Origin of the sequence: Lysinibacillus sp. FSL M8-0355, from assembly GCF_038008985.1 — a bacterium.
Lineage (GTDB): Bacteria > Bacillota > Bacilli > Bacillales_A > Planococcaceae > Lysinibacillus > Lysinibacillus fusiformis_D.
Window position 1 is genome coordinate 3,114,260 of record NZ_JBBPAI010000001.1, and the last position, 57,671, is coordinate 3,171,930.

59 protein-coding genes (2 of these 59 running past the window's edge) are annotated in these 57,671 nt (G+C 38.0%); 12 read left to right on the plus strand and 47 right to left on the minus strand.

Annotation, left to right across the window (positions count from 1 at the left end):
• From MKY46_RS15085 to MKY46_RS15100, 4 genes are all read right to left on the minus strand, one after another.
• A protein-coding gene (locus tag MKY46_RS15085; protein WP_230593779.1) for a DUF2334 domain-containing protein crosses the window boundary here: on the minus strand, positions 1–293 show its beginning. 1,156 nt of this gene lie to the left of the window's left edge; the window shows 293 of its 1,449 coding nt (coding positions 1–293); its start codon is at positions 291–293; the stop codon falls past the left edge of the window.
• Complete coding sequence (locus MKY46_RS15090) at positions 283–1,140, minus strand: diguanylate cyclase domain-containing protein (protein ID WP_036120398.1); 858 nt, start codon at positions 1,138–1,140, stop codon at positions 283–285. Before MKY46_RS15090 ends, MKY46_RS15085 begins: the two co-directional genes overlap by 11 nt.
• Complete coding sequence (locus MKY46_RS15095; protein ID WP_230593780.1) at positions 1,121–2,179, minus strand: glycosyl hydrolase family 8; 1,059 nt, start codon at positions 2,177–2,179, stop codon at positions 1,121–1,123. The genes MKY46_RS15090 and MKY46_RS15095 overlap by 20 nt, the downstream gene beginning before the upstream one ends.
• A 276-nt stretch (positions 2,180–2,455) precedes the next feature.
• Positions 2,456–2,992: a hydrolase gene (locus MKY46_RS15100; RefSeq protein ID WP_036120402.1), complete on the minus strand. Its 537-nt coding sequence runs from the start codon at positions 2,990–2,992 to the stop codon at positions 2,456–2,458.
• Between the two features lie 415 nt (positions 2,993–3,407).
• Between MKY46_RS15100 and serC the strand changes: the two genes are divergently transcribed.
• Positions 3,408–4,496, plus strand: coding sequence for a 3-phosphoserine/phosphohydroxythreonine transaminase (gene serC, locus MKY46_RS15105; RefSeq protein ID WP_036120405.1), 1,089 nt, complete (start codon positions 3,408–3,410; stop codon positions 4,494–4,496).
• A 274-nt stretch (positions 4,497–4,770) separates the two neighbouring features.
• Positions 4,771–5,130: a hypothetical protein gene (locus MKY46_RS15110; protein WP_036120408.1), complete on the plus strand. Its 360-nt coding sequence runs from the start codon at positions 4,771–4,773 to the stop codon at positions 5,128–5,130.
• Positions 5,131–5,196: 66 nt separating this feature from the next.
• On the opposite strand, the gene MKY46_RS15115 is transcribed toward MKY46_RS15110, so the two are convergent.
• The 3 genes from MKY46_RS15115 to MKY46_RS15125 are packed head-to-tail and all read right to left on the minus strand — an operon-like array spanning position 5,197 to position 7,246.
• Complete coding sequence (locus MKY46_RS15115) at positions 5,197–5,625, minus strand: Fur family transcriptional regulator (protein WP_036120410.1); 429 nt, start codon at positions 5,623–5,625, stop codon at positions 5,197–5,199.
• Complete coding sequence (locus MKY46_RS15120) at positions 5,622–6,485, minus strand: metal ABC transporter permease (protein ID WP_036120412.1); 864 nt, start codon at positions 6,483–6,485, stop codon at positions 5,622–5,624. The genes MKY46_RS15115 and MKY46_RS15120 overlap by 4 nt, the downstream gene beginning before the upstream one ends.
• Positions 6,486–6,499: 14 nt before the next feature.
• Positions 6,500–7,246, minus strand: a complete 747-nt coding sequence (locus tag MKY46_RS15125; RefSeq protein ID WP_036120413.1) for a metal ABC transporter ATP-binding protein — start codon at positions 7,244–7,246, stop codon at positions 6,500–6,502.
• 167 nt (positions 7,247–7,413) lie between these two features.
• Between MKY46_RS15125 and MKY46_RS15130 the strand changes: the two genes are divergently transcribed.
• The gene (locus MKY46_RS15130) at positions 7,414–7,650 is read left to right on the plus strand and encodes an endonuclease IV (RefSeq protein ID WP_036120418.1); all 237 of its coding nucleotides are present in this window, start codon (positions 7,414–7,416) and stop codon (positions 7,648–7,650) included.
• A 65-nt stretch (positions 7,651–7,715) separates the two neighbouring features.
• Here the strand turns inward: MKY46_RS15130 and MKY46_RS15135 are convergent, their stop codons facing one another.
• Entirely contained in the window at positions 7,716–8,609 is an 894-nt protein-coding gene (locus MKY46_RS15135) for a deoxyribonuclease IV (protein WP_036120421.1), read from the minus strand.
• A gap of 12 nt (positions 8,610–8,621) precedes the next feature.
• A complete protein-coding gene (locus MKY46_RS15140) occupies positions 8,622–9,923 on the minus strand; it encodes a DEAD/DEAH box helicase (protein WP_036120423.1) in 1,302 nt (433 codons plus the stop codon).
• Positions 9,924–10,216: 293 nt separating this feature from the next.
• On the opposite strand from MKY46_RS15140, the gene MKY46_RS15145 reads away from it, so the two are divergent.
• The 3 genes from MKY46_RS15145 (at position 10,217) to MKY46_RS15155 (ending at position 13,075) form a co-directional block, all read left to right on the plus strand.
• Complete coding sequence (locus MKY46_RS15145) at positions 10,217–11,272, plus strand: 2,3-butanediol dehydrogenase (RefSeq protein WP_036120426.1); 1,056 nt, start codon at positions 10,217–10,219, stop codon at positions 11,270–11,272.
• A 266-nt stretch (positions 11,273–11,538) separates the two neighbouring features.
• A complete protein-coding gene (gene vrrA, locus MKY46_RS15150; protein ID WP_036120445.1) occupies positions 11,539–12,033 on the plus strand; it encodes a VrrA/YqfQ family protein in 495 nt (164 codons plus the stop codon).
• A 73-nt stretch (positions 12,034–12,106) separates the two neighbouring features.
• On the plus strand, positions 12,107–13,075 hold the full coding sequence (locus MKY46_RS15155) for a 4-hydroxy-3-methylbut-2-enyl diphosphate reductase (RefSeq protein WP_036120448.1): 969 nt from the start codon (positions 12,107–12,109) through the stop codon (positions 13,073–13,075).
• A 48-nt stretch (positions 13,076–13,123) separates the two neighbouring features.
• Here the strand turns inward: MKY46_RS15155 and MKY46_RS15160 are convergent, their stop codons facing one another.
• Together MKY46_RS15160 and MKY46_RS15165 are read right to left on the minus strand one after the other, a co-directional pair.
• The gene (locus tag MKY46_RS15160) at positions 13,124–13,825 is read right to left on the minus strand and encodes a response regulator (protein ID WP_340809235.1); all 702 of its coding nucleotides are present in this window, start codon (positions 13,823–13,825) and stop codon (positions 13,124–13,126) included.
• Between the two features lie 18 nt (positions 13,826–13,843).
• Complete coding sequence (locus MKY46_RS15165; protein ID WP_036120476.1) at positions 13,844–15,424, minus strand: ATP-binding protein; 1,581 nt, start codon at positions 15,422–15,424, stop codon at positions 13,844–13,846.
• Between the two features lie 112 nt (positions 15,425–15,536).
• Between MKY46_RS15165 and MKY46_RS15170 the strand changes: the two genes are divergently transcribed.
• The 3 genes from MKY46_RS15170 to MKY46_RS15180 all read left to right on the plus strand — a co-directional run bounded on the left by MKY46_RS15170 (position 15,537) and on the right by MKY46_RS15180 (position 18,811).
• Positions 15,537–16,586 (plus strand): TRAP transporter substrate-binding protein, encoded by a 1,050-nt coding sequence (locus MKY46_RS15170; protein ID WP_036120455.1) that lies wholly within the window; start codon positions 15,537–15,539, stop codon positions 16,584–16,586.
• Between the two features lie 265 nt (positions 16,587–16,851).
• A complete protein-coding gene (locus tag MKY46_RS15175; protein WP_036120458.1) occupies positions 16,852–18,111 on the plus strand; it encodes a dicarboxylate/amino acid:cation symporter in 1,260 nt (419 codons plus the stop codon).
• A gap of 163 nt (positions 18,112–18,274) precedes the next feature.
• Positions 18,275–18,811: a tubby C-terminal domain-like protein gene (locus tag MKY46_RS15180; RefSeq protein WP_036120461.1), complete on the plus strand. Its 537-nt coding sequence runs from the start codon at positions 18,275–18,277 to the stop codon at positions 18,809–18,811.
• A gap of 56 nt (positions 18,812–18,867) precedes the next feature.
• Here the strand turns inward: MKY46_RS15180 and MKY46_RS15185 are convergent, their stop codons facing one another.
• Together MKY46_RS15185 and MKY46_RS15190 are read right to left on the minus strand one after the other, a co-directional pair.
• The gene (locus MKY46_RS15185) at positions 18,868–19,494 is read right to left on the minus strand and encodes a hypothetical protein (RefSeq protein ID WP_036120464.1); all 627 of its coding nucleotides are present in this window, start codon (positions 19,492–19,494) and stop codon (positions 18,868–18,870) included.
• Positions 19,495–19,644: 150 nt separating this feature from the next.
• A complete protein-coding gene (locus tag MKY46_RS15190; RefSeq protein ID WP_340833939.1) occupies positions 19,645–21,105 on the minus strand; it encodes an IS1182 family transposase in 1,461 nt (486 codons plus the stop codon).
• Between the two features lie 316 nt (positions 21,106–21,421).
• On the opposite strand from MKY46_RS15190, the gene MKY46_RS15195 reads away from it, so the two are divergent.
• Positions 21,422–21,601: a hypothetical protein gene (locus tag MKY46_RS15195; RefSeq protein ID WP_036120467.1), complete on the plus strand. Its 180-nt coding sequence runs from the start codon at positions 21,422–21,424 to the stop codon at positions 21,599–21,601.
• Positions 21,602–21,785: 184 nt separating this feature from the next.
• Here MKY46_RS15195 and MKY46_RS15200 read toward each other — a convergent pair whose 3' ends face one another.
• From MKY46_RS15200 to MKY46_RS15275, 16 genes are all read right to left on the minus strand, one after another.
• The gene (locus MKY46_RS15200) at positions 21,786–23,111 is read right to left on the minus strand and encodes a purine-cytosine permease family protein (protein WP_036125395.1); all 1,326 of its coding nucleotides are present in this window, start codon (positions 23,109–23,111) and stop codon (positions 21,786–21,788) included.
• A gap of 58 nt (positions 23,112–23,169) precedes the next feature.
• A complete protein-coding gene (locus MKY46_RS15205) occupies positions 23,170–23,487 on the minus strand; it encodes a cupin domain-containing protein (protein ID WP_036125397.1) in 318 nt (105 codons plus the stop codon).
• Between the two features lie 2 nt (positions 23,488–23,489).
• Positions 23,490–25,244, minus strand: coding sequence for a hydantoinase B/oxoprolinase family protein (locus MKY46_RS15210; protein ID WP_036125401.1), 1,755 nt, complete (start codon positions 25,242–25,244; stop codon positions 23,490–23,492).
• Complete coding sequence (locus MKY46_RS15215) at positions 25,244–27,286, minus strand: hydantoinase/oxoprolinase family protein (RefSeq protein WP_036125405.1); 2,043 nt, start codon at positions 27,284–27,286, stop codon at positions 25,244–25,246. Before MKY46_RS15215 ends, MKY46_RS15210 begins: the two co-directional genes overlap by 1 nt.
• Positions 27,287–27,311: 25 nt before the next feature.
• A complete protein-coding gene (locus tag MKY46_RS15220; protein ID WP_036125407.1) occupies positions 27,312–27,857 on the minus strand; it encodes a helix-turn-helix domain-containing protein in 546 nt (181 codons plus the stop codon).
• A 224-nt stretch (positions 27,858–28,081) separates the two neighbouring features.
• Positions 28,082–28,621, minus strand: a complete 540-nt coding sequence (locus MKY46_RS15225) for an NADPH-dependent FMN reductase (RefSeq protein WP_036125410.1) — start codon at positions 28,619–28,621, stop codon at positions 28,082–28,084.
• Positions 28,622–28,808: 187 nt separating this feature from the next.
• A complete protein-coding gene (locus MKY46_RS15230) occupies positions 28,809–29,057 on the minus strand; it encodes a DUF2164 domain-containing protein (RefSeq protein ID WP_036125412.1) in 249 nt (82 codons plus the stop codon).
• Positions 29,058–29,659: 602 nt separating this feature from the next.
• Positions 29,660–29,884 carry a hypothetical protein gene (locus MKY46_RS15235; protein ID WP_036120485.1) on the minus strand — a complete coding sequence of 75 codons (225 nt, stop codon included), beginning with the start codon at positions 29,882–29,884 and terminating at the stop codon, positions 29,660–29,662.
• 15 nt (positions 29,885–29,899) lie between these two features.
• Positions 29,900–31,021 carry a Nif3-like dinuclear metal center hexameric protein gene (locus MKY46_RS15240; protein WP_036120488.1) on the minus strand — a complete coding sequence of 374 codons (1,122 nt, stop codon included), beginning with the start codon at positions 31,019–31,021 and terminating at the stop codon, positions 29,900–29,902.
• A 1-nt stretch (position 31,022) separates the two neighbouring features.
• Positions 31,023–31,715, minus strand: coding sequence for a tRNA (adenine(22)-N(1))-methyltransferase (locus MKY46_RS15245; RefSeq protein ID WP_036120491.1), 693 nt, complete (start codon positions 31,713–31,715; stop codon positions 31,023–31,025).
• Positions 31,716–31,878: 163 nt separating this feature from the next.
• Positions 31,879–32,238: a cytochrome c550 gene (cccA, locus tag MKY46_RS15250; protein WP_036120495.1), complete on the minus strand. Its 360-nt coding sequence runs from the start codon at positions 32,236–32,238 to the stop codon at positions 31,879–31,881.
• 340 nt (positions 32,239–32,578) lie between these two features.
• On the minus strand, positions 32,579–33,145 hold the full coding sequence (locus MKY46_RS15255) for a hypothetical protein (RefSeq protein ID WP_036120498.1): 567 nt from the start codon (positions 33,143–33,145) through the stop codon (positions 32,579–32,581).
• A gap of 233 nt (positions 33,146–33,378) precedes the next feature.
• The gene (rpoD, locus tag MKY46_RS15260; protein WP_004227165.1) at positions 33,379–34,506 is read right to left on the minus strand and encodes an RNA polymerase sigma factor RpoD; all 1,128 of its coding nucleotides are present in this window, start codon (positions 34,504–34,506) and stop codon (positions 33,379–33,381) included.
• A gap of 32 nt (positions 34,507–34,538) precedes the next feature.
• Positions 34,539–36,371, minus strand: a complete 1,833-nt coding sequence (gene dnaG, locus MKY46_RS15265; RefSeq protein ID WP_340835688.1) for a DNA primase — start codon at positions 36,369–36,371, stop codon at positions 34,539–34,541.
• A 205-nt stretch (positions 36,372–36,576) separates the two neighbouring features.
• A complete protein-coding gene (locus MKY46_RS15270; protein WP_036120506.1) occupies positions 36,577–37,389 on the minus strand; it encodes a pyruvate, water dikinase regulatory protein in 813 nt (270 codons plus the stop codon).
• A gap of 17 nt (positions 37,390–37,406) precedes the next feature.
• Positions 37,407–38,039 carry a helix-turn-helix transcriptional regulator gene (locus tag MKY46_RS15275; protein ID WP_036120509.1) on the minus strand — a complete coding sequence of 211 codons (633 nt, stop codon included), beginning with the start codon at positions 38,037–38,039 and terminating at the stop codon, positions 37,407–37,409.
• A 429-nt stretch (positions 38,040–38,468) separates the two neighbouring features.
• Here MKY46_RS15275 and MKY46_RS15280 point away from each other — a divergent pair, with 429 nt between their 5' ends.
• A complete protein-coding gene (locus MKY46_RS15280) occupies positions 38,469–39,854 on the plus strand; it encodes a glycine--tRNA ligase (protein ID WP_036120515.1) in 1,386 nt (461 codons plus the stop codon).
• A 50-nt stretch (positions 39,855–39,904) separates the two neighbouring features.
• On the opposite strand, the gene MKY46_RS15285 is transcribed toward MKY46_RS15280, so the two are convergent.
• Complete coding sequence (locus MKY46_RS15285; RefSeq protein ID WP_089933549.1) at positions 39,905–41,623, minus strand: HD-GYP domain-containing protein; 1,719 nt, start codon at positions 41,621–41,623, stop codon at positions 39,905–39,907.
• A 1,055-nt stretch (positions 41,624–42,678) separates the two neighbouring features.
• Between MKY46_RS15285 and MKY46_RS15290 the strand changes: the two genes are divergently transcribed.
• Entirely contained in the window at positions 42,679–44,067 is a 1,389-nt protein-coding gene (locus MKY46_RS15290) for an S-layer homology domain-containing protein (RefSeq protein WP_340834695.1), read from the plus strand.
• A gap of 36 nt (positions 44,068–44,103) precedes the next feature.
• On the opposite strand, the gene recO is transcribed toward MKY46_RS15290, so the two are convergent.
• From recO to deoC, 17 genes are all read right to left on the minus strand, one after another.
• On the minus strand, positions 44,104–44,889 hold the full coding sequence (gene recO, locus MKY46_RS15295; RefSeq protein WP_036120522.1) for a DNA repair protein RecO: 786 nt from the start codon (positions 44,887–44,889) through the stop codon (positions 44,104–44,106).
• A 240-nt stretch (positions 44,890–45,129) separates the two neighbouring features.
• Entirely contained in the window at positions 45,130–46,047 is a 918-nt protein-coding gene (era, locus tag MKY46_RS15300; RefSeq protein WP_340834698.1) for a GTPase Era, read from the minus strand.
• Positions 46,034–46,447 carry a cytidine deaminase gene (locus MKY46_RS15305; RefSeq protein ID WP_080717050.1) on the minus strand — a complete coding sequence of 138 codons (414 nt, stop codon included), beginning with the start codon at positions 46,445–46,447 and terminating at the stop codon, positions 46,034–46,036. The genes era and MKY46_RS15305 overlap by 14 nt, the downstream gene beginning before the upstream one ends.
• Positions 46,448–46,505: 58 nt before the next feature.
• Positions 46,506–46,856, minus strand: coding sequence for a diacylglycerol kinase family protein (locus MKY46_RS15310; RefSeq protein WP_036120529.1), 351 nt, complete (start codon positions 46,854–46,856; stop codon positions 46,506–46,508).
• Positions 46,857–47,330: an rRNA maturation RNase YbeY gene (ybeY, locus tag MKY46_RS15315; protein WP_340834700.1), complete on the minus strand. Its 474-nt coding sequence runs from the start codon at positions 47,328–47,330 to the stop codon at positions 46,857–46,859.
• Positions 47,331–47,338: 8 nt separating this feature from the next.
• Positions 47,339–49,459: an HD family phosphohydrolase gene (locus MKY46_RS15320; protein ID WP_058844758.1), complete on the minus strand. Its 2,121-nt coding sequence runs from the start codon at positions 49,457–49,459 to the stop codon at positions 47,339–47,341.
• 404 nt (positions 49,460–49,863) lie between these two features.
• Positions 49,864–50,820 (minus strand): PhoH family protein, encoded by a 957-nt coding sequence (locus MKY46_RS15325; RefSeq protein ID WP_036121651.1) that lies wholly within the window; start codon positions 50,818–50,820, stop codon positions 49,864–49,866.
• 2 nt (positions 50,821–50,822) lie between these two features.
• Complete coding sequence (locus MKY46_RS15330; protein WP_340834702.1) at positions 50,823–51,935, minus strand: sporulation protein YqfD; 1,113 nt, start codon at positions 51,933–51,935, stop codon at positions 50,823–50,825.
• A 1-nt stretch (position 51,936) separates the two neighbouring features.
• Positions 51,937–52,185, minus strand: a complete 249-nt coding sequence (locus MKY46_RS15335) for a hypothetical protein (RefSeq protein ID WP_036121657.1) — start codon at positions 52,183–52,185, stop codon at positions 51,937–51,939.
• Positions 52,186–52,239: 54 nt separating this feature from the next.
• On the minus strand, positions 52,240–52,719 hold the full coding sequence (locus tag MKY46_RS15340) for a hypothetical protein (protein WP_340834704.1): 480 nt from the start codon (positions 52,717–52,719) through the stop codon (positions 52,240–52,242).
• A gap of 25 nt (positions 52,720–52,744) precedes the next feature.
• Positions 52,745–53,749: a flotillin-like protein FloA gene (floA, locus tag MKY46_RS15345; protein WP_036121665.1), complete on the minus strand. Its 1,005-nt coding sequence runs from the start codon at positions 53,747–53,749 to the stop codon at positions 52,745–52,747.
• A 3-nt stretch (positions 53,750–53,752) separates the two neighbouring features.
• Positions 53,753–55,081, minus strand: a complete 1,329-nt coding sequence (locus MKY46_RS15350) for an NfeD family protein (protein ID WP_036121667.1) — start codon at positions 55,079–55,081, stop codon at positions 53,753–53,755.
• Positions 55,082–55,394: 313 nt separating this feature from the next.
• Positions 55,395–55,568 (minus strand): 30S ribosomal protein S21, encoded by a 174-nt coding sequence (rpsU, locus tag MKY46_RS15355; RefSeq protein ID WP_004227078.1) that lies wholly within the window; start codon positions 55,566–55,568, stop codon positions 55,395–55,397.
• Positions 55,569–55,839: 271 nt separating this feature from the next.
• A complete protein-coding gene (locus tag MKY46_RS15360) occupies positions 55,840–56,409 on the minus strand; it encodes a manganese catalase family protein (protein ID WP_036121670.1) in 570 nt (189 codons plus the stop codon).
• Between the two features lie 25 nt (positions 56,410–56,434).
• Positions 56,435–56,698 (minus strand): spore coat protein CotJB, encoded by a 264-nt coding sequence (locus MKY46_RS15365; RefSeq protein ID WP_036121673.1) that lies wholly within the window; start codon positions 56,696–56,698, stop codon positions 56,435–56,437.
• Positions 56,695–56,919, minus strand: a complete 225-nt coding sequence (locus MKY46_RS15370; protein WP_101966494.1) for a spore coat associated protein CotJA — start codon at positions 56,917–56,919, stop codon at positions 56,695–56,697. The genes MKY46_RS15365 and MKY46_RS15370 overlap by 4 nt, the downstream gene beginning before the upstream one ends.
• 125 nt (positions 56,920–57,044) lie before the next feature.
• A protein-coding gene (gene deoC / locus MKY46_RS15375) for a deoxyribose-phosphate aldolase (protein WP_340834707.1) crosses the window boundary here: on the minus strand, positions 57,045–57,671 show its 3' portion. 45 nt of this gene lie beyond the right edge of the window; the window shows 627 of its 672 coding nt (coding positions 46–672); its start codon lies beyond the right edge, outside the window; the stop codon is at positions 57,045–57,047.

Sequence of the window (57,671 nt, forward strand, 5' to 3'; positions counted from 1 at the left end):
GCAGACAGTGCTTGTGGAGGAAGTTTTGTTGGGTAGGCGTTCATTACAACGACGCGTTTGTATGGTTGCAGCTTTTGTTTGTTGATATCTTCTATCGAAACAACATCTACTGATGTGTAACTCTGCAATATGGCTTGCAATGCGATTACATCCTCATTTGGCTGTTGGTTACTTGTGACATAGATCAAAGCTACGTCCTTATCAGAATCGGCTGCAAAGACCAACTCTTGGTTGATGAAAGTATAAAAACAAAGCATGCCAATGGCGAACCATAAACGATAGTTAGAGCGCACTTGTTTTCATCTCTCTTTCCAGTTCTTCTAGTAATTCATCAAATGTTGATTCCTTCAGTGGATGATAGGTAAAAAAGCTTGTTTTATAACGGAGCGTCACCCATTTTTCATTTAACAATTGGTGATTTTTTAAAGCCTGGTCCAATTTGTCATAAATAACTTCCATATGCTCATCCGTCGTATCAATTAGCAGTAAGCCGATATGGTCTTCACGAAATCGAAATTTTTTATCTGTCTGCCTAACAGTTTGTTGAATCCTTTGAGAGAGCTGTTGCCATAAATGTTGGACTTCTTTCGCTCCATAAAGTTGTTGGAACTTGCGATAATTTTCAATCTTCAACACCATAAAAACAAAGGTATGCTTATGTCGATCCGCTCGTCGCATTTCCTCATTGACACTAATATACATACGTGCCTCATTATCAAATCCAGTTTCAACATCAATCGCTACATATTTTCTAACATCTTCTTGCAACTTTTTTAAATAGTTTTCCTGTTCTTTCATTAATTCATGCATCTTACCAGCACAAAGAATGAGTAGCAGCAATAGGATGCCATATATGAAAAATATCTGCATAGAGAAGGTAGAATTTAAAAATGTCATGGATCCAGATATTCCTGTATAGAGAAGTGTTGATCCTGTAATAAAAATAAAGACAAGGCTACTGATAAGCCCAAATACCGTCCCTCTCCAAAGGGTGAGAACAAGTAAGAGCATTAAAAACATGTATAGTAATAAGCCTTCAACATCCTGTCGCAATAAAAAATAAGCAGGTATTTGCAAGAGTAAAATAAGAATGGTCCCATATACCAAAATCGCTCTATTTTTAGTCATTGTTGTACGCATTTTCTACCTCCCTTTCTGCTAATAGTGGTAGTAAATTATCAAAACTATGCGTTGACTGCGTTTTTTTATCAACATAGCCTGTTGTAGGGTCTTTCAAAGCTGACATTTTTTCGATGAACTGTTGTGCTAATTGCTTCTCGTTTAAGGCAATCATATAGCGAGCTGCCATTGCATAAACGGCTGGTGATTCATAGCTAACTGTTGATTCATTTGTTTGTGCATTGTATCGACCATACAATTTATCGTCTCTTTTTAGAAGGTTTAACAGCCAGTTTTTAAATGCGGCTGTATCTCCATTCATTGAAGCCAGATGATAAGCCGTATACAATTGATCAATCATGTGTAGTTCCTCATCAAACACATAGCTCTTAGAAGGAATATCATAATATTTTGGAAAAAACCCTGCCTCAGTGAGTGGCGCATCTTGCAAAATTGCTAACTGATGCTGAACTTGTTGTTGTGATAACACATCATATTTTTCCATTTCTTTGAAAGCAGAAGGCATAATATAGCTAATTGTTAGTGTCTGGGCTTTATCATGAGTATAAACATCCACATAATCGACAAATAGATTTTGATTCATCCCATATTGAACTAACTGATCTCCCATGTTTTTACCCAATTGTATGTAAGACGAATCATGCCATTTTTCACCTGCTTCCAGTAAAACACGAATGATTCGTAAATCATCAATCAGGGCGTTTACCGTAGCTTTTTTTGAGCCCTCTATTCTCCAGACAATCATATCATTTGTTAAAAAATAGGATTTCATGACATTCACCTGGTCATTGAAACGAGCTTGATCGTCTTTTTCTAATAGGTACGCAAGCCATAACCCTACTGATTCTGATAAAAATAAATCCTTTTGGTTTGTTAAATCTGTGCTTAACAACCCTTTATCATTTAGTAAATCTTGAATAACAAACTGTTCCGTTGGTGAAAGAGGTTCTTTTTGAACAGTCATTTCTTTGGCCGTACAACTAATCAAAAAAAGAACAACACTACCTATAAACAGCAACCATTTATTATTTTTACGCATTGTCATCATCCTCATTAATCGTTATTTCCCTATAATGAAATCCCGCCTTTTTATTATAGTATACAATAATTAGAATGGCGAAGCTTTTATAAGAGTAGTGTCCTACACGTATCTGTTTCCATAAAAAAAAGATGTCCGAAAAAGGTCTATAGACCCATCGAACACCTACCATATTTATATAAAATCATTATATTTTTGTACATTATTATTAAAAGTAAAAATTATTATTACAAAGATTGCATGTTCCAGACCAATTGTTTCAATTTTAACTTCCTTTTACTTCACTAACTGTAAAATTGTTTTAAAATGTTCATGGTCTGCACGTTGTAACAGCTCGTATAAAATCATCTCTGTGCTCGTTGGATAAATACCAAGTGCATTCATCTTAGTTAGCCCGATTTCTTTATTTGCCTTTGTTCGAGAAGACACAGCATCTACCACAACTTCCACTTCAAATCCTTGTTCCTTCAATTGTCTCGCCGTTTGGTACACACATATATGTGTTTCGATACCCGTGACAATAAATTGTGAACGTCCGCTTTCTTTCATCGCCTCCACAAATGCCTCTTCCTGGCAAGCACTAAAAGCCATTTTAGCAATGGGTTGCCCTTGTAAATGCTGGGCTATATCCAGTGCTGTTCCACCTAAGCGACTTGGATTTTGTTCGAGCCATAAAATAGGTACTTCAAGTGCTTGCATGGCTTGTACCAACTTTGCTACATTGTCAATCATCGCTTCACTGTCATCCACAATTGTCGCTAACTTTCCTTGTACGTCCACAACCACTAAACAAGCTTTCTCTACTGTAAACATTTTGAACACCTCTTTTTTCTATTCTCTCTTATGATTATACAAAATCTTGCTTTACCTGTCGTAAAGTAAGAAGTTCCTTTCTTCAAAAATAGAGAGTACTGCAATCGATTTTGCTTGTTTTGGTGCTTTTTATACATTTTATCTATAATAGTAGAATAATTCATATAACTTTAAACACGAACATTGCATGAATTAAATCATAACAATATGTATAAATCACGAAATACATAACTTATTTATGTGACCAAAACTTCTTTTTATTCGTATTTAACCTTCAAAACAGACTTAAATGTGACCATTTTGTTGCGAGTCTGTCGCTATTCTGCTCAAATATTAAGAATTTTATTTTTTCTCTTGAAAATTGGGGTATAATCCAGTAAAGTTCTGTTATTAACCAAACAAGGAGTGTACCACTTTGACACAACGTGCATACAATTTCAACGCAGGTCCATCTGCACTACCACAAGAAGTATTAGAAAAAGCTCAAGAGCAATTAGTAAACTTCCGTGATTCAGGTATGTCCATTATGGAAATGAGTCACCGTAGTGCCATTTTCGACGAAGTACATAACGAAGCCATTGCTTTATTAAAAAAACTTTATGCCATTCCAGAAAACTATGAGGTGCTATTTTTACAAGGTGGCGCAAGTCTTCAATTTACAATGATTCCTATGAACTTCTTAACAACTGAGCAAAAAGCTAGCTATGTATTATCAGGCTCATGGTCTGAAAAAGCTTTTAAGGAAGCGAAATTGTTTGGTACACCTGTTGAAGCTGCAAGCACAAAAGAAAACCAATACCGCAATATTCCTGCTTTAGCAGACATTCAATTCAATGAAGATGATGCCTATGTACACATCACATCGAATAATACGATCTACGGTACACAATGGAGTAATTATCCTGACACAGGAAATGTTCCATTAATTGCCGATATGTCTAGTGATATTCTGTCAAAACCAGTGGATATTGAAAAATTCGGAATCATCTATGCAGGCGCTCAAAAAAACCTTGGTCCATCAGGGGTAACGGTCGTCATTATTCGCAAAGATCTGCTTGAGAAAGCCAATAAAAATATCCCAACAATGCTGAAATACACAACACACGCTGATAGTAATTCACTTTATAATACGCCACCCACATTTGGTATCTATATGTTAGGAGAGGTATTAAAGTGGGTAGAAGCTAAAGGTGGCGTAGCTGCAATTGAAAAACACAATGAATTAAAGGCCAAAGTGATTTATGATGCCATTGACAATAGTAATGGCTTCTACAAAGGTCATGCGGCTTCAGATAGCCGTTCTTTAATGAACATTACATTCCGTGTTGCAGATGAGGAGCTTGAAAAGCAATTCCTTGCAGAGGCGAAGGCAGCAGGCTTTGTAGGGCTAAACGGGCATCGATCTGTAGGTGGCTGTCGTGCTTCCACTTACAATGCAGTGCCTCTTGAGGCTTGTGAGGCTTTACGAGATTTCATGGTAGCGTTCCAACAAAAACATCAATAGACTTATACTAAACGACGACGAATTACGTTTCTGTAATGACTCGTCGTTTTTTGTTTAAAAAAATCATGCAAATCTATCCCCCTACAAATCATTTGAATTAGATATTTATAGCAATTTTTCAGCTTAGGGCTTTACACAATGCAAAAGATTTTGAGAAAAATATAGATTTTTAAGCTGCCTATCGGACATATCGCCAGCCTCTAGTTATGCACCAAACATAGATTATTAGTGTAAGGGTTACCCTTACGAAACTAGAGGAAGGGAGGTCTAGACGATGGAAGATAAACGATATACGACACAGATGAACTGGCAAGGCTGTAAATGTCCTAAAAAGGTGGAAAAATGCTGTCAACGTAAAGTTGAGAAATGTCCTTGTCAAAAAGAGGAAAAATGTACACCAAGAATGAGCAGTAACTGTAGAAGTTGTATTTGTCAACAATTAAGAAAATTAGAGCTTGCTACTACACTAGATATCTTCTTATCTGGAGGTATTAGCTTCTTAGGTGTGACTTTCATTTCCTTCGATCCACGAACTTGCTGTGCATACTTCCTTGAGCCAGGTGCAGCACCTGCTTCTCCTTTAATTGTAGATTGTAATAAAATTGTTGCGATCCGTAGAGTAGCAGTAGCTTAATAAGTTAAGAGGGTAGCCCTATATAGGTGCTACCCTCTTTCTACATAGAAAAAACGCTGTCGTCTTTTAATTTGACAGCGTTTCATGCTTACAATCTGGACATTTGCCATATATTTCGAACTTATGATTTTCAATTTCATAGTCAGGCAATTTTTCTCCTAGCATTTCCATTGGGCAAAGATTCAGCTCTTTGACGTTGCCACAGTCCATACAGATGAAATGATGGTGATGATGGGCAGATTCACAGTGCATACGGAAGTTACGTTCTCCTGATAGCTCCGTTTCTTCTAAAATCCCCAGCTTCACAAAAGTAGCAAGGTTGCGATAAATAGTATCAAAACTCATTCCTGGAAAATCCTTTTTTAAAACGTCCAATAAATCGCGGGCCGTCAGATATTTATCTGTTGCAGCAAACATATCTAATAGTAACTCCCGTTTATCTGTTTTTTTATAGCCATTTTCTTTTAATATTTCCCACGCTCTTGAAACATTCATTGTGCTACCTCCCCCTGCTTTGCAGCCATTTTAAATGCTACTTTCTTTCCTAGGATTACCAGTAACAAAATCAAAATCGAAGTGACAACAATCGTACCACCCGGCGCTAAATCCATATAAAAGGCACTAATTAGACCAATTAAGACAGCCGTTTCTCCAAAGAGGATAGCATAGATGATCGTTTGCTTAAAGCCTTTTGCCAAGCGCATTGCAGCTGCAACAGGTAACGTCATTAATGATGACACAAGTAAAATCCCTACTATGCGCATACTTGCTGCAATGACAAGTGCTGTCACAATCATAAATAAAAGATGAACCCAACGTGCCGGCAGTCCACTAGCTTTTGCATATTCCTCATCGAAAGATAAAACAAATAATTCTTTAAAAAATAAAAACAAAAAGACAATGACAACAGCTGCAATTCCGATTACAACCCATAAGTCTTGGCGTGACACTGCAGATACCGAGCCAAATAAATAGCTCATTAAATCTGTGCTAAAGCCACTAGCCAGTGAGATGAAGATGGCACTTATGCCGATACCACCTGACATAATGATAGGAATGGCAAGCTCCTCATAGTGTTTATACAAACGTCTTAGACGCTCAATTAAAATAGAGCCACTAACAGAGGCTAGTATTCCTAGATAAATAGGATTGAGCATGGCTAAGGCTGTTACAGACTGACTGATATATAAGCTCCCCGCAATTCCTGCAAGTGTTACATGTGACAAAGCGTCCGCAATTAAGGATAACCTTCGTACAACAATAAACACACCTAATAATGGAGCAAGAATGCCAATTAATAATCCAGAGAAAAAGGCATTTTGTAAAAATTCATAGTTTAAAATTGCTTCAATCATGGTGCCTACTCCTTCTAATGAATCTTTCTCACGGAATGACCATACCAAGCGTCTAGCGCATCCTGGGAGATATTATCAAAGTCATTTTTATAGCCGTGGAAGTGAATGGTTTGATTTAAACATGCCACATGGCTAATGCGATTCGATACCGTATCGACATCGTGTGTGACAAGAATCATGGTAATTCCTTGTTCCCGATTCAATTTCGCCAGCATATCATAAAATGACTGCACATTCTCATGATCAATGCCGACAGTTGGCTCATCTAAAATGAGTAGTTTTGGATCACTAACTAAAGCTCTTGCAATAAAGACGCGTTGTTGTTGTCCACCAGATAGCTCGCCAATGTTACGATGCATAAAAGCATCCATGCCAACTGCTTTTAAAGCTGCTTGAACTTTCCCTTTAGCATCTCGCCCTGGTCTTTTAAAGAGCCCTATTTTTTTCGTTAATCCACTTTTCACGACCTCTTGCACAGTTGCTGGGAATCCGGAATTAAAGGCATTAGATTTTTGAGAAACATAGCCAATCCATTCACGATGCTTGAAGGTTGCACTTGGTTCACCAAATAATTTTATTTCTCCAGACAAAGGCTTTAATAAACCTAAAATGATTTTTAATAGCGTTGATTTCCCAGAACCATTCGGACCGAGAAGTGCTAAAAAATCACCCTCTTCTACACGAAAAGAGATGTTTTTTAAAACGTGTGTATAGTCATATTGAAATGACACATTTTCAATATCAATAAGTGTTGTTTTCATGCATGATCGCTTCTTTCTAATTCAAAATCATTACGATTTACAAATTGTAAGTATAAAGGAAAGTGCAGTTTTTGTAAAGAAAAGAAGACAGATGCTTTTTCGAATGGGCTGATTGCGCGTGTGTACATGATGTCATGAAAATAAAACGCGATAAAGGAGGATTGACTTTGAGTATTCAATTTTTACAGCAATTGTCACAAAGCACAGATAAGGAAATTGTCGCGATTGCTCGTGAAGAAGGCTTTAACATTACGACTTCGGAAGTCAAAAAACTTCGACCTTATTTGGAGCAATTCTCATTTTCTTGGCTTTTTTTAGGCATTCCAAAGGACATTCTAGTAGAAGTTGAGGCGGTTTTAGGAAGAAAGCGCTCTCGTCAACTCATCGCATTGTTTACAAAGTAAAAAGAAGCCCGAAATCAGTGTACTATACTGATTTCGGGCTTCTTTATCTTGCTCCATATCGGGTATTAGCCTTTTAACGCTTCAATATGCTCAGGCTTAAATGTACCACTTCGTAGCATTTCAATTTCAACTTTATACGGAGCTACCTTAGATTTTCCATCACTATTTAGCGGCACAAATGGTGTTTCTAAAATTTTAGGAACATTCATCAATTGCGGATGGTGCACCACATAGTTTAGGGCATCAAAGCCAATATGACCAAAGCCAATATTTTCGTGACGGTCTTTACCAGCACCTCGCACATTTTTTGAATCATTAATATGCAAGACTTTAATGCGATCCACACCGATAATTTTATCAAATTCGTTTAATACACCATCAAAATCTTCCACAATATTATAGCCAGCATCATGTGTATGACAAGTATCAAAGCAGACAGAAAGACGTTCGTTATGAGTGACGCCATCTATAATTTTCGCAAGCTCTTCAAAGGAGCGTCCACATTCTGTCCCTTTCCCTGCCATTGTTTCTAAAGCAATTTGAACGGGATAGTCTTGTGTTAATACCTCATTTAAGCCTTCAATAATTTTCGCAATCCCAGCGTCAGCACCAGCACCGACGTGAGCACCAGGATGCAAAACAATTTGCGTTGCTTCCAGTGCCGCTGTACGTTCAATTTCAGATTGTAGAAAATCAACCCCAAGGCGGAATGTTTCTGGTTTTTCTGTGTTGCCGATATTAATAATATAAGGTGCATGCACAACAATATTCGTCATGCCGTGCTCTTTCATATGCAGGAGACCATTCATAATGTTTAAATCCGCAATGGCTTTACGACGCGTATTTTGCGGAGCTCCTGTATAAATCATAAATGTATTAGCACCGTAAGATAGTGCCTCTTTACTAGAGCCAAGCAGCATTTCTTTCCCACTCATCGAAACATGTGAGCCAAGTAACATGTAAAAGCCCCCTTATTTTTTACCTCGTGCTTTTAAGCGACGTTCACGTTTTTTAATTTTTTCCATTTCCCATTTCATATTACGTTTATAGCCAGGTTTAACTTTTTTAGGCTTACGCACTAACGCTTTCGCTTTCACATCGATTTCATTCTCTTGCTTCACGCGATTTTTACGTGCGTGACGTTCTTTTAACTCAGACCATTCGCCATCTTTTACGTCTTTTTGCACAAATGGAATGCCCATTTTTTCGACACGAACTACTGCATCCTCATCAGACGGTTCAAATAAAGTAATGGCTGTTCCTTTATTGCCTGCACGTGCTGTACGTCCAACTCGGTGAATGAAGAATTCCAAGTCCTCTGGAATTTCATAGTTAATAACATGAGAAATTCCTTGAATATCAATACCACGTGCCGCTAAATCAGTAGCAACAATGTATTGATAGTCGAGTTCACGAATTTGCTTCATCATCTTTTTACGATCACGTGGACTTAAATCACCATGAATTTGGCCACAACGGATGCCATGCTCATTTAAATAACCAGCAACATGCTCTGCCGTTTTACGTGTGTTAGTAAAAATAACGGCTAAAAACGGATTGATACCTTCAATGACTTCTAATAAACGTTTGTTACGAGATTTTGAGCGCACTGGCACAAGTACAAAATCGATACCTTCTGCCACTGGTCGTTTATCATTCATATGGATGTGCACTGGAGCTTCCATATATTTCTTTAAAAATGGCTGAAGTTTTTCTGGAATCGTTGCAGAAAAAACATACATTTCAAGCTTTTCTGGCATCTGTGAAGCAAATCCATCAATCTCTTCTATGAAGCCCATATCGAAAGCTAAATCTGCTTCATCGACAACTAACATTGGTGCCGTATGCACAAATAACGCTTGTGCTGAAACAAGATCACGAATACGTCCAGGTGTTCCAACAACAATTTGAGGTTGTGTTTTTAATTTATCAATGGAGCGTTGTTTGTCCGTACCCCCAATAAATAGTTTCGCTTGAATAGCAGTTCCTTCTATTAATTGATTTAAAGCATCAAAAATTTGCTGTGCCAGCTCTCGTGTAGGGGAAGTAATAACGGCCTGTACTTCCTGTTTTTCTGCATCAATACGTTGAACAATTGGAATTAAAAAACTATGTGTTTTCCCTGTTCCCGTATGTGCCTGTCCAATGGCACTCTTCCCTTTTAATAAAAGTGGAATAATTTCTTTTTGAATTGGTGTCGGTTCTGTAAAGCCAAGTTTTGCAATGGCGTCCTGCAAAAATGGCTGAAAATTATAATCAGTATATTTTGACATCATTCGTTCCTCCTAACATCTTTTTCATTGTACCATGATTCGAACTTTAAGGTATATTTACGTCCTATTTCTTACAAGCATAAACATAATTTTAGTGTTTTATAATCACCGTAACAAAGCCCTTATCAAAGGTACTTGAAATACGCAGAATATGCAATCAAAAAAGCGCTGTAACAATGTTCGAAAACGCTAGTAATATGTAATTTTTATGTCAATTTATAGTGAACTAATGATTAGCATATTTCCCACATGTTATGATGGTGCTGTAAGATATTATAGGAGGTTGATAGATTATGAAAGCAGCAAGATGGTATAAAGCTAAAGACATCCGTGTAGAAAACATTGAAGAACCAGTCATCACACCTGGAAAAGTAAAGATTAAAGTACATTGGACAGGCATTTGTGGTAGTGATTTACATGAATACGCAGCTGGGCCAATCTTTATTCCAGTGGAGCAACCTCACTATGTAAGTAAAGATATCGCACCAATTGTTATGGGACATGAATTCTCAGGAGAAGTCGTAGAAATTGGCGATGGTGTAACATCCGTTAAAGTGGGAGATCCTGTCGTTGTTGAACCGATCCTTGCATGTGGTGAATGTGCAGCGTGTAAAAAAGGGAAATACAATATTTGTAAACACCTAGGTTTCCACGGTTTATCAGGCGGTGGCGGAGGATTCTCTGAATATACAATGGTAGATGAAAAAATGGTTCACAAAATGCCAGAAGGTCTTTCTTATGAACAAGGGGCACTTGTAGAGCCAGCAGCAGTTGCCTTACATGCAGTACGTCAAAGTAAATTGAAAGCTGGCGACAAAGCAGCTGTATTTGGAACAGGTCCAATCGGGCTTCTTGTGATCGAAGCATTACGTGCAGCAGGCGCAGCAGAAATATACGCTGTAGAGCTTTCAGCAGAGCGTGCCGCAAAAGCTTTAGAACTTGGTGCAACAGCCGTAATTAACCCTAAAGACGAAGATGCAGTAGCTCGTCTACATGAATTAACAAACGGCGGCGTAGACGTTGCCTTTGAAGTAACAGGTGTTCCAGTGGTATTACAACAAGCCATTGATTCCACAACTTTTGAAGGCGAAACAATCATCGTATCTATTTGGGAGTCTACTGCATCTATTCAACCAAACAATCTTGTTCTATCAGAGCGTTCAGTCAAAGGAATTATCGCGTACCGTGATATTTTCCCAGCAGTAATGGAGCTCATGACACAAGGTTACTTCCCTGCGGACAAGCTTGTCACAAAACGCATTGCACTTGATGAAGTGGTGACAGAAGGCTTTGAGGCATTAATGAAGGAACGCAATCACATTAAAATTCTTGTGAATTCTCAAGCTTAATATAGAAGATTGAAAAACGTCGAGAAGTGGACACTCGGCGTTTTTTCGTTATCTAAGTTGCTTCATTGTTAGTAGCACAATTTTTTTATCTACATATACTACGCTCACAAGCAAAAAGGAGTATGTCGTTTCGGTTAATTTTTTATATAAGAATCGGTTGGCAATGTTGTTTTATTTATCGATATCGCACCCTACCATTAGCCTTTGCATATCATAGCTATAGTCAGGTATGTCATCAATGAAAAACAAGTAGAAAGGAGATCATTATGGTATTTCGACAACCTTATCCATACCCTATGTATCCGGGTGGCATGAGAATGCCCATGCCCATGCCAACACCTTCACAGATGTCGCCACAGTCCTTTTTTCCGCCTGGAGGCTTCCCTGTTCCACCACGAATTCCAGGCGGCTTTCCAATGGCTAATGGAATAGGTTCCTTTGGAGGGCAAATGCCGATGCCACCTGTGCAAGAAGCTTCGAAAGTCGGTTCGTTTTTACAGCAAGCCAACAGTTTATTCAATACGGCTAAAACCTATACCCCTTATATCCAACAAGCCATGCCGATGGTGAAAAATATTCCATCTCTTTTAAAATTGTACAAAGGATTCCAAGGACTTCCTTCCGCTGGAGCTGGCGCTGAAGCAGCAGGTAGTGATAGTAAGGCCGCTACTGGAAGTAGACGATCATCTAGGCAAAGTGCATCATTTACGCCAGCTGAACCACTTCCATCCAAACCACGTATTTTCCAACCACCTATGTAAATGAACGTTTCTTTGTATTCACCGTCCCTGTCCGTTATAATGTAGATAGGTAAGCTTGAAAGGAGTCACAACCATGCAAGTATTGAAAATTAATCCACGTGGCTATTGCTACGGTGTTGTCGATGCGATGGTGATCGCACGTAATGCCGCACTTGATAAAACATTACCAAGACCTATCTACATCTTAGGGATGATTGTGCATAATAAACATGTCACAGACGCGTTTGAAGAGGATGGTATCATCACGTTAGATGGTGAAAACCGCCAAGAAATTATTGAGCAAGTTGAAACAGGTACGGTCATTTTCACAGCACACGGTGTTTCACCAGAAATTCGTGAAATTGCGAAGCGAAAAGGCTTAGTGTCCATTGATGCTACATGTCCTGATGTAACAGTTACTCACGATTTAATTCGCGAAAAATCTGCAGAAGGCTATGATATTATTTACATTGGTAAAAAAGGACATCCCGAGCCAGAGGGTGCCATTGGCGTTGCTCCGGATCATGTCCACTTAGTGCAGTCCTCTATTGATATTGATGCGTTACAATTAACGAACGATAAATTACTTGTCACAAATCAAACGACAATGAGTCAATGGGATGTCGCCCATTTAATGGATAGTTTAAAAGAAAAGTTCCCACATATAGAGGTACACAAAGAGATTTGTTTAGCTACACAGGTTCGTCAAGAAGCTGTTGCTCAGCAAGCAGGAGAAGCGGATTTACTAATTGTTGTAGGTGATCCTAAATCAAATAACTCCAACCGTTTAACACAAGTCTCTGTAGAAATTGCAGGAACACCATCCTATCGAATTGCTGACGTTTCAGAGCTAAAAGTAGAATGGTTAAAAGGCATTAACATTGTAGCTGTCACAGCAGGTGCTTCTACGCCAACACCGATTGTAAAAGAGGTTATTTCCTTCCTTGATCAATTTGATGAAAATGACCCTTCTACACACGAGATTAAGCGTACGGTAACATTAAATAAAATCCTGCCGAAAATTAAAACACCAACACCTGTTGATAAAATTTTGCCTTATTAATTAACAGCTAAAAAATCCTGGTTGCCATGATGACAATCAGGATTTTCTCTATTTACTAAAATAATAGTTGATAGGGCGACCAATGCCTCCATAATGGACATCCATTGTAATTTCCTCTTGCTTCTCTAAATAATCCAAATATCTTCTGGCCGTTACACGAGCAATTCCTATTCCACTTGCTACCTCTTCAGCCGATGCACCATCTACCGATTGTAAAAAGTGCACCACCTTTTCGAGTGTTGTACGATTAAAACCTTTTGGAAGATTTTTCTCTGATTGTAGTGTATGTGATGGCTCTATGTTATTTTTTTCATCACGATAATGAAATAACTGATCCAATTCTCCCTGTGTAAGCTCTCGTTCTATTTGTGTTTGCTTCTTAAAGCGTAAATAATTGTCAAGTGTCCCTTTGACTCGTTCAAATGAAAATGGCTTCATAATATAATCAAAGACACCTAGATGCAGTACCTGTTTCACCGTCTCCATATCATTCGCAGCCGTTACAGTGATGACATCCACTGGTAAATCCAGCTCGCGTATTTTGCGTAAACTCGTAATACCATCTTGCTCGGGCATAAAAATATCCATAAAGACTAAATCAGGCTGATGATGACGAATTTGTGTAATGCCCTCTAAGCCATTAGATGCCTGTCCAATCACTTGAAAATGTTCTACCTTTTCAATAAATTGACGATTTACCTCTCGCACCATTGGATCATCCTCAATTAATAATACTTTGATTTGTGCCACTGTCTGCCCTCCATCCAATTATGAATAATAAAAGGTGATTAAAAAACTTGTCCCTTTGTTGGGTTCACTGATGACTTCAATATCACCCTGTCCTTTTTCAACGATTTCTTTTATTAGGAACAACCCTATTCCACGGTAGTTTTTCTCTTTTGTAGAATAACCATTGTCAAATATGTGCTGTTTGACCTCTTCCGTCATGCCAACACCGTTATCCGTTACTAAAATCGCAAGGACATCCTCATCTTCATCTACTGAAACATGAATCACTTTCTCCTCAACCTGTACATCTTTTAATGCATCAAATGCATTCTCGATTAAATTACCAAATAGAATAACGAAATCATGATGATCCAAATTAGGTGGGAAGGATGTTAATCGACTTTCACGATCAATCTCTAGTCGAATTCCTTGTTCTTTAGCATAGGAAATTTTACTAAGCAATAGCCCAGAAATATTTTCATTTTTTATACGTTCATTTAAAAAATTCGTAATTTCATCATGTTCTTCCTTCACTTGCGTTATATAAGTAAGTGCCTGTTCATGATGACCGAGCTGTAAAAGACCTGCTATCGTATGCAGTTTATTTTTATGCTCATGCGTTTGTACGCGCAGAGCTTGGACAAAAGCTCGAACGCCCGTTAGTTCTTCTGCAAGCTTTTTCACTTCCGTACGGTCTTTAAACATGGCTACTGCCCCGACGGTTTCCCCATTAACCTGTATCGGAATTCGGTTACTCATAATACTGTGATTATTAATATATAGCTCACGATTAAATAATGGCTGATCTAGCTCTAAAATTTCAGGAAGTCGTGTATCGGGCAGGACATGAAAGATTTTCTGACCAATTAGTACAGAGGGTTTTTCATGAACACCTAATATATCACAAGCTTTTTCATTAAAAATTGTGATGGTTAAATCATTGTCGATGGCAATGATGCCTTCATGCATGGCATTAAATGTTTCTGTACGCTCCACATACATTTTGGCAATTTCATGAGGCTCTAATCCAAACATTTGCTTCTTCATATGAAGCCCTAAAGTTCGTGCACCCCATACACTAAAGATTAAAGATAATAGAACAGTAATCATCAGCTCTGTTTCCATTGATTGTAGTAATTCCACTACTGTAAGTACACTGAACCCCACTACCGTAACACCGATTTGTTGACCTTCTTGATTCATAATCGGTACAAATGCACGCACCATATCACCATGCTCTCCACGAGCGATCGACGTATAATAATGCTCAGAAAACGCAGCGTTTAAATCACCCGATTGCGATATTCGACCAAGTTCCTGGCTATTGGGGTGAGAATATTTTCGACGTTCCATATCAAGAACAACAATATACTTTGCTCCATTGATATCACGGATTTCTTCTACTACAGGGTTAATATGTTGAATGGCCTCGAGGTGATTTTCGCTAGCAATATACGTTTTTATTTCAGGAAGCTGTGAGACGGTTTTGGCCACTAGTAGTGCTTGATCACTTAGTTTTGTTTTCTGTTCATTCATCACAAACCCTAACAAGAAAGTACCACCAATACTAAAGGAAAGCATCAGAATAAAAAACGTCAGTGACATGATTTTTCTCTGCATCGATAACTTTTGAAATTTCAAGATGGCCGCCTCCCTCCTACTATATTTTAGCGTACTCCATATGTTAGAATAACAAAAACATCAGAAAATACGAATAAATTGGGTGTATTCAATGAAAAAATTTATTATAGGAACGATGATTACTGTCTTTGCTTTAATCGTTACCATTAGTATTCAGCAAGGATTACTCTTTGCCAAGCCACTTCCCTATGATGATGAGCAAAATGGGTTAGACACACAAATAACGATTCATTTGAGTCATGTAGTTGCTGAGAATACGCCTAAAGGACAAGCGGCCAATAAATTTGCTGAGCTAGTAGAAGAAAAAACAAATGGGAAAGTTAAAGTACATGTCTACTCAAATTCTTCTTTATTCAATGATGAAAATGAGTTCCAGGCTTTACAAAAGGGAGACGTAGAAATGATTATTCCTACTTTTTCGAAGATGACCGCTTATGTTCCTAATTGGCAGGTATTGGATTTACCTTATTTATTTAAGACAGATGATGAAGTCAAGGAGGTTCTGACGGGTTCTATAGGTGAACAATTAGTCAACGAACTAGAGCCGTTTCATATTAAGGGACTTGGCTTTTGGTACAATGGCTTTAAGCATTTAACCTCTTCTGATCATCCTATCCATACATTTAAGGATTTACAGGGCTTACGTGTGCGAACGATGCCTAGTAAAACATTGGAAAAGCAATTTGAAGTGGTCAAAGCAACGCCTATGCCCATTTCCTTTAGCGAGGTTTTTACAGATTTAGAGAAGCATGCGATTGACGCGCAGGAAAATACAGCATCGAATATTTACTCAAAAGGTTTTTACAAAGTACAGAAACATATGACCATCACCCAGCATGGTATTTTGGGCTATGCTGTGTTAATGAACGAAACCTTTTGGAATTCCTTGCCTGTAAAAATTCAACACCAATTGTTGGATGCCATGAAAGAAACAACAGATTGGCAATTTGAACAGGCTGCACTGATGAATGAAAAAGATATGCAGAAGCTTAAACAACAAGATGACTTTGATGTTTATACAATGAGTCCACTAGAAAGACAGCGCTTTAAAGAGCAGCTTGCGCCTGTCTACGATTTTTATAAAGCCCATATTCAAAATGATCGCATCTTAACAGAGATTGAAAAAATCGTTGCGCCTTAATACTTTTGTTCATTAATGAAAGGTCCTTACTAACCGTAAGGATTTTTTCTTTTGTTTTATAATAGATTAGATAATCTCAAATCTACTATAAAACAGCCTGAACCCCCTGTTATTAATAGCTTTATCTCTCCCCTCTCTAAAAAATGAACAAAATGAACAATACAAACATTACGGTCATAAACACTATTGTCGGAAAATTTCAGCTATGATAACCACATGAAAGCGTTCACACAATATTCATAGATGTTGTAGGGGGAGAACTATTATGCGGATAAATTTTAAAAACTTAACAGTACAAGTGTTGATTGCCATTGTACTAGGGATCATTGTCGGGGCAACATTCCCTGAGTTCGGGGCAAAGCTAAAAATATTAGCGGACATCTTTATTAAACTAATTAAAATGTTAATAGCACCGATTATTTTCTTAACAGTCGTCATCGGTATTGGTAGTATGGGGGATGTCAAAAAGGTTGGGAAAATTGGTGGGAAGGCTTTAATTTATTTTGAAATTGTCTCAACATTTGCACTTGCGATTGGCTTAATTGTTGTCAATATTGTTCAACCAGGAAAAGGCTTTAATACAGATGCTGCCAGCGGTGCTGATGTTTCACAATATACAGATGCGGCGGCTGCAGAACATGGCTTAGGTGCTTTTATCATGCAAATTATCCCTGAAAATGTGGTAGGTGCATTAGCGAATGGTGAATTATTACCTGTCTTATTCTCAGCTGTTTTATTTGGACTAGCTGCAGCAGCGATTGGAGAACCAGCAAAACCTGTTATTAAATTTTTTGAACAAGTAGCAGATATTTTCTTTAAAATTGTTAACATGGTAATGAAAATTTCTCCTATTGGTGCGTTCGGTGCCATGAGTTATACAATCGGAAACTTCGGACTTAAATCACTTGGAAATTTAGGGTTTTTAATGTTATCCGTCTATACTACAATGTTTATTTTTATTGTTGTGATTATCGGATTAATTACACGCTACTTCGGCTTTAGTATTTTTAAATTTATTAAATACATTAAAGATGAAATTTTTATCGTTATTGGGACATCTTCATCTGAATCTGCACTACCTTCCATGATGCGTAAACTTGAAAACTATGGTTGTTCTAAGCAAGTAGTAGGGCTCGTTATCCCAACTGGTTACTCGTTTAATTTAGATGGCACTTCCATTTATTTATCAATGGCTGCTATCTTTATTGCACAGGCATATGGGGTGGATTTAGATGTTTGGCATCAAATTACGTTACTAGCCATCTTAATGCTTACCTCTAAAGGAGCAGCTGGTGTAACAGGCTCTGGCTTTATTACACTTGCCGCAACATTGGCAGCCTTTCCTATGATTCCAGTAGAAGGAATTGCCCTATTAATTGGCGTAGATCGCTTTATGTCAGAGGCACGTGCAGTGACAAATCTAATTGGAAACGGCGTGGCAACAGTGGTCGTGTCAAAAATGGAAAAAGAATTTGATACGGAGCAAGAAAAACGTGCTCTTGCAGGACATACTTCAATGCCATAACAACAAAAAGGCTGCTGAAAGCGAAATATTCGCCATTTCAGCAGCCTCTTTGTTTGGAAATAAAGTGATTATGTTACATTGCTCGGCTTGTTCTTTAGTAAGTAAATTTTCTTGAAACCTCCTCGACTGCTTACTCGTATAGATAATGACTGGAGGTTTCTTTATGGCAACATTTACACTTACCTATCCAAAAGCTTTTAAAAGCTTTACGGATATCCCAATCGTGAATGAACACAATGAAACAATATGTATGCTTCAAAAAGTAGATCGTTCCTCTACTGGTAAAATACTGAATGCCGTCCTGCTAGTAGCGGCTCAGCAAACATTACCGTATCGTTATGAAACGCGAACTACGTCAGGGGCACCACTTTTTCAAGTACAATCTACCCTATTAGCAAAAGGGGTCAGCCATCAAATTAGGATGCCTGATGGTAGCTCGATACCGATTCAGCGAAAAACAGTCCAATTATTAGAATCCTCTTATGCATTCAAAATGGACGATTTACATTTTCGATTTGAAAAGGATTTTACCTCTACAGCTTATTTATATTGCAATGATGAAAAGATTGCCAGTGCAAATCCTATTGAAAACGAACTAGTACGAACAGGCATACTATTTAAGCTTTTCCAAACAGACGATATGCACTTCGTTGCACTCCTAGCAACCCTTTATCAAGCACTCTTTGCATTCACTACATAGCCATGACAAAGGCATCGAGCGTTATTTCTCGATGCCTTTGTCATGACTTAAGATAGCTAATTTAGTTTTTCCCGCTGTGTATTTAATATGTTAATGACATAGGACTGATTTGGTGATGCATTTGTTTGTAAAATCTTCTTAATGGCTTGTTCCATCCTCATAGCTAACTGTAAATCTTCATGAGTGGCACTCTTTATCGTTGTTTGAATCGTAATGGTTGTTCGATTTTCAATGACTAAATATTCGTATACATCAAAAGTCTCTAAGCCTTTGATTAAATCTTCCATCAACAGGTTAATATCAGCCCCCAGCATTTTGTTGTCATCAAGCAATGAAGTAAACTCCCATCTTTCAAAAACAATCGGATAGTCCTTTAATGCGGAGGTTTTAATCACATTTTTTGCAATGGATTCCATATCTTTTTTGACGGACTGGAAATAGTCTTCTTCGCCTACAACCTGGATCACCAATTCCTTTTCTGCAGTCGTTTTGACATCAATGCCAATATACTTTTCAAGAAGCTTATCCTTCAATCTAGATAGGCTCAACTCTTCATTCGTAATAAGCGGTTGTCCCTCTTTTGTTGTTTCTGATTTATTATCTATTTTTATTTTATCAAACAGGATCAATAGAGATATGATGACGACTAACAATCCTATAACAAGCCCAAACCGTTTGACCATTGAATCCCTCCTGTTACGAAGGTATGACCCCATTCAAAACGAGGCCACTGAAAAACTTGCGTTTTTTATAAATAAATTCGTTTTAGAAAAAGATAGGGCGCTTCTTGTTCAATTTTGAACAGGAAACGCCCTATCTTTTTCACCTATTTATTACCCTTTTCCATTCAGAAGCTTTAAGATTCTTTTTAGATTGACAGCGAATATCGTCGTTGCTCCCTGAATTTGCATGCCAAATGAACCCGCAGCCGATGCTTGATCGTACCCGTGTTTATTTTTTAACTCACTATTTTTTGCTTCGATTTTATAACGTTCTCGAGCTAAGCGTTTAAATTCTTCTGTTTCTTGAAAAGCTTGTTGGTCTAAATGTTCTTCTGATTTAATGGCAACAGAATAGGTCTTAGTTTTTGCACCTTCTTTAAAACACCCTTCTCGGAGTGGACAGACCTTACATTTTTCAATGTCAAAAAAATAAACCATTCTTGCACTTGCTCCTGGGTGTGAATCTGGTTTTTTACTTTTTCTATTTGCTAAATGTCCTGCTGGACATACAAATAAACCTGCATCTTTATTAAAGTCAAATCCTTTTCCGTTTCCTCGCCCATTTTGAGTAATCATTGGATTTAACTTAGAAATCAGTTGAATGCTTTGTTCTTTTGTATAAAGTAAATTGTTTTTCCCTGAATAAGCTGTGTCAGCGATGACTGTTTCAACTTCCATTCCTGTTACTTTACTTTTTTCAATCAGTTCTTGTAGATAATGTCCATCTGATTTTTCACCTGTTGTAACGACTGCTGCTGTAATTATACGTTCATCACTAATTGCTAAATGTGTTTTATAACCAAAGAAAGAACTGTCTGCTGTTTTATGTCCTACTCGTGCATCGGTGTCTGTTGAATAATTTAGATGTTCTTGCGTATCTTCTACAGCTTCTTTTAACACGTTCAATTTTTCCTTTACAGCTGGTAGATGAGCGATTTGTGGTTTATTTTCAATAATGGCAATCAATCTTTCACAGTAAGTTAATTCATCTTTTACTTCGTTAGAAGTATTCTTCTTTGGAAATTTTTCTTTCATGGATTTATCAAATTGATACACTGCTTTGCGGGTATATTTTGATTTTTCTTGTAAAAATTCTTTCGGTGATTTTTGGTTATAACGTGCTTTGGTATGTGTTGCGTCCACAATGATTGTTTTACTTTTGATAATGTTCTTTTCGAGTGCGATTTCAACTGTTTTTCCAATGAGCATATCTAATAAACTTACATTTTGAAGACGCAGTCTTCGGAATTTTGTGAGTGAACTTGAATCAATCACGTCATCTTCTGGCGCCATACCTAAAAAATACTTGAAAGACATGTCATATTTTGAACGTTCGACAAGGTCTACATCAGATACATTAAAAATGGCTTTTAACAATAAGTACTTAAACATTCGAATCGGAGGAATCGCATTTCTTCCATTGTCTAAACAATATTTTGTTTTCAATTCTTCTAAAATGAATGAGAAATCCACTAGTTCGTTAATTTGACGAAGCATATTATCTTTTGGCACGACAATATCGTAAATGGCCATATATGGACTTAAGTTGAAAGTCTCTTGGTTTGAAATCATTGGGAACACCACCTGCATTTAGTCACTCAATTATAAATTAAAAAGGCGAGGTATTCGACGATTCAATCGTCGAATACCTCGCTAAGTGGAACCAGATGAAGTTTTTCAGTGGCCTCTTCAAAACAATATTCACTGTTTTCATGGTCCTGTTCTATCAAATTTATCTCATCGAATAGCTTGTCATTGGATTGCTTATTTTTACCCACATATTCCGGGACACGAAATAAATTTGCTTGTTTTTGTCCATTCTGTGTTACGCTTTTCAAAAAGGAGTACACTAAAGGGGTAGTAATTCTATCATTTTGGAGGGTTTTATATGGGGACAAAAGCAGCGGAAATTAAAAATATGCTAACATTGAATCTACTTATACAAATTTTAGAGGAACGTGGCATTATGACTGATAAAGAATTAAAGGAACGCCTCACAAATACAGTAAAACTATCTTCTATGGAGAATGATTTAAAAGAAAAAGTCATTGAAGAAATCAAACATTAATGGTAGCTGTCTCAACCAAAGGGCCACTTTCATGTTGATCGTATTACTGAAAGTGGCCGTTCTATTAATTTGAAACTCATAGGAAAAATCTCTACTCCTGTTACGATTTCCATTGTAAAGTTGCATTTTATTTTAATATGGAACTACCTTCAAAAATGATCCTCCAGTATCCTTTGATTAATCCCTAATCCGATAGATTATTTCCTGTAAATTGATCAGGGGCCACTTGTTTCTTTACTTTCATTGCGATTAAATAAACAACGATCGAAACAAATAAAGATAGTACTGCAGGTAAACCCATTGGATTTACATATTGGAAATAGTACCCAATCATAACAGCTGCAACGACAGCAATCGTAGCCATCCAATTCCATCCTTTTATTTCAACCCATTGTCTTTTACGGATTAAAAAGAAGTCAGCAAACATAACACCTGCTATTGCTGGATAAAGCAAAGCTGTTAAATACAGAAAGTCTGTGAAGTAATCTAGAATGCCCATTAACGCAATGATTATGGCAATTATGGTACCAATAAATGTGAGTAACGCACGCCCCTTACCTGATGTCACATTTAAAACATTAGCTAACGCTAATCCCATACTGTAATTGTTAACCAATTGAGATGTCCAAGTAGCTAACCATAAGATGAGGAAACCCCAAACTGGAAAACCTAAATTCATCATAACATTCACGATATCAGGATCTCCCACACCCACAGACATGATGGCTCCTACAATAAATAGAGGGAATCCAATTAAAACTATCCCACTTGGAATAATAAAATTGTCTTTCCAAGTCGGCTTTGCGTACCGAGTGTAGTCAGAAGCAATTACCCATTGTGACACATTGACACCAATTACAAGGCTAATAGCTGCCATTATGGTCATCGATGGTTCAGGACTCCAAGTTGCAATTGTCTGCCAGCCCGTATTTTTTAATGCTAAATAAATACCACCAACAATTAACAATAAACCCGATGGGACAGCTAAATAATCTGTCCACTTCATTGAACCATAGCCAATAATTGAAGGTGCAGCAAAAAGAAGACCTGCCACTGTCGTGACTATTGCCCAAGCTAACCAGTCATGTTTATAGTCGATCCCAAACATAGCAGCAATGGCATTTCCAGCAACAGCCGTTTGTAATGCCCACCAGCCAAGTGAAACAATAAATATTGTCAATCCAACTATTAACTTAGCTTGAACCGTTCCAAAGCTTGTTTTGGCAATAACTGAAGAAGGTAGCCCTGTTTTTGCACCGATATATCCTTGTAATGCATTACCAAGCCATTGAAAAACAAATAAAGCAATGATCAATATTAAAAAAATCTTACCTAATCCGAAACTAGCCGATAAACTTGCTCCTACCATTAAAACGGGAATGGTAAATTCAAGCCCACCAAATATCATTGTTGGTGTAATCCAATGTTGACGATCTTTCTCTGGTATTGGCGTTAATGCAGGATCTTTCCCAAGCATAGATGTTTTTTCTGTGTTGACTTCATTTTTCATTTTACTTAACCCCCTTACTGTATGTGTTTATTCGTAGCTTGTTTTCTATTAAATCTCTTTATCTTATATCCAATAGCGCATAGACAAGTTCAACCACTTCATCACTATCATTTTTACACCAATGAGGTTCTCCAGCAGGAATATAGGAAGCTTCTCCTTGTGAAATTCGGTAATTTTCTCCACCGGATTCTCCAGTTAAAGTACCTTTTACAATAAAGGAGTACTCATTTTCTAAATGAGAAGTTGTCCCTTCTAATGGTAACCGCTCCCCTGGTTTTATTTGGACAAAGCCAAACTTTATTTGGCTATCGTTGTATTTGTCTTGAAATAGGTTCTGTTGAACAATATCTTTCTGTGATACTTCTTTAATAATCATAGTTATTCTCCCTTTACTACTCGATTTCTTTCTGGCATTTCTTTAAAGCTGTAGTCTGACTCATCTACAAGAACATGAAAAATAGCTTCTGCTTCTTTTCTTGAAAAATAGCCATTTTTCACATCATGTGCTACCTGTTCCGCTGGACGTTTAAGTGGATTGCCATAGCCTCCACCCGTGCCAGTCATTAATTGAACCACATCATTTTTATCTAGTTTATATCTTGGATAGACCCCGAATGGTCCATCTACCTGGCCATTCGCTTTTTTTACATAAAATTCATTCGGCGAACCTTCATGTCCATTGTCAATCCCCCATGGTAAAAACTTATTCCTACCAAAGGTCACTGTTACTGCTTGATTGTCCGTCATGGCTCTATAGGATCTGATTACTCCTTTGCCACCAATGTATTCTCCAGCCCCTGCTCCATTTCTATCTTCTCTTAAACAATATTCATCAATTAACACACCATAGCGAGTTTCCGCTACCTCAATTGGCACATTATACGTCTCACCATCCGAAAAACAGAATTGACCAGAGGCTCCATCAGCATCGTTTCCACCACCCCATCCACCTACTGATGGCTCAACAATTAAAAATGGCTCTCCTGTATCATGATGTGTACCACTTAACGTTACAGCACAAACGGATAAAAACTGACCAGCAGTTAATCGACTCGGTATATGTGGTGCCAAGGCTTTCCATACTAAATCTAAGCTGCCAAGCAAGGTTTCAAAATAATTGGACACAGGTACTGGTCTTTCCGCAGACATAATTGATTGAGGATCAACAATTATTTTTAGTGGTCTAAACACACCATCATTTACATCCTGCGCTGGATTTGTAATAGCTAAGAAGATTGCACGTACAGCTGATGCTAAACCTGTATAGGAACAATTCATTGGTCCAGGTACTTGAGGAGAACTTCCCCTAAAATCACAAATAAATTCATCATCTGATATTGTCACTTTCACTTTTATTGGAAATGGTCCGTTACCAATCCCATCTGTATCAATAAAATCTTCTGCGTAAAATTCTCCTTTAGGTAATCTAGCAAGCTCCTGCTTGGCCATCGCTTCGCCATGATCTAAATGATATTCAATTGCTGCCAATATGGTAGCTAATGTGTATTTATCACACAATTCCCTTACTCGTTTTTCTCCTGTTCGAAGAGCTGCAACTTGTGCAAACATATCTCCTAAAGATAGATCTGGGAATCGCACATTTGAACGTATTATTTCAACAAGTGCTTCATTCAATTTACCTTCGTCATAAAGTTTGATACATGAAAACTGTAGTCCCTCTTGAAATATGTCAACAGAATCGTTAGTAAATGAACCCGGATCCTTCCCTCCAACTTCAGTCCAATGAGCTTTATTAGCTGAAAAGGCAATTAATTGACCTTTATAAAAAATTGGCATTACGAGTCCAACATCTGAAAGGTGTGAACCGCCGCCTTGATAAGGATCATTAATTATAATGATATCTCCTTCTTTTAATTTATCTCCTGGATATTTTTTTAACGTTTCTTTTACCATAAAAGTGAGCATGCCGATAAAACCTGTCACACCATTACCCTGAGTTAATAAATTACCTTCTGAATCTGTTAAGCCACTCGCATAATCTAATACTTCATAAATAATGGGACTCATTGAAGTTCGTGCTAAAGCTACAAACATTTCATCTCCAGCAGATAGCAGTGCATCCTTCACAATTTCTAAAGTAAATGGATCAATTTGCGGATTGATTGCAGTCATTACGCTTCCTCCTTTTCAATAACAATATTTCCATAAGCATCTATATAGAGTGATTGCTTATGATAGATTACGGTAGCTGCAGCTCTTTCTTCCACAATAGCAGGACCACTTATCTTCATTTCAATAGGTAATAGCTCACGATCATATATATTTGTTCTCACCCAGCCATCATTTTCAAAATAAACATTGCGTTGTTCTATTAATGCGTCTTGTAAGCTAGTATGGCGCTCAATCGTTTTTAATTTAGGTTTACCAACCTTCCCAAAGGCCGTCACATGAATATTAACGATTTCTGTCTCTGCTTCTGGTAGTTTAAATGTAAAATTCTTTTCATGTAATAAATTAAAATCTGCAATCGCTTTATCTAACACTCGTTGATTCCATTCACCGCCCTCTACAGGTACCTTCACAGTATGCTCCTGGCCTAGATAACGCATATCTGCATAGCGTTGGAAAAATACATTATCTTTGTCCATACCTTCTTCTTGGAAATGTTGGAATGCCTGACGTTCAATATTTGCCCATATTGAGTTCATTTTTGTTAAATCAAGATTATTCATTCGTTTAATGTATGTTTGAATATAATCATGACGTAAATCTGTCATGAGCATCCCCCATGCAGAAAACACCGGTGATGCAATTGGAATAATAACCTTTTTAACACCTAATTCCAATGCTAAAGCAGGTGCATGCATCGAACCTCCCCCACCAAATGCAATCAAGGTAAAGTCTTGAGGGTTATGACCTTTACGAATAGAAATCAACTTTAGAGCATTTAACATATTGGAATTGGCGATACGAATAATTCCAAGTGCCGCTTCTTCAGCAGACATATGAAAATGTTTCCCAATTTTTTCTTCAATTGCATTTTTCACATTGTTCAAATTCACCTCGTAATCAAAGTTCTTCGGTGATAATCTACCAGTTAATAAATTTGCATCCGTTGTGGTCGGCTCTGTTCCACCTTGACCATATGCAACTGGGCCTGGTCGAGCACCCGCTGACTGCGGCCCTACTTTTAATGAACCTGCACCATCAATCCATGCAATGGAACCACCACCGTTACCAATCTCAACAATATCAACAACTGGTGTTTTAATTGGATAACCTGCGCGTCGAGTATCTTTTTCGATATAGTAATCTGTAGAAACTTTTACTTCGCCATTTTCAATCAATGAACATTTTGCTGTTGTTCCACCAATGTCGAAAGCAATAATATTTTTTTCTCCTAGTAATTCACCGAGTACCGCTGCACCTAAAATACCAGCAACTGGGCCTGATTCTACCATATTAATTGGTAAACGCTTCGCATTATCAAATTTAGTGGTACCACCATTTGACTGCATAATATAACTTTGCTCTATATCAATAGTATCTTGTAATTTTTGCTCAAGTCGATCAATATAAGTTGTTGCAGTTGGTTGTACATAAGCATTTAAAACCGCTGTATTAGTGCGTTCATATTCACGCCACTCTTGTGTAATTTCACTGGAAGCGGTTACCTGAACTTCTGGCCACAATTCCTTTATTTTTTCTACAGCTGCTTTTTCATGCTCGTTATTAACATAGGAGTGTAAAAAAGAGATTGCAATGGCCTCAACCTGTTCCTTCTTGAAATATTCAACTATTTCTTCTAGTTCATTCATTTCCAGAGCTGCTAATACTTGTCCCTTATAATTAAGTCTTTCAGTTACTTCTCTGCGTAAATATCGTTCTACAAATGGCTGTGGTTTTTGATACTTAACATTAAATAAATCAGGTCGATTTCCACGAGCAATTTCCAACACATCCCTAAACCCCTTAGTTGTAATTAGACCCGTCTTTGCTCCTTTACGCTCAGTTAAAGCATTGATAATAACCGTTGTGCCATGGATAAACATTTCTAAATGCTGTTGATCCACTCCACTTTTCTTAATAACATCAATGACTCCTTGTTCAAAATTTGGAGGAGTTGTATTACTTTTTTCATAGCCGAAGTTTCCATGTTCATCAACATACACTAAATCTGTAAATGTACCCCCAATATCTGTTGCGACTCTCATTCCATCCACCCAACCTTCCTTTTTTTTAGAAAATCACTGGCGTTAACACACTTAAAACAATACTTTCTTCATTCAAAGGATTTTCCCATGAATGTGGAACTTCAGAAGGATAATGAATTGTTTCACCTTCTCTAAGAAAATATTCTTGCCCATCAACCTTAAATAGGACAGCACCCTTTAATACGTAATAAAACTCTTCCCCTGGATGACTCGATTCTTGATTTTTGTCCATTTGACCCGGGGCCAGCTTCACAAGCAACGGTTCAAGATTTCTTCCACTAAAATGTCCATTAAGTCGCGTATATTCTATCGAAGATGCTTCTAATTTAAATGGTTTGCGATCAGTTTCTTTTACGACATACGTATTATTTGAATCGGACTCAAAAAAGTAGGTGATCGGAACTCCAAATGCATCAGCTATTTTTTTTAGAGATGTAATAGCCAGTGAAGATGACCCCCTTTCTATTTGTGAAAGAAAACTAATCGATAAGTTTGTTTTTTCACTTAAATTCTTTAATGTCATGCCTTGATCAATCCTTGTTTTTTTTATGGTTTGATGAATATCTTCCAAATTGCCACCTCTTTTTTTGATTACACTGTATTTTTTGAAGTATAACTATAATTTTTTTAATAGTATCATATTATTTTCAGAATTGAAAGAATATTTTTAATTTTAGTATTTTCACAAAAATAAAAAACTCCATTCACCGTACTAGTGAATGGAGAAGAGTTATTTTATTAACACATTTAAGCAAAAAAACAATATGCACATAGAACGTGCATATTGCCATGAAATTATGATCGAATTGTTTTTAAAGCGGTTGCCCACGGTACGAGCTGATCTAACATTTGATGAACAGAATCTGCTTGCACCTCTTTTGGTTTAAAGACAGAGCCATTTTCAAAATCAGTAAATAAAGATAGTGCTGGATGCACACGGACATCGGCAACTAGTAATTCTCCAAGAATACCTCGTAAATGCTCAGCTGCACGAGCACCTCCAACAGAACCATAAGAAACGATTCCAGCAGCTTTATTATTCCATTCCACTCGTAAATAATCTAATGCATTTTTTAATGCACCTGTAATGGAGTGATTGTACTCAGCAACAATAAAGACAAAGCCGTCGCATGCTCCGACTTTTTCTGACCAGGCCGCTACTCCTGAAGCATCTCCGCCCGGCTCCCCTAAAAGCGGTAATTTAAAATCAGCGATATCAATTATTTCATATTCCGCATCACGACGTTTTTCTGCCACTTCCTTTACCCATGTGCCAACCTGTGGGCTTACACGACCCTCTCGCGTACTTCCTAAAATAATGCCGATTTTTAACATATGACGCCTCCTCTTTTTCATCCGTTCTTGTGACTCCATCATCGTTCATTGTACGCGATCGCCACTCGTAACCATTTTGGTCAGGAACATACCCCTTTATTCATCACTAATTTGTCAGCCTAGAATAATCAGAATTAAATTAACATAATTTTTTATTTTCTGTCAATTATTTAAACTAGAGGGACGATTATTTCATTTTAATAGGTTGCTCCAATGCCTCCAATTCCTCCTCAATAGAGGCATATTGTCTTTCCACTACATATTTGGCATCGGATAGAGCGGCATTATAAATATGAGGAGCAATATGTTCCTTGATAAAATCGAATACACGCTCTGCTTCAAATTCACTAATATCTTCATCACGCTGATTATAGAAAAACCGTTGAATATCAGCCAGTATCATTTCTTGCTGATCTTTTGATAATCGAATAAACAAGTCAAATCTCCCCATTCCTATTCTTTGATTTCTCCTCCATCTTATCACTACCTATAGATTCTTTGCCTATTAAAAAGGCTGAATACTAGTTCTACTAGCATTCAGCCCATAGTGTTGAAAAGCAAAACCATCCATAGAATTTATGTGAAAGGTGAAAAAGGATTTCCGTTGCAGGCTACTTGCTTTCCTGTGGGCGAGCGCCGAGCCGCTCCGTTTAGAGGCTCGCCTGTCTCGCTATCCCACAGGAGCCAAGTGGCCTTCCACTCCATAAATTTAGCAAAGGTTCAAGTGAAGGCATTCACTCCTCTTTTATGGAGGGGTGTTGTCACACATCACTTCTCCACATTGAAAATAAGAAGCTATCTTTTGCAGAATGGTTGATTGGAGTGGAGCCAGCGTCACTCCTAGGGGATTTAGCGTCACAGAGGAGACGCTGGAGCGAACGCAGTGAGTGAAGCGGCTCATCGGACGCCCCCTGGAAAGGACGCTGGCGGAATGGAAATCAACCCCTCGCCTTTCAAAATTGCTTATTCTGCCGTTGACATTACCTTTTTTCAACAACATAGGCTGAATACTAGTTCCACTAGCATTCAGCCACCATCTTATTGTTTACATTCAAATGAATAGCTAGTGGATAAAAAGTTTTTTTCCTTTGATACAATCGCTTGTCCACCATCATTTTCACATTGCTGTGTCATCGCATCTATTTTCTTGTCATTGATCGTATTTGTCATCACCGTCATACCAATGCCAAAAACAGCAATGAATAAACCAATTATAATCCATAACTTACCCGTCTTATTGCCTCCAGGTCTATCATTCGCCACATTTGTTCCCCTCGCTTATACAAATAAAAATGGTTCTGTATTGATGGTTGATTGTACAAATTCAACATGGTATTTTTTATCCTCACATAGTTCAGCCATTTTTTTGGCTACCCCTGCAATCATCACCTTTTCTACATGATGACCCGGATCTACAATTTGCAAATCAATGGCTTGTGCGTCCTGTGCTGTATGGAAGTACATATCACCCGTTAAGAAAACATCTGCTCCAGCGCGTTTTGCCGCATAAATATATTTATTGCCGTCTCCACCAACAAGCGCCACTCTGTTAATCTTCGATTGTAAATCACCAACCACACGAACTGCTGGAACTTCTAACTGCTGCTTTACAAATTCTGCAAATTGTTGTAGCGTCATTTCTTGTGGCAAGTATCCTACTCGCCCCAACCCCATAACATTAGTTTGCTGCTCAAGACGTATCACATCATAAGCGGGTTCCTCATAAGGATGACTAGTAAGCATCGCCTTTAATACGCGGTTTTTGATGGATTCAGGAAATACGACCTCGACCTTTACCTCTTCCTCCACATGTAATTCATCAATAGTGCCAACGAATGGATTTGCTCCTGCTAATGCACGGAATCGTCCTTCTCCAGTCGTCGTATAACTGCATGCTTCATAGTCACCAATACGACCTGCCCCAGCCTTTGCTAGAGCCTCACGTAATACTTCTGCATTGGCAGTAGGTATAAAGACAGCTAGCTTGAACAGATTTTCGGCATACGTTTCTTCTAATATGGAACAATTTTTTAGCTGTAGGGCATCTGCTAGTAGATCATTGACCCCACCTTCAGCTACATCTAAATTAGTATGGGCCGCATAAACAGCGATATCGTGTTTAATCAGCTTTTCATATAGGCGTCCCGCTGGTTGATCTGTGCGGATATTCGACAGACGTCTAAAGATTGGTGGATGGTGCGCGATAATCAGCTCACAGCCCTTTTCTATTGCCTCGTTTGCAACAGCATCATTAACATCTAACGTCACCAATACTCTATGGACAGGTTTATTGAGTGTCCCTATAGCTAACCCAATTGGATCATTGTCCATGCAAGCAAGTTTCTTGGGCGACCATGCTTCGAACACTTGAATGATTTCTTGACCATTCACGGTTTTCATCTTACAAAACTCCTTTCACTAAATGTATCAGAGCCATTAACTCTGCACGCTTTTCTTCAATTTCAGGTGTTTGTTCTGCCTCTTCAATGGATTGTAGCACTCGTTGCCAGTTGTCTTTTTCGCGTAACCATTTTTTCATAAATGCTGGTGATTTGCGCTGGCTTAGTTTAGGACCAAATAAAATCTCTGCTGTAGATAGCTTCATTTGTCCTCTTTGCAATACAAGGATTTCATAGATTTTATCATCTTCCTCTAAGATCTCTTCATCCAGAATCGCCCACTGATGTGCTAACGCCCACTCACGAATGACCTTAGCATGAATATTGGGCTGTAAAATAAGACGTGTGACACCTTGAAGCTTTTCAGGATACTTATCTAGGATGGAAACAATCAAAGGTCCACCCATCCCAGCAATTGTGACTGTGTCCACATGGTCAGTCATTTCAATCGCTGCTAATCCATCTGCAAGACGTACGGTAATATTCTCCGTTAAGCCTTCCTTTTGTACTTGTCCTACAGCTGATTCATAGGGTCCTTTTACAACCTCTCCTGCGATGGCACGAGAAGCAGTTCCCTGATGAATCAAATAGCATGGTAGATAGGCATGGTCACTACCGATATCTGCCATAATAGCTCCTGTGGGAACAAATTTTGCTACTGTTTCTAATCGTTTTGAAAGTTTTTGTGCGTTCATTTTATACCGCCTATCTTCAATAGAGTCCATTAATAGTATGGATGATGTCGTGAAAAAAAACAAATGGAGTTGCCCCACATTTTTTGTGGACAACCCCATTTTTATTATGTAGCTGAAGATAAAAGTAGCTGTACTATGTCAGTACAGCTACTTGTCAGTCATACTATTCTAAAGTAGAAATGTATTCAGCGATTGCTTTTGCTTCCTCTTCAGTTTTCATGTTCGGTTGCATTGGAGTACCTTCGATACCCTTTGTTAAAACTTCAACGATATGGGCTTCATCTAAGCCATGTAGGTTTGGACCCATACTACCACTTAAATCATTACCGTGACAACCGATACAAGATTGTACTAGTGCTGCACCATCATCGTTTGCATCTGTAGTTTCAGTAGTTTCGCCACCGCCCTCATGTTCAGCAGCAATTTCTTTCTTGTTATCTGCACCTTGTAAAGACATGAAGAAAATAAGACCAATACCAAATGCCAGAATTAAGATGTAAGGAACGACTGGATTGTTTTTCATAAGTTTCCCCTCCTCATTTTAAGTCTACTTCTATTATAATATAGAATCAGTCAACATCTAATATTGTACTTCATTAACAAAGAAACGAAAAGCCCTATTCGCTAAGTTTTCCTTTGTTTGTAACAAATTCGACATTTCTGTATCTATTGGATAAAATATGTCTTGCCAACCCCAAAATTTGGTCATATTTATCCTTTTCCATACCATTGTTTTCATTACGATTCTGTTGTTATCATACCCTTTGCACACGTACATATACCAAAAAATTAAAAAATCTGTATGTCTTGTATCAACATACAGATTCTCATGTAATAATAATTTCAATATAATATTTGCTGTATCAAGATAGATTTATGATATAATATCCAATCAGTGCTACTAACCCTAAAACACCTGAGACTGTGAAATATAGCAGTTTCATTTTAATACCCGACCAAAGCCAAATTATACAATTCGCTGCAATCAAACAAAACAAAACCGTATTATTTCCACTAAAATATGTAGTGCAAATACGAATAGACATACTAAATAGCAGAATGGCTGCCAGTACATGAAAAATAGGCGCCAGTAGATGTTTTTTTTGTGCCATTTGCCATGCAGCAATAAATAAGATGCATGCCCCTAATCCCACAACCACAGTTAATATCAAAGTCAAAGATTGCATTGTAAAATAGAGTGTCAAAACAGCCATGATGGCGATACATAGACCCACTACTAATAGGACCATTTTTCTTTTTTCTGATGGCAAAATCGCTTGTTTAGGATGTTGCACTGGCTCTAACTCCTCTATATCAGCCCCTTCTGTATAAAGAGCTGCTAAAAAGTCACAATAGTGCTCTGGTAAAAGTTTATTTTGCTTCCAAAATAAAATTTCATTAAGGATTATTTTCTTTCGAGGATTTGTCATAATGATAGCTCCAAACATTGCTTAATAATGGTTGTATTACAATTTTATCTCACAATTTTGGAAAACACATCTGTATAAAGTCGCAAATCTTTCATTTCCTTCATTCTAATTATCTATTATTGTCGAAAATAAGAAAGTCGAGTAGCGGGGCTTATTACCTTTTCAGTATATAAAAAAGGAGCTATCCCAACTAGGTATATTCACACTAGTCGGATAGCTCCATCTATTTAAATTTATTCTAAGAAATCTTTTAAACGTTTACTGCGAGAAGGATGACGTAATTTTCTTAATGCTTTCGCCTCGATTTGACGAATACGCTCACGAGTTACGCCAAAGACTTTTCCTACCTCTTCTAATGTACGTGTGCGACCATCATCTAATCCAAAACGTAAACGAAGTACGTTTTCTTCACGGTCTGTTAACGTATCTAGTACATCTTCTAATTGCTCTTTTAACAGTTCATAGGCTGCATGGTCAGATGGAGATTGTGCTTCAGAATCCTCAATAAAGTCTCCTAAATGTGAATCATCTTCTTCTCCAATTGGTGTTTCAAGAGATACTGGTTCTTGTGCAATTTTTAAAATTTCACGAACTTTTTCAGGTGTTAAATCCATTTCCTCTCCAATTTCTTCTGGAGAAGGCTCACGACCCAAATCTTGTAAAAGTTGACGTTGTACACGTATTAATTTATTAATGGTTTCGACCATATGAACAGGAATACGAATCGTACGAGCTTGGTCAGCAATCGCGCGTGTAATTGCCTGACGAATCCACCATGTAGCGTAAGTAGAGAATTTAAATCCTTTACGGTAATCGAATTTTTCAACAGCCTTAATCAGACCCATATTCCCTTCTTGGATTAAATCAAGGAATAGCATACCACGACCAACATAACGTTTTGCAATCGATACAACTAAACGTAAGTTCGCCTCTGCTAAACGTTTACGTGCTTCCTCGTCTCCTTGCTCAATACGCTCTGCAAGTGCAATTTCCTGCTCAGCAGATAGTAAATCTACTCGGCCAATTTCTTTTAAATACATACGTACAGGGTCATTTATTTTAACACCTGGTGGTACACTCAAATCGTTTAAGTCGAAAGTTTCTTCATTTGCTTCTTCTTTCATTAGACTTTCTTCTTCAAATTCTTCTTTTCCAATGATTTGAATGTCTTTATGCTTTTCAAGATCCTCAGCAAAATGGAAAATTTCTTCATTTTCCAATTCATAAGGTGTTAGTTTCTCTGAAATTTCTTTCATCGAAATTTCACCTTCTGTTTTCGCTTTTTCTTGTAGGAATTTTTTTGCATCATCTAATGTAATTTCTACTTCTATCTCTTTTGAACGTTCTGACTTGTCCGCCATAAACCTTCCTCCTTCTAAACAACCGAATCGGGTTAAATCGCCGATAACGATTTTCTTAAATGAATAATCTGTTGGGCGATTTCAAGTGCACGTGCATACTCATGCATCTTCTCCGCTTCCTTTGAATCATGCATCTTTTGATAAATTTCTTGCTCAATTCTATATTTTTGAAGCTGACGGATGGAGTCCATTACCTCTGCCTCTGCTTGATCAGGATCTCGCTCAACTAAAGCTGCTTCCATGACAATTTTTCGTAATTCAGCGTCATCCAAAATTTCCACAAAGCGTTGATAATCAGGATGACCATATTCCTCATAAAACCCTACTAAGCGAACAAAAACAGCCATATAAGCATCTCGTACAAATGGCTCCTTTTGCTCACTACGTAATACCCTGTCCACTACATCTATATTATGAAGCATATGAGCCAGTAATAAACGTTCGGCACGTTCGGCTGCGTCCATAGGCTTTTGCTGCTGCGTGACTGGCATTGAAGGCATCTGTGTAGGCATTTCTGATTTTGCAGAACGTACCTGATTAGCCTCCAACTTTCGGAATTGAGCATAAATGGCTTCTTCCGATATATTGGTTTCATTTGATAACTGTCGTATATACAAATCTCGTTCAACTGGTGAGGATCTCCCTACTAGTTGTTCAAGGACTTCTTGAATATACTGAAGCGTATCATTTTCAAATTGAAAGTTCTTATTGCGTCTAGCATGCATCATCATAAAAGCAATATACGCATGAGGATTTTCCAAAATTTGTTCCTTAAATGCTTGTCCACCTAAAGAGTGAATGTATTCATCAGGATCTAATTTTTCTGGCAATACAGCAATATCGACTTTCATGCGCTCCGTATGCAGTAATTGCGCCGCTCGTTTCGCTGCATCAAATCCAGCATTATCACCATCATAGCAAATCGTAATTTGCTCTACTAAGCGTTTTAGCTTTGTGATATGCTGATTTGTTAGCGAAGTTCCCATTGTCGCAACCACATTCATGACACCTACAGAGTTGGCCGCTAAAACATCCATAAAACCTTCCATCAATACTACTTGACGATTTTTTCTGATAGAAGTTCGTGCTTTATCTAGGTTATAAAGCACTTCACTTTTTTGAAATATTGGTGATTCTGGACTATTTAAATATTTCGCTTCTTCACCAGTTGATGTAAGTATTCGACCTGAGAAGGCAATAATTTTACCATTCTCATCTCGAATCGGAAACATAATACGTCCTCTAAAGCGATCAAAGTAGCGTTCTTCTCCCTCTCGCTTAATGATGAGGCCACTTTCCGCAATTTCTTGTAAGTTATAACCTTTTCTTTCAAGCAATATTGTTAATGCTTCAAAGCTTGGGAGAGACCAACCAATGTTATTAGATTCTATAAGTTCCCTTGTAAATCCTCTTTCTAGCAAATAATTTAAAGGTTCTTCGCCATCCTCTGTATTCAACAGTAGATGATGAAAAAAATCTGCTGCAAAAGCGTGTGCTTCTTTCATCCTTTCTTCTGCTTTAGATATCTTTTTTGTTCCCTCTGGAAAGCTTGGCTCAACATCTAAGTGTATGCCAGCACGTTCCCCAAGTTTCACAACGGCATCAGGAAAAGAAATGCCTTCTATATCCATTACAAAAGTAATAGCATTCCCCCCTGCACCACAACCAAAGCAATGAAAGATTTGCTTGTCTGTTGATACAGAAAAAGACGGTGTTTGCTCTCCATGAAATGGACAGAGGCCAAACCAATTTCGCCCACGCTTGGTCAGCTGCATGTATTCACTAATCACATCAACGATATCCGATTGTGTACGAATCTGTTCAATTACTTCTTCTGGAATCTTCCCTGCCAAATCCATCACCATCTTTAATATTTGCGTTCTAGAAACACAATTCGCTATTCGTTTTAAAATTCCTTTATTTCTCGACAAAAAATTAGGATTTTTCTCTTATAAATATTTTTACCACAATTTTATTATTATAAAACAAAAATTAGTTTTTATCTATACTATTTTCAAAATACACTCAAAAAAACCGCCTCTACTAACCGAGGTGGTTTAAATTTCCATCTTATTTACGAGTAAAAATATGTTCAATGATCGTATTTGCAGTCTCTTCGACAGCTTTATTAGTCACATCAATAACTTGACAACCTATTTTACCGACAATTTTTTCAAAATGTTGTATCTCATCTAAAATCCGTTCATGTTGTGCATAGATAGCATCATCATTTAATCCGAGTGACATTAATCTTTCTCTTCTGATAAAGTTTAACTTTTCAGGTGAAATGATTAAGCCAAAGCATTTTTTCGGATCTATTTGTAAAAGCTCTTCCGGTGGCTCTACCTCTGGTACTAAAGGAACATTTGCCACCTTATATTTTTTATGGGCTAAATACTGTGAAAGTGGTGTTTTGGATGTTCTTGATACGCCTACGAGTACGATATCAGCCTGTAATAACCCACGTGGATCTCTGCCATCATCATATTTTACCGCAAATTCAATGGCTTCAATTTTTTTAAAATAATCATCATCCAACATATGAACAATCCCTGGCGTTTCTAATGGGTTTTCTTCCATAAAGGTTGCCATAGTTTGTAAGGCTGGTCCTAAAATATCTACTGCCTGAATTTTTTCTTGCTCACATAAATCATGTAATAATTTACGCATTTCTTGACGAACTAATGTATAGACGATAAATGCTCGTTGTTGGGCTGCAAGGAAAACAATTTTACGGATTAGCTCCTCGGACTGAATGTGAGGAAACCGACGAATCACAGTATTTTCCAAACCCGGTCGGAACTGGCTAATAACCGCTTTGGCAACTTGATCACCAGTTTCGCCGACAGAATCAGATACAACAAATACGCGTAGTTTTTTCATGCAGCTCTCCTTCTAATTTAGACGTTTTGTGCAAGAGATAAGAAAGCTCGTGTAATCGTTGTTTTTGTAAGACGACCTACTATGGTTAAACCACCCTCCTGTGGTTCAACTACTGGTAGCGAATCAACTTCTCGTTCAATAAGCTTGTTCGCTGCAACAACTAATGAATCTGATCTTTCACAGTACGAAATATTTGGCATACGTGTCATAATAATATGTACTGGAATTTTATTTAAATCCTGCGTACCAATACTTGTACGTAGTAAATCTTTGCGAGATAGTACGCCTGTCAAAAACTCATTCTTATCTACGACAAAGAGTGTACCAACATCTTCTGAAAACATAAAGCAAATTGCATCATAAACCGTCATTGTTTCCGGGACCACGACAGGACCTGAATGAAAGTCTTTCACTTTTAAATTGTGAATACTATCCAATAAATTAATGGATGTTTTTTTACCTGAATAAAAATAACCAACTCTTGGTCTCGCATCTAAAAATCCTGCCATCGTTAGAATCGCTAAATCTGGTCTTAAAGTTGCTCGTGTCAGATTGAGACGTTCCGCAATATGTTCCCCGGTAATAGGGCCATTTTCTTTCACAATCTGTAAAATGTCTTCCTGACGTTTATTGAGTTCGATTGGACTCACCGCCTCAAATCTAATAGTGTTATACTTATGCTCAATTATTATATACTATTTTAATAATTATTGCGAATTAAAGAACTGCATGCTACAATATTGACACATACGCTTGCTCTATCTGTATTTTCGAGCAAAATTGCGTTATACAGGCGATGATGGGAAAAAAGTATCTGTTCCATTCAATAGCGAGTAGAAGATGGTGAAAGTCTACACAGCAACAGAGAAAAGGCACTCCTTGAGCTAACTTTTTGAAAAGAGGTTTTAAACATTCGTTTAAAACAATCAGGGTGGAACCGCGGGTCTTAGCACTCGTCCCTGGGCATGCATTGTGCCCGGAGACGGGTGCTATTTTCATTTAGTTACTACTAGATGAAATAACTTTAGCGTTTTACCGCTAAAAGAACAATAAGAAAAACTTAGAAGGAGGCTATTTTTATGGCTAACAAATCAATGGAAACCATCGTATCATTAGCAAAACATCGAGGCTTTGTCTTCCCTGGTTCTGAAATCTATGGTGGTTTAGCAAACACTTGGGATTACGGTCCACTAGGTGTCGAATTAAAAAACAATATTAAAAAAGCATGGTGGCAAAAATTCGTTCAAGAATCAGAACACAATGTAGGTATTGATGCTGCGATCTTAATGAACCCAAAAGCATGGGTTGCTTCTGGTCATGTTGGTAACTTCAACGACCCAATGATCGACTGTAAATCATGTAAGGCTCGTCATCGCGCAGATAAAATTATCGAGGATGCTGCATTAGCAAAAGGCGATGAAATCATTGTGGATGGTATGACATTCGATCAAATGAAAGAAACAATGATTAAATATGACGTAGTATGTCCGGATTGCGGAAAAGCGGATTTTACAGATATTCGTCAATTCAACCTAATGTTTAAAACGTTCCAAGGTGTGACGGAATCTTCTACAAACGAAATTTATTTACGTCCCGAAACGGCACAAGGTATTTTCGTGAACTTCAAAAACGTTCAACGTTCTATGCGTAAACGTACACCATTTGGTATCGCACAAATCGGTAAATCTTTCCGTAACGAAATTACACCTGGTAACTTCACATTCCGTACACGTGAATTCGAGCAAATGGAGCTAGAATTCTTCTGCAAACCTGGCGAAGATCTCCAATGGCACGCCTATTGGAAAGAATTCTGTAAAAATTGGTTACTAAACTTAGGCATGAAAGAAGAATCTATGCGTCTTCGCGACCATGAAGATGATGAGCTATCTCACTACTCAAATGCTACAACAGATATCGAATTCAAATTCCCATTCGGTTGGGGAGAGCTTTGGGGCGTAGCTGACCGTACAGATTATGACTTAAAACAACATATGGAACACTCAGGTGAAGATTTCACTTATATCGATCCTGTATCAAACGAACGTTATGTTCCTTATTGTATTGAGCCATCTTTAGGGGCTGACCGTGTCACATTAGCATTCCTATGTGATGCCTATGATGAAGAAGAGCTAGAAGGTGACGATAAACGTACAGTTTTACGTTTCCACCCTGCACTAGCACCATTTAAAGCTGCTGTTCTACCGCTTTCTAAAAAATTATCTGATGAAGCGGCAGATGTTTGGGCAGAGCTCCGCAAAGCGTTCCCTGTTGATTTTGATGAATCACAATCAATCGGTAAACGTTACCGCCGTCAGGATGAAATTGGTACACCATTCTGTATCACATACGATTTTGACTCAAAAGAGGATGGCCAAGTAACAGTACGTCATCGCGATTCTATGACGCAAGTTCGTATGCCAATTGCAGAAGTAAAAGCATATATCGAAAAACATCTTCAATTCTAATCGTTTTGCTGAACAAAAGAGGGAGTAGCCAGTCTGGCAACTCCCTCTTTTTATGCTTTATATGTGGAAAATAAGCGCTCTTGCATTTTTTCCTCGAATGAAAACTTTTTCATGCTCATCCCTACTAAGCTCACTAGTATCTCTTCAATATCAGCTAATGAATAATAAAGAAAGGCACCTTCTCGCATTGGACGAACTCGTTTGTCAACAGTTTGTTCCTCTTCAATAAAATAGGCGACATTGACATCACAATGCCCCATCAATTGTGTAATACGTTGATCATCACCTGGATTGATAAAGAAAGGTACTATTTTATCGATATACAAAATACTTTGCACAAGTTTAATGAAGAAATTTTCACGTAAGGAAGACTCCACCACTAAAATGGTCGTTTGTTCATGCTGATAATCCATATATAATACATTTAATTGCTCTTCTAATAGCTTTTTTAAGATACTAATAGAATTTCTATATTTCGTCATATCTGTTTGTATTTCTCGTGTTAGCAAACGTAGTATACGAAACGCTGGTAAGAAAATTTTTAAGACAATTTCTTTAGGATGTAAATGATCAATTAATTTACTAAAATGAATTCTCAGATTATTCTCATCACAGCGGATTAATTGCTCCACAAATAAGTTAAAAATCTCTTCGAAGCTATTCGCCCTGTAGTCAATCATCTTCGTAATTTTCACACTATAGTTTAAAGGCAAGTTCATAGATTTTTGCTCATCTAGCAACCTCACCTTTGGTAATGTCGGAAATAAATCATAAACTAGCTCTACTTGTGCACTACGATTATCCGATAGCATAACAACCGAGTTGACTGGGTAAATGCCTAAACATTCAACAAACTTATGCATAAAGTTCTCATTATATAAATGACGATCCCTGTATAAAACAGCTAATGCATCTGTAGCACCGTAGCCAACATGGTAGACTCTTTTCGATGTCATGGCTGAATACACATCAATAATTTGTAATAATTGCACACCGTCACTCATTTCATCTGCACAAAGTTGATTTGGATAGCCCTTCCCTGCAAAGCGTTCATGATGATCTCTCGCTAAATAGGCAATGTCTTCCTCCTGATATTCTATTAGTAAGTCATAACCTTTTGTTGTATGTGTTTTGACGATTTCAAACTCATCTTCAGAGAGTTTGCGCTTTAAATTTAATATTTCCTGCGGTATAAAGACCTTCCCAATATCGTGGAATAAATAACCTCTTGCTAATGTTTCAATATCCGTTAAACCTAGATATCTAGCAAAGATTGTCCCTAACACAAATACATCAAATGAGTGGACAAATGAATATTCATCCCATTCCTTTAAGCGCATAAGTAGCTCATAGCGATGTTTTTTTTCTAAAATTTTTTCAAAAACACCACGTACATAAGCCGTATCTTGCATGCTTTTCAGTATTTGTCCATATCGTAATTCATGCACAACATTCTCCAACGTTGTCATAAAAAGCTGACTTACCGTTTCTTTATATTCATCTACTGGTTCAGTTTTTTCAATTAATGGAGCAAATAAATCTTCATATTCTCTTGTTCGTTGAATACTTAAATCATGAACAACTCGAACTGAATCAGATGGTAAATAGACTGACAATTCATCTACTTTTCGAAGTTTAAGTAAGGCAATAATTCGCTCCGTTAAAACTAAATCTTTTTTAGCTAATAGACGATAGTCTGAGAAAATATCTTCAGCTAATATATCATTCGCTTCAACTTCCTGAATACTTAAGGTTACTTTTCGTAGCATATTTTCTGCCACATACGCAATGTACTAAGCACTATGTGACTCCCTCCTTCTTCCATAGGACTGCGTTATTCTGATAACGTATCAATGACTCCTCGCTTTCGCACAGATGAATATGTCCTGATTTTTCCAAGCTTGCTTGAAAAGCTTCTTTTTTAAAACCGTGACATCTAGCGGAGGCTTTATCTTGATTCAACCAGTGTTTAAACACCCGTTAAAAAAAGCAAAACAAGCATTTATTTTTCCCTATAGAGAGGGAGGCTTTTGTACCTAATGTTGTGCTTTTGATACAAAAAAACATTTGCTGAATCAAGATAAAATACGTTTTGCTGATAGAGGCTTCCATTTCATAGGCATGTCTAAATTGATCTAGCGTACATTTGTGTCGATGGGGATGAAACGACTAAATTATATTTTTAAAATATAAATACGATTATCTATATTTATTACAATATCATAGGTTAAAATACCTTTTCAACTAGTATATGGGACTCAAGTGATCGGTTTCTACTATTAATATATTGAAAACTAAAGAAAAACACAAAACCTTTTACCTATTATTTTTCATTTATCATCGAAATAAAAATTAATAAAAAGTCAAATAGACCCTTTACTCAAATTTCACAATCATAACTTTATTATATAAAACTAATTTTCTATAATCATTTTAATTTGTAAAAATTGAAATTTTATTCATTTACAATCCGCCTCTCATTCCCTTAAAGTATAACCAACGATGCTACTATTGACCTATCCAACTCTCTCCATATAGATGTATAGTTCAAGAGGCAAATCAAGTTTTTTCGTTGCTGTTAAACATTTAATTACCAGTAATGTCACGCTCAAGGATGATATTTCCTCTATTCGCAGTTCCAACTTTTTGGTATAAATAAGGTATTATAGTTAGTATTAGCTGTTAAATAATGAATAATTAACATGCTAAAGACACACCCCTTTTTAACATTCAATCGTCCGGAAGTTTGAGCTGATACATAGGAAGGTCTGAACGAAACATTCATACTATAAAATTTTATATTGTACTATTTGGAGGAATTCAATTGAAGTCTCAACGTTTATTTCAACTAGCCATGGCATCTGCCTTAGCAACAAGTGCGATTGTTATCGCACCACCAGCATATGCAGCATTTTTTCCTGATGTTAATCCATCCACTGAAGAAGGAAAAGCTATCATTCAGTTAGCAGAGCGTGGCATTATTTCTGGCTATATGGACGGAACGTTTAAACCTGCAAACCCCATTACACGCACACAAGCTGCGAAAATTTTAGCAGGTATTTTAAAGTTAGATACAGTTCATGTAAAAAATCCTCAATTTAAGGACATTAAACCTGGCGATGAAAATTACGGAGCGATTGCCGCGTTAGCCAATGCAGGAATTATTAATGGGGCAAATGGTTACTTCTACCCAAATCAAAATATTACACGCGAACAAATGTCAAAAATGATTGCTAAGGGCTTTGGATTAACGAGTCCAAGTAATACACAATTGCCATTTACAGATGTCAAAAAAGGAACTGAATTCGAACCTCATATTAAAGCTTTATTTGCGAATGGCATTACAAAAGGAACGTCAGCCACTACATACGGTCCAAAGAGTCCTGTGAAGCGTTCCCAATTGGCTGCCTTCGTTGTACGTGCTGAAAAAATGTTAAGCAATGCAACCGTTTATGCAAGTCAATTTAAACAGGACTATATCTTTGCGTCTTATGGTGGCCTTGAGCCAGCAGAGGATATTTTCACATGGACTGAAGAGGAAGATATGACAGAGTCTATCATGATTACCCCTATAAAAGAAGGTACGGGCAAATTAGTGATTACTGGATTTACTGATGATTCAGAGGACTTTACAACTATTTTTTATTTAGTTCATGTGAAAAATGTCAATGGAAAGCTGAAGGTAACGCTTGAGGAAGTAAAGGAAGAGGATTATACAGAAAATTCACCACTTGATTTAGCAGAAAGTAATTTACCATTCGTGCCAACTGAGGTAACAGTTCAAAATATGAACGGGCAGGCACTTGCATCGAATTTATACAGCTTTAATCAGGATGATCAAACATTATCTATCTCGAAAAATGGACAGTTCATTGTTACATTTTCAGATGGGACACAGCAACAAAAGATGGCGGCTGATGTGTATGCCTATGACTTTGTTCGCGGTATTGATTTGTACCATTTAACTGACGAATTAACACTATCAACGCCAGTATTACCTTTCGAGCCAGCTAGTGTAGCTCTTGAAGTTTTTGACTTTGAGCCAGCGCCTGTAAAAGCAACTATTCTTAATGGACAACTACATGTTACACCAAAAACAGAAGGTATTGCCATTCTTCATCTAACAGGTAAAAACGAGGAAACAGTCTATCTCTATGTGGAAAGTAAAAAAATTGCTGGACAATGGGCTTTTCTATATGAATTTGATATCTGAAATAATTTTTTAATAGCACAAAATGCCAGAAGAACATTATGAGTCTTCTGGCATTTCATTTTTAGATCGTATTTGCAATTCAGGCGTTCGCTCTAGTTGCTCAATAAATTTTTTCGTCTTAAAGCGGATACCTGTTTGTTCTTCATAGATGGTTGTAATAATTTTTTTGATGAAATATTTTGTTTCTTTTTTTAGCTCTATTTTTCCGATTTGATCGATTGGAACAGTATAAAACATACGTATAAGCTTCAGTTGTGTTGGTGTTAAACGAATGATATAGGGGTCATACTGATAACAGCGATGACATAAAAACCCTCCTTGTGCAAAGGAAAAAGCAAATTCCCCATCGACAGCACCACACGCAGCACAGGCATGTAAAATAGGTTGCACACCTGTATAGGGTAACATTTTCCACTCAACAAATAGTGTGATAGCTTCGGGATCATAACCTTCCTCAATTGCTTGTAATGCGTGTAATAATACATCAAAAGCAAATGGCTCTGGTTTCCCTTCTTCCACGACACGTTCCACCAGTTCCATGATATAGCTAGCATAGGCAGTGGCCATAATATCTTCACGAATATGACGCATCGAGTTCAAATGCTCTCCTTGTTGTAATGTCCCCATACCAGTATGATGTTGCACCATAAACATGCCATAGGTAAAGGGTTGTGTGACGGACGCCAATCGACTAGAAGGCTTTTTTGCCCCCCTAGCCATTGTAGCCACTTTGCCAGCTTCTCGTGTTAGCAGAGTGACAATTTTATTGGATTCCCCATAAGCACGTACCTTTAATACAATGCCTTCCCATTTATGAAGCATAGTTCTCCTCCTTTCCTAAAAGAGCTATCCAAGAAAAGAGAGCTATCCAAAATGCTTTGGACAGCTCAAAGTAATACCTCTCAATTACACTCAGATTTTACTGAGCAGACGATTTGAAAAAAGACCTCCAGGAGGCAATCTATAACATCTGCTGAAGTCTATATTTTTAATTCAGCAGGCGTTTGAACATCTGCTAAGAAATTCACCCGATAAACGCTGCTGGATTAGGATCACAACAACTTAATATTCATCATCACGGAATCCAAAATCGCGTAAATGTGTAGATTTATTACGCCAATCTTTTTGTACCTTAACCCATAGCTCTAAATAGACTTTTGAGCCTAACAGCATTTCAATATCCTTTCGTGCACGTGTCCCTACTTCTTTCAGCAAGGCTCCACGTTTCCCAATGACAATGCCTTTTTGAGAATCGCGCTCCACAATAATCGTCGCGGCCACATGAATTTTGTCAGCATTTTCTTCATCACGGCGAATTTTATCAATCACCACTGCAATCGAGTGGGGAATTTCTTCACGTGTTAAATGTAAAACTTTTTCGCGTATCAGCTCTGAGATGATAAATCGCTCAGGATGATCCGTCACTTGATCTGCTGGGTAATATTGTGGTCCTTCTGGTAAATATTTTGCTAACGTCGCTAATAAATTTTCTACATTATTCCCTTGTAGTGCTGAAATCGGTACAATTTCTGCAAAATTATAGCGCTCTTTATAGTTCTCAATAATCCCTATTAATTCGTCTGGATGAATGGCATCAATTTTATTGATGACCAAAAAGACAGGCGTCGGATTCCCCGCCAACAATTCTAAAATGAATTCATCGCCTTTACCAAGTTTTTGCTCAGCATTGACCATAAACATAATAACATCCACTTCACGCAATGTATTTTTAGAAACTTTCAGCATGAAATCGCCTAGTTTATGTTTTGGTTTGTGAATACCTGGTGTATCAATAAAAATCATTTGGCTATCATCTGTTGTCAGTACACCTTGTACTTTATTTCGTGTTGTTTGTGGCTTATCACTCATGATCGCAATTTTTTGGCCAATGACACGATTTAAAAATGTCGATTTTCCTACATTTGGACGACCAATAATGGAGATAAAGCCTGACTTGTAGCCATTGTTAGTTTCCTGCATTCTCTAAATCCTCCGTCGTAAATGCAAACGGTAGTAATTCGCCTACCGACGTTACCGTCACATCACCTTTTAAGTTCGTTAAATAAACAGGCATAGTTGGCGCACAAAACTCCATCATTACCTGACGACATGCTCCACACGGTGCGCATGGCCCGTCCGTATCAGCAACAATGGCTATGGCTTCGAATTCATAAATACCCTCTGATACAGCTTTAAAGAACGCTGTACGCTCCGCACAATTCGTCATACTATAGCCTGCATTTTCAATATTACAGCCATGAATAACCTCTCCCTCTTTTGTTAAAAGAGCTGCACCAACTTTAAATTTCGAGTATGGAACATAGGCTTTTTCACGTGCTTTTTTCGATTCCTCTAATAATCCTTGCATATCCACTGTCATCTATACAAATTCTCCCTCACATTATGGTTTATTTTCATTAAGAAGACACTCATTTCCATTAAAACCATTTTGGCAGAAAGATGAGTAATCCGATTATAGCACTGAATAGCGCAAATACAAGCACTGCACCTGCCGCAATATCTTTCGCCTGCTTAGCAAGTGGATGTATCTCTGGGGAAGCTAAATCAACCGCCCGTTCGATCGCTGTATTGATCATTTCCAGCGCAAACATTAGTGCTATTAATAGTAGCACAATATACCATTCCATACGAGATAAACCTGTCCAATAACCAGCCATTATAACAATGATTGCACTAATTATATGTGATTTTAAATTTTGTTCTTTACTTGCTGTGATAATGCCCTCTAATGCATAGCCAAAAGATCGCAAGTATTTGCGCAAATCCATTTAGTCTCGCCCTAAGCCGAAAGTTTGTAAAATTTCATCTTGCTTTGTAAACATTTTTTTCTCTTCTTCTGGCTCCATATGGTCATAACCAAGCAAATGTAAAAAACCATGTACAGCTAAAAAACCTAATTCTCGTTCAAAGGAATGATTGTATTCCTCAGCCTGCTCTTTGGCACGGTCTGTAGAAATGATAATATCACCTAGTACACGTGGCATTCCTTCAAAAGTTACCTCGATTTCCCCTTCCCCTAGCTCCTCTAACGCAAAGGAAATGACATCTGTAGGCTGATCCTTGCCACGATACTCACGGTTAATATCTTGAATCGTCTCATTCGTTACAAACGTCACTGAAACCTCAGTTTCTGGCTCAATATTTTCAATACTCGCTGCATGCTGTAAAAGCTTTTCAACAAGCTCTGTACGTGGTGTAGCCACTTCATTTGTTTCATCTGTAAAATCAATTGTTAAAATCATAGATCCTCCTACTTATCTGCCTTTGGATATTCAATACGTGAGTGGAAAATACCATTCAACGTTTCACAAAGAACTCTCTCTATACATTTTAACTCTTTTATCGAAATATCGCATTCATCAAACTGATTATCCTGTACACGATCATCAATGATCGCTCGTACTAGCTTATGGATTTTTTCAGCATTCGGCTCTTTCATTGAACGAACTGCTGCCTCAACACTGTCAGCAACACTAATAACCGCTGCTTCCTTAGTTTGTGGTTTTGGACCTGGATAACGGAGCTTTGCCTCATCAATGCTTTTTCCTTGTTCCTTCGCTTTAAACAAGAAGAACTTTAATAAACTTGTACCATGATGTTGTAAAGCGATATCGATAATTTCTTGCGGCATTTTATAGCGTTTTAACATGTCGGCTCCATCTGTTGTATGGGCGATAATAATTTCTGCACTTGTCTCAGGCGGTAAAGAATCATGCGGATTAATACCTGACATTTGATTTTCAATGAAAAAGGCAGGACGCTTTGTTTTACCTATATCATGATAATAACAACCAACACGCGCTAGTAAACCATCTGCACCAATTTCTTCACAGGCAGCTTCTGCTAAATTCGCTACCATTACACTATGATGATATGTCCCTGGTGCTTCCATTAGTAATTTTTTTAATAAAGGATGATTAGGATTGGATAGCTCAATTAAACGCAGCGACGATAATAAGCTAAATGCTGACTCAAAGAATGGTAAAAGTCCCATTGTTAATGCCCCTGAAAGCAAGGCAGATAACATAGCTGCAATCAAGTAAAACACTAATTCTGGCAAGCCGTAGGATGATTGTGTCATGAGTAAATAAAAGGCGATAAATGCCATGTTGACAAGGGAAATCACACCAACTGCATGTAAAATATGTGAGCGTTTTTCCACACTACGCAAAAAGAACAGGCTTGCAAGCCCTCCAAAAATAATATACAACGTAATTTCCATTTGCATAACAGATGAATAGCCTTCTTGAAAAATAACACCTGCTGAGGCTGCGGTCATAACGGTAATGAGCACAGCTGCTCGTTCATCCGCTAATAATCGTACAAGCATTGTAGCTAATGCCGTCGGGAACAGAAAGGCAATCGTTACATCAAAGCCACCAGATACTAAGCTAATAAATTTCATGAGCAGGATTGACAACGTATAAACAATCACTGTCACTAATAAGGCATTGCGTTTTTTTCGTTCGTCAGCATCCCAACGCTCAAATAAAATATACATAAACATCATTTGCAGTAGCGTTAAAATAATAAGTCCAGCAATTGGCTTCAAGGATGCTTTATTACTTACCATACCCAATAGCTCTAATTGTCGGTAAGCCTCATTATCAATAATTTGACCTTCCTGCACAATGATTTGTCCTTGTAAGATTCGTGTCGGCTCGACGCTTTCCTTCGCCTGCTCTTTGCGAATTTTCGTTTGGTCTTCGTTAATCGTTTCATTTTCAATAATACTTGTACGCCCTATTAACACGACTGTATTGAATATTTTATCAGGATACCCTCGTTGCCCTCGAATCTTTGTCTCAAAATCATTTTGAGCCACAAAGACATTTTCAGGTCGGATAGACTTTTGTAAATAGTCCTCTACAAATTTGGATAATTGCGTACTAGTTCTGTTTAAATCTTCATCACTTTGCACTAACAGACCTTCCAACTGTGAATCTGTAAAGATTAATGGCATCTGGTCTTCATCTATTGATTCGAATTTTTTGCGAAGCTGTGCAACTTGATCGGCAATAGGTATAGGTTCCTTACTGTTTGCAACATCCTTTTTCACTTCTAGTACATAATCAAACAATGATGTTACAATCGCTGCTCTTTGCTTGGCGACATCCTCCGAAAATTGATAGACTGAATCCACTGCATTGGCGGCTTTTTCCCGCTCTAGCTGCGTCTTATAAGTGTCTTCAATCGTTTTGGTAGATCGTACGGTTTCAGGCGCAAGCTGTAGTGGTTTGAAATCATATGTAACTCCCTTAACATTGCCATACATAAACGCAAACTGTAGGCCGCCTGTTAAAATGAGAATGATGATAATAAAGTAGCGAAAACCGATAAGCTCTGTAAATTTTCGAAGTTGTTTCTCCATTTGGCACCTCCTCTATCTACCTACTATCATACCAATTCAACATACATTTTTCTCGAAAAATGTATAAGAAAGCAAAAAACAGCTATACAATTTTGCATAGCCGTCACATTTTTTCCCATATTTTGATTAATTTCGTAGTTTAGCTTTTTGCTTTGTAATGATGATTTTAAAACACTATCACATCTGGCGCTTCGCTTGCGGGGCAGACTTTTTAAACCTTGTTGCCCCTGACGCTTCGCTTGCCGGGCAGATTTTTTAAACCTCGTTGCCCCTGACGCTTCGCTTACGGGGCAGACTTTTTAAACCTCGTTGCCCCTGACGCTTCGCTTACGGGGCAGACTTTTTAAACCTCGTTGCCCCTGACGCTTCGCTTACGGGGCAGACTTTAGAATTGCTTCGCAATTCTAAAGTTGCTGTTCTTCGTAGGCTTGGATGATTTTGGCTACGATTGGGTGGCGTACGACATCGCCTTGTTCTAATACTTGGAAATGTATGGATTTTACATATTTTAATGTACGCTCTGCTACAATCAAGCCAGATTCCGTATTTTTAGGTAGGTCAATTTGCGTTTTATCACCTGTAATGACCATTTTAGAACCGAAGCCTAGACGTGTTAAAAACATTTTCATTTGCTGATGTGTTGTATTTTGAGCCTCATCCAAAATAACAAAGGCATCATCTAATGTACGACCACGCATATAAGCTAATGGCGCGATTTCTATTGTTCCGCGTTCAATCAGTCTTTGTGTTTGTTCAGCCCCGTAAATGTCGTTTAAAGCGTCGTAGAGAGGTCTAAGATAAGGATCTACCTTTTCCTTTAAATCTCCTGGCAGAAATCCTAGAGACTCTCCTGCTTCAACAGCAGGGCGAGTTAAAATAATTCGCTTTACATGCCCATTTTTAAGTGCCTGTGTTGCCATGACTACCGCTAAATACGTTTTCCCAGTACCGGCTGGACCAATACCAAAAACAACGTCTTTATGACGGATTGCTTGTATGTATTCTCGTTGACCAATTGTTTTTGCACGGATTGGCTTGCCTTTCGTCGTGCGTGCTATTTCTTCATCATAAAGTTCTGCAAAATATTCAATCGTGCCTTTTTGTATCATTTCAATCGCTGTTGTAACATCCCGTTGATCAATATTAATTCCTTTGCGAATGACCTTCAATAGTGCATGCAGAAGTAAGGTTGCCTGCTCCTTAGCATTTTCTTCACCAGCCAGCTGAATTTGCTCACCGCGCGTAATGATATGAACATTTAGTGCTTCTTCGACTAATTTCATATTTGCATCTGAAATACCGAGTAGCATAACCGCTTCGTTTGGATTATCCACCTGTAATACAGTTAACTGTTCTGACATAATCATTCTCCTTGTAGGCCTTGTATTGGACTTGCAATGTTTTCATTGACTAAAAATAGAACTTTCCCTTCAACTGTACCATTCTCCCACTTTGCCTGTAAAAGGTTTTCTTTCTTGATCATTGTTTTTGCAGGTAACGAACGTAACACTTTTTCATGCAGTAGAGGGATTAGCAATGACTCTATTTTCGATTCATCAAGCTCCACTTGCATCGTATTTGTCTGTTGTTCCTCTACAATCGAAACATAGGGGTCTAACCAATTCGGTAAATCCTTCTTTTGTACATAATCTACTTTTTCTTTGTGTATCCCCTTTAGCAATACTCGCCACTGCTTTTGCTGCACAGTTTCCATTGTAATCGTTGTTGGGATTTTGAACGAGCATTCAAGCCAATAGTCTGCAAATACCTCTCCCTTAGCCCCAACATAAACTTGATCTGTACCACTTTCAATAACACCACTCACAAGGACGTCTCCCTCATAGGCTGTATCATTTATTGAAATTTTCCGTTCACCATTTTGTATATTAAAATGAGTAATGACACCACTTTTCGTTGCGACTAAATGCGAAGCTAATTTGTCATTCGATTGCTCTGTTTGCTTCGGTGATTCCTGAGGTCTCAGTATTACTCGTCCGCCGTGTTTATCAATATGCACCCATGATAGCTCTCGATGTTGCTCTAACAGCTTTTGACGTATGATGGTATTGGAAGGTAAACTTTTTTTAGAGAGCGGTGTTTCTAGTTGAAAGGTCTCTTGAAAGGTTTTGCCTAGCCGCTGCTCCAGTTCGGGTGTCGCTGCCTCGATGTCCACTCGCCAAATGACTTGTGCGCAGATAATAGGAATGACAATCATCAAGGTTAAGCCAAGCAAAGTCCAAAGCTGTGCTCGGAAAACTTGCAGCTCATCTGCATAAAAAACAGCCATTTTCAAACGAAACTGTCTTCGAGCACGGCGAATTTTTGGTAAGTAATGCATAGTTGTTTCAAAGGAAACTTCTTGCTCACGAAAGACTACACGCTTTAACGGAACATGCTGAGCATGCAATGCTTGAATAAAAGGATGAACATTTTCATGGCGCTTTATACGTATAATGATAGGCCGATTATTCCACATTTTAGCTCACATCCATATTCTTTGCCTTTTTCATCTGAAGCTCCTGTAGATTATCAACAGAGAGATGAAGCATTTCTTCTTTTAGAGCATTAATCTTCACGGAATCTGCATTGACAGTAATATGATAATCTGCATAAACAAACGAACAGGTCGTAGCATCTGCATGGATAAACCGATAAGGTCCAATAATTTTTAATGATTCGTATTCTAACAATTCGAGTAGTGGCGTTAATTGAAATAATTTTTTCATAAAAAATGCCTCCTTCTTCGGCAATATATGCATCGAAAAAGGAGGACATGCTAGTTATTTTCTTTTTGCTTTAGGTGGTCCTAATATTTCAGCCATTACGATCGCCTGCATGAGATCGTTTTTCGATTGAGGTAATTGAAAAGTCGATGGCGCACCGACTGTTTGCACCTCTTTTTTCCCAGCATCTAGACGTCCTCTACTTTCTCGAATAGAAGTACGACTAGGAACATCCGTTGGCATAACTGGCGGGGCCATATAGCTTGGTATTTCCTGCTTCACCTGTTCTTCGACCAACTTTTTAGGCTCTTCGGCTTTCTCATTTTCAGGAATCCAATCACCAATAAACTCTCGTGCAAAATCTTCAAAACTTTGCGCTCTCCCTGCACGATGCGGCGTTGTTTCCGCCATAACTGGAGGCTCTGCCGCTGTATCTTTATTAAAAGGAGGCATCTGTTTCTGAGGCTTTTTATTTTTTGATTTTCCGAAAATAGAGCTGGCTATGGCAATTAAGGCAAGAATTATTAATTGTTCCATATGTTAGTTCCGCTCCTTTCCGTTTTTAAGCATTTGGATCATTCGTGTCTGGCTTATCAGTGCTTACTTTTGAAATCGAATCGCGCATCGCCGTATCCGCTTGAATGTTACGATAATTCATGTAATCCATAATGCCAAGATTACCAGAACGTAATGCTTCAGCCATAGCCTGTGGTACTTCTGCTTCAGCCTCTACTACTTTCGCCTTCATTTCTTGAACACGGGCAATCATTTCCTGCTCATTCGCTACAGCCATTGCACGGCGTTCTTCAGCTTTTGCCTGAGCAATGTTTTTATCCGCCTGTGCTTGTTCAATCTGTAATTCTGCACCGATGTTTTTACCGATATCTACGTCGGCAATATCAATGGATAAGATTTCAAAGGCTGTTCCTGAGTCCAAACCTTTTGATAATACTGTTTGTGAAATCATATCAGGATTTTCTAATACTTCTGTATGGTGCACAGCCGAACCGATTGTCGAAACAATCCCTTCACCAACACGGGCAATAACTGTTTCTTCACCAGCACCACCGACTAAACGCTCGATATTTGCACGCACTGTAATACGTGCCTTTGCTTTAACTTCAATCCCGTTCATTGCTACACCTGAAATAAATGGTGTTTCAATAACTTTTGGATTAACAGACATTTGAACCGCTTCTAATACATCTCGACCAGCTAAATCAATCGCTGCACAACGTTCAAAAGATAGTTCAATATTGGCACGGTGAGCTGCAATTAATGCATTGACAACACGGTCAACATTACCACCTGCTAAATAGTGACTCTCTAACTGATTAATCGTAACAGGTAAACCTGCTTTATGTGCTTTAATCAACGGATTGACAATTCGAGAAGGGATAACTCGACGTAAACGCATCCCAATTAATGTGAAAATACTAACACGAACGCCTGCTGCTAATGCAGAAATCCACAGTGCTACCGGTACAAAGGTAAAGAATACCGCAAGAACAATGAATAAAATAACCAGTCCAGCAATTGGACCAATTAAAGCTAAATCAAAACCCATTTTCTATTCCTCCATCTCTTTATCTGTTTGTCTCACAACAATACGTGAGCCTTCAACTTTAATAATTTCTACATGTTGATTGGCATCGATATAGCCACCTTCTGATACAATATCAATGCGTTCACTACCAAGTACCATTGTACCTGATGGACGTAGTGGTGTAAGCGTTTTCCCAATTTTTCCTAACAGTTCTGTGCGATTGACATTGGACACATACCCTTCTTCTGTCGTAGTTGCATCCATTAACACGAGCCTGTTTAAGACATGCATTTTTTTTCCGAAAAATTTCATCAGAATCACCATTCCTATCATCGCTATCACAAGCGCAATGAGAATTGCTACTATCATTTGCATCATATTTGCACCTGCCAGTATCAGACTTAGTAATATGAGCACGCCACCTAAAATTCCCACAATTCCTCCGGGGACAAAAAACTCTGCAATTACAAGGGCTAAACCAACTATAAATAACAATAATGTTTCATAACCAGCGAAGCCTGCAACCATATGTCCAAAGAAAAATAAACCAAGAGCTGATAGCCCCATTATACCTGGAACGCCAAATCCTGGCGAATATAGCTCCATCACCAGCCCTAAACTTGCGATAGACAATAAAATGGGTACAATGATTGGATTTGTAATAAAACGAGCCAATTTTTCAGAAAATGTTGGTTCGATGGGAACAATATCACTACTCTTTAGATTTGTTTTCGCTAAAAGCTCCTGAAAATTTTTAACCGTTCCTTCAGAATAGCGAACCTCCAATGCCTCTGAAGCAGATAAGGTTAACAAATTCTTTCCGCCAGCACGGTATTCTGGTAGTTCATAGTTGGTATCTGCCATTGCTAATGCATACTTAGGATCGCGACCTGACGTTTCTGCCGCTGCCTGCATTTGAGCAAGCCAAGCACTATTAGCTTTTAAATCTGCTGCATTACCTGCTGAATCAATGACCGCTGCTGCACCGATTGTTCCATTCGGCACCATGTAAATCTCATCCGCATGTAAGGCTAAAAAAGCACCAGCTGAATGCGCATCCTTATTAATATAAGCAATTGTACGTATCTCCGTTGCATCCATAAGCATGGCGATATCACTTGCAGCATTCACAAATCCGCCAGGCGTATGTATATCTAAGATAATCGCCTCTGCATAGTTTTCTTCAGCCTCTTTAAAAGCTCGTTCTAAAAATGCATGAAGCCCTCGCTCTACTTCATTATGAATTGGAACATGGTAGACCTTACTACTTGCAAAAGCTGACGTTAATGGAAACGCTAACAAAAAAGTCATCCATATTACTAGTAAATAGCTGAGGATTCTCCGTCTTCGCATCTTTTTCCCTCCCTTCTAACATGCTTCTCCCTTGTATATACGGTCAATCATGCGAAAAGTTTCACAAATCTTAAAATTTTTTAAGTTTATTTAAGATTCATTTCCTTTGAATGATTGACACTTAGTATGCTACAAAAAAAGCCGAATGAATCAATAAGATATCATTCGGCTTTTTCATATGTACGTAAGCGTGAGCAATGTAAAATACCTGAAATCAATCCTCCATGTGATTAATTTCAGGTATAATTTTGTCTGCTCAGTGAATCATACAATTGCGTGTTATGAACGTAGGGATTTTTAATGGGAAATTAAATTACCACTTACGTTTACGTGCAGCTTCTGATTTCTTTTTACGTTTTACGCTAGGTTTTTCGTAGAACTCGCGCTTTCTAACTTCTTGAATTGTACCACTTTTTGATACAGTACGTTTGAAGCGGCGAAGAGCATCTTCAAGCGATTCGTTTTTGCGAACGACAGTTTTTGACATCTCTCTTTCCCTCCCTCCGAACACACGTCAATACACAATTAGGCAAATTACCTTCTGTTGTGTACTAAAAAATTATATCGTATTGTCTAATAATGGTCAATAGAAAGTGTGCGAAATTATCAAGTGAATTTTTGGTTTTATTTTTGTTAACTTATTCAAATTGTATTTAGCTAGCAATATATCCAATATTTATTCTTCCTTCTAGTAAAACATGATTTATTGACAAACAAAAAGGCTGTTTCAAGTCCCCCTTGATCCAGCCAGCCACTTTTTAGAAAACTTTCTTCTGATCTCTATCATCTTTTAAAATTTCAACAGCCTCTCTAAAACGCTGGGAATGGACAATTTCCCGTTCACGTAAAAACTTTAAGCTATCATTTAAATCTGTGTCATCTGATAAATCAATAATCCATTGATAGGTGGCACGCGCCTTTTCCTCAGCAGCTATATCCTCATACAAATCTGCAATAGGATCACCCTTAGCCTGAATATAGGATGCTGTAAATGGTACCCCTGAAGCATTCTGATAAAATAAAGCACGATCATGATTTACATAATGGTCGCCTAGACCAGCCTCCTTGAGCATTTCAGGTGTCGCATCTTTTGTTAGCTTATAGATCATCGTGGCAATCATTTCTAAATGTGAAAATTCCTCCGTTGCTATATCAGTTAAGAGCCCTACCACTTTGTCTGGTATGGTATAGCGCTGATTCATATAGCGAAGGGCTGCTGCCAGTTCCCCATCTGCTCCTCCATATTGCTCAATTAAAAACTTAGCAAGCATTGGATTGCATGTACTAACTTTTACCGGATACTGGAGCTTTTTTTCGTAATACCACAAGGATTATTCCTCCTAGTTCTTTTGATTAGACCTGCCATGGCCACGGCGTATCAATCCAATTAAACGGATAATTCGAATAGCTTCTTCCAAAATTCATGAGCGGTCCATATTTCTGTTCGAAATCAACTTTAAGCTTCATGCTTTTCTCTGTATTTTCATTAAATTGCTGGATGGCATCATAATCGTGTGGATGGGTGTCTAAATAGAGGTTTAATTCCACAATGACGAAATCAATTGCCTGTATTTCTTCTAATTGCTGATAAAATTCAGGCGGCATCTTTTTAGTCATGCTTCACCCCTCCTTTTTAGGGGAAATGGATACGGGCTAAATAACTGTGGCCAAAGTGTTCCTGCCATTAGAGCTTCTCGTGGGGTTGGGAATTGTGGTAGTCCAGGTGGTTGAAAACCCATATATAATTGTGGTGGTGTAGCAAAGTATTTTACTTCGATAGGCTTACAAGGATCAAAAGGGCTAATATACGGTCTCCAAGCCTTATACTGTGTAAACATGGCATCCTCCTTTCTGTCTTCACATTCATCAGTGGAGTATATGTGCGGAAAAAAATATTATGTTTATTCGACACAAAGAAGCCATAAGCTCATGCAAATCTGTGCAAGAGCTTATGGCGTTAAAATTAGTAATTGGAATCAGCAATTAAGCCATTCATAATGGCAACACCAGAGCTTGCTCCAATACGTGTAGCACCAGCTTCTACCATTTTTTTCATATCCTCTAGGCTACGAACGCCACCTGAAGCTTTTACGCCCAATTCAGGACCTACTGTTTTACGCATAAGAACAATATCTTCTGCTGTTGCACCACCAGTTGAAAAACCAGTTGATGTTTTCACATAGTCAGCACCTGCTGCCACAGCTAGCTCACATGCCTTCACTTTCTCTTCATCTGTTAATAAACATGCTTCAATAATCACTTTCACAAGTGCGCTGCCTTTAGCCGCTTCTACAACTGCTGCAATATCAGCTTGTACATGCTCATAGTTTTTATCTTTTAATGCACCGATATTAATAACCATATCTACTTCTTTTGCACCGTTAGCAATCGCATCTTTTGCTTCAAATGCTTTCACTGCTGGTGTGTTGGCACCGAGTGGGAAACCAATAACCGTACAAACTAAAACATCTGACCCTTGCAATAATTCGCTACTACGCTTCACCCATGTTGGATTGACACATACTGAAGCAAAGTTAAATTGCTTAGCTTCTGCACATAATTTTTCAATTTGTTCCTTTGTTGCCTCAGC

Coding starts and splice junctions, on each gene's coding strand:
- MKY46_RS15090 (WP_036120398.1), bottom strand. CDS start 1,140: ATGCGTACAACAATGACTAAAAATAGAGCGATTTTGGTATATGGGACC.
- MKY46_RS15095 (WP_230593780.1), bottom strand. CDS start 2,179: ATGCGTAAAAATAATAAATGGTTGCTGTTTATAGGTAGTGTTGTTCTT.
- MKY46_RS15100 (WP_036120402.1), bottom strand. CDS start 2,992: ATGTTTACAGTAGAGAAAGCTTGTTTAGTGGTTGTGGACGTACAAGGA.
- MKY46_RS15110 (WP_036120408.1), top strand. CDS start 4,771: ATGGAAGATAAACGATATACGACACAGATGAACTGGCAAGGCTGTAAA.
- MKY46_RS15115 (WP_036120410.1), bottom strand. CDS start 5,625: ATGAATGTTTCAAGAGCGTGGGAAATATTAAAAGAAAATGGCTATAAA.
- MKY46_RS15120 (WP_036120412.1), bottom strand. CDS start 6,485: ATGATTGAAGCAATTTTAAACTATGAATTTTTACAAAATGCCTTTTTC.
- MKY46_RS15125 (WP_036120413.1), bottom strand. CDS start 7,246: ATGAAAACAACACTTATTGATATTGAAAATGTGTCATTTCAATATGAC.
- MKY46_RS15135 (WP_036120421.1), bottom strand. CDS start 8,609: ATGTTACTTGGCTCACATGTTTCGATGAGTGGGAAAGAAATGCTGCTT.
- MKY46_RS15140 (WP_036120423.1), bottom strand. CDS start 9,923: ATGTCAAAATATACTGATTATAATTTTCAGCCATTTTTGCAGGACGCC.
- MKY46_RS15145 (WP_036120426.1), top strand. CDS start 10,217: ATGAAAGCAGCAAGATGGTATAAAGCTAAAGACATCCGTGTAGAAAAC.
- vrrA (WP_036120445.1), top strand. CDS start 11,539: ATGGTATTTCGACAACCTTATCCATACCCTATGTATCCGGGTGGCATG.
- MKY46_RS15155 (WP_036120448.1), top strand. CDS start 12,107: ATGCAAGTATTGAAAATTAATCCACGTGGCTATTGCTACGGTGTTGTC.
- MKY46_RS15165 (WP_036120476.1), bottom strand. CDS start 15,424: ATGCAGAGAAAAATCATGTCACTGACGTTTTTTATTCTGATGCTTTCC.
- MKY46_RS15170 (WP_036120455.1), top strand. CDS start 15,537: ATGAAAAAATTTATTATAGGAACGATGATTACTGTCTTTGCTTTAATC.
- MKY46_RS15175 (WP_036120458.1), top strand. CDS start 16,852: ATGCGGATAAATTTTAAAAACTTAACAGTACAAGTGTTGATTGCCATT.
- MKY46_RS15180 (WP_036120461.1), top strand. CDS start 18,275: ATGGCAACATTTACACTTACCTATCCAAAAGCTTTTAAAAGCTTTACG.
- MKY46_RS15185 (WP_036120464.1), bottom strand. CDS start 19,494: ATGGTCAAACGGTTTGGGCTTGTTATAGGATTGTTAGTCGTCATCATA.
- MKY46_RS15190 (WP_340833939.1), bottom strand. CDS start 21,105: ATGATTTCAAACCAAGAGACTTTCAACTTAAGTCCATATATGGCCATT.
- MKY46_RS15195 (WP_036120467.1), top strand. CDS start 21,422: ATGGGGACAAAAGCAGCGGAAATTAAAAATATGCTAACATTGAATCTA.
- MKY46_RS15200 (WP_036125395.1), bottom strand. CDS start 23,111: ATGAAAAATGAAGTCAACACAGAAAAAACATCTATGCTTGGGAAAGAT.
- MKY46_RS15205 (WP_036125397.1), bottom strand. CDS start 23,487: ATGATTATTAAAGAAGTATCACAGAAAGATATTGTTCAACAGAACCTA.
- MKY46_RS15210 (WP_036125401.1), bottom strand. CDS start 25,244: ATGACTGCAATCAATCCGCAAATTGATCCATTTACTTTAGAAATTGTG.
- MKY46_RS15215 (WP_036125405.1), bottom strand. CDS start 27,286: ATGAGAGTCGCAACAGATATTGGGGGTACATTTACAGATTTAGTGTAT.
- MKY46_RS15225 (WP_036125410.1), bottom strand. CDS start 28,621: ATGTTAAAAATCGGCATTATTTTAGGAAGTACGCGAGAGGGTCGTGTA.
- MKY46_RS15240 (WP_036120488.1), bottom strand. CDS start 31,021: ATGAAAACCGTGAATGGTCAAGAAATCATTCAAGTGTTCGAAGCATGG.
- MKY46_RS15245 (WP_036120491.1), bottom strand. CDS start 31,715: ATGAACGCACAAAAACTTTCAAAACGATTAGAAACAGTAGCAAAATTT.
- cccA (WP_036120495.1), bottom strand. CDS start 32,238: ATGAAAAACAATCCAGTCGTTCCTTACATCTTAATTCTGGCATTTGGT.
- MKY46_RS15255 (WP_036120498.1), bottom strand. CDS start 33,145: ATGACAAATCCTCGAAAGAAAATAATCCTTAATGAAATTTTATTTTGG.
- rpoD (WP_004227165.1), bottom strand. CDS start 34,506: ATGGCGGACAAGTCAGAACGTTCAAAAGAGATAGAAGTAGAAATTACA.
- dnaG (WP_340835688.1), bottom strand. CDS start 36,371: ATGGTGATGGATTTGGCAGGGAAGATTCCAGAAGAAGTAATTGAACAG.
- MKY46_RS15270 (WP_036120506.1), bottom strand. CDS start 37,389: ATGAAAAAACTACGCGTATTTGTTGTATCTGATTCTGTCGGCGAAACT.
- MKY46_RS15280 (WP_036120515.1), top strand. CDS start 38,469: ATGGCTAACAAATCAATGGAAACCATCGTATCATTAGCAAAACATCGA.
- MKY46_RS15285 (WP_089933549.1), bottom strand. CDS start 41,623: ATGCTACGAAAAGTAACCTTAAGTATTCAGGAAGTTGAAGCGAATGAT.
- recO (WP_036120522.1), bottom strand. CDS start 44,889: ATGCTTCATAAATGGGAAGGCATTGTATTAAAGGTACGTGCTTATGGG.
- era (WP_340834698.1), bottom strand. CDS start 46,047: ATGCAGGAAACTAACAATGGCTACAAGTCAGGCTTTATCTCCATTATT.
- MKY46_RS15305 (WP_080717050.1), bottom strand. CDS start 46,447: ATGACAGTGGATATGCAAGGATTATTAGAGGAATCGAAAAAAGCACGT.
- MKY46_RS15310 (WP_036120529.1), bottom strand. CDS start 46,856: ATGGATTTGCGCAAATACTTGCGATCTTTTGGCTATGCATTAGAGGGC.
- ybeY (WP_340834700.1), bottom strand. CDS start 47,330: ATGATTTTAACAATTGATTTTACAGATGAAACAAATGAAGTGGCTACA.
- MKY46_RS15320 (WP_058844758.1), bottom strand. CDS start 49,459: ATGGAGAAACAACTTCGAAAATTTACAGAGCTTATCGGTTTTCGCTAC.
- MKY46_RS15325 (WP_036121651.1), bottom strand. CDS start 50,820: ATGTCAGAACAGTTAACTGTATTACAGGTGGATAATCCAAACGAAGCG.
- MKY46_RS15330 (WP_340834702.1), bottom strand. CDS start 51,935: ATGTGGAATAATCGGCCTATCATTATACGTATAAAGCGCCATGAAAAT.
- MKY46_RS15335 (WP_036121657.1), bottom strand. CDS start 52,185: ATGAAAAAATTATTTCAATTAACGCCACTACTCGAATTGTTAGAATAC.
- MKY46_RS15340 (WP_340834704.1), bottom strand. CDS start 52,719: ATGGAACAATTAATAATTCTTGCCTTAATTGCCATAGCCAGCTCTATT.
- floA (WP_036121665.1), bottom strand. CDS start 53,749: ATGGGTTTTGATTTAGCTTTAATTGGTCCAATTGCTGGACTGGTTATT.
- MKY46_RS15350 (WP_036121667.1), bottom strand. CDS start 55,081: ATGCGAAGACGGAGAATCCTCAGCTATTTACTAGTAATATGGATGACT.
- rpsU (WP_004227078.1), bottom strand. CDS start 55,568: ATGTCAAAAACTGTCGTTCGCAAAAACGAATCGCTTGAAGATGCTCTT.
- MKY46_RS15365 (WP_036121673.1), bottom strand. CDS start 56,698: ATGACTAAAAAGATGCCGCCTGAATTTTATCAGCAATTAGAAGAAATA.
- MKY46_RS15370 (WP_101966494.1), bottom strand. CDS start 56,919: ATGTTTACACAGTATAAGGCTTGGAGACCGTATATTAGCCCTTTTGAT.